This window comes from Amycolatopsis sp. NPDC058986, assembly GCF_042741125.1.
In the GTDB taxonomy this organism is placed as follows: domain Bacteria; phylum Actinomycetota; class Actinomycetes; order Mycobacteriales; family Pseudonocardiaceae; genus Amycolatopsis.
Window position 1 is genome coordinate 73,028 of sequence record NZ_JBHYJW010000011.1, and the last position, 56,868, is coordinate 129,895.

Genomic DNA, 56,868 nt, shown 5'->3' on the forward strand with positions numbered 1-56,868 from the left:
TTTCGGGGCAGCGGCCACGAACTGTGAGACAGCCGCGTTTCGAATCGTCTGCCCCGCAAAGAACTCCTCTCGCTTCTGTTTGCGGCCGAGGTTGCCGAGCACATGTCCGAACCCGAGTTCGCCGAGTTTGTCGCGGACGTTGTCGACGGCGGCGTTGCCGAACGAGACGATGCCGACGGTCTTGCGCTGCACCGCGACGATGGTGGCGATCAGGTTGAGGATCGTCTCGGTTTTCCCGGTGCCCGGTGGTCCTTCGATCACCGAGACCGATCGGCTCAGGGCGTTCTCGACGGCCTGGCGCTGACTCAGGTTGCAGCGGAACGGAAAGATCGGGGCGACGTCCACCGGCCGCGACACGATCGGCGCTCCGGCAAGGTAGGACCCGAGCGCGCTTTCCGGGTGGACGAAGGTGAGCCGGCCATAGGGCGGTCGCAATGAATCGTCGGCGTCGAGCCGGGAGACGATCGTGCGCCAATAGCGCATCACGTCGTCGACACGCGGGACAGCGGTCCCCGAGGCGATGACGCGGACCTGTCCAGCGGGGTAGGTCTGGTACTTCTCGCCTGCGCGGGTTCGATAGAAGACCCGGCACCACGCGCTGTGGGCGCCGGTGAAGGTGACAGTCTCGGTCGCGCTGTCCCAGATGCTGCCGCCGACTTCGACCCGGTCTTCGCCCGCCATGACACGTTGCACCGGATTGCGCAGGATCTGCACGCGGTCCGGCCCGTAGGTAAAAAGCCTGCTCCGGTTGGCGAAGACGATCCCGATTCGCTGCCCCACGGGCTGAAACTCGTATCGCGCGATCTTTCGGGTCTCGTCCTCGAAGACGCCGGTTTCACGGTTGCGGATCAGCACCATTTCGCTGCGCGGATCGATCACCTCCCCATGCTCCCACAGCAGGCCGACTCGGAAGGCCAGAACGGACGGACGAGCGGGTTCGCAGGAGGATCATTGGCTGGTAGCCGGCAGTCGCTTCAATACCTTCGTGGCTTGAAGTTCGGCGATGTGCTCTGCGGCTCGGCGAGGGGTATGGCCTCCGCGAACAAGGAGCCCGGCTTCGATGTTCTTGGCCACGCCGGACTGGGTGAGATTGGCGCTGGAGACCAGCAGAACGCGGCGGTCGGCGACGGCGAGCTTGGCGTGCATCTTGGACCCTGTTTCGGTGCGCTGCGGGACGGGCCAGTGCCAGAGCTGGACGCCGGGAATCGCGGCGAACGCCGCAGCCGGTTCTGCCCCGACCAGCGCGCTGCCTGCACTTTGCAGGGTCTCGACGACGGTGGTGATCTCGACGCCGCGTGCGCGGGCGTCGGCGAGGGCCGTGCGAATGTCGGGGTGGGGCTTGGCCGAGTAGGTCATGAGCAGGAGTTCATGCCGCGCTTGCGTGATGAGTTCGGTCAGCGCTTGTGCCGTGGCCCGGACGGGTACGGAGTGGCTGCTGGGTCCGGTCCACACGGTTTCCACGCTCACGGCTGCGGTCAGTTGTTCGTAGGCTGCCGCGAGTCCGCGCAGGTAGGCGGCAGCTTCCGCGTTGCCGACGGACTTGTCGCGCGTCGCGAGAACGGGTGCTGCGGTCTCACTCAGGGCGTAGCCGATCCAGTCGAGGACTGCCGCGTCCGGCCAGCCGGATCCGATGCGGTCAGCCAGGCCGCGCAGTGCGGCGACTTCCAGGTGGGGCGCCGCTGCGGCGGCGGCCTGCTCGAACGGGTTCATGGCAGCTCGGGGAACAGGGCGAGCTTGGGGTCGTCGATCGGTACTACGAAGCGGCGGTCGAGGAAGCGATTGCCGCGCTCGCAGGTGGTTTCCGAGACGAACAGGCAGACGTGGCAGGCCGCGCCGTGCAGAAAGTCGGCAGGCGGCTGCGGCAGCCTTTCCTTGCACAGCGGGTCGGACGAGCACCGCTTCGCGTCGTGCAGGGCGCGTCGGGTCAGGCGCACAAGCCGTTCGGGCTCAGCCTGGGAAACCAGCCCACCGAGGCTGCCTTCGGCGTCCGGCACTGCGGTGTAGACCGGGATGCCACTGCGGGGGGCGTCCTCGTTTCCGGCGTAGATCCGCTCGGACAGGCTCGCCGCGTTGTAACCGCAGTCGAGCGCGATGGTTCGGATGAGCAAGTGGGCCAAGGTGTGCAGTGCGATATAGCGTGCGCCTGGCCAGTGCAGCATGGGGTCGAACTGCGCGGGGATACGGTCGGAGTAGCGGTTCTTGCGGAACTCGGCGTAGGCGTCCTTGTGGCAGCATCTACATCCGTGAGGACGTCCTTGGTGACAGACTTCGCTGCTGCCTGGAATGCCCGCCGCGCACCGACCACGCCGAACTCGCGAGAATCCTCCACACGGGAGGCCAGTCGATTATTTACGATCGCAGCGGCCTCCGGCTCGAACCGGCCCGCGCCGTGGGGTAATTGAGTGTCCGAGGGGGGACTTGAACCCCCACGCCCGTTAAGGGCACTAGCACCTCAAGCTAGCGCGTCTGCCATTCCGCCACTCGGACCTGCTGGTGAAAGAGTATACGTCCGCCTGGAGTGGACCTTCAGTGGGGTGGTTGTCAGCGGGAGCGGGGAGCCGGAATGATCGCGCGGTTCTGTGCTGTGAGGGTGTCGTGAGCTGTGGTGATGTGACGTGGGCGCCCTCGGTCAGGCGGACTGGACCGAGGGCGGGCCCGTGGTGGTTACACGGTGGAGTCGGTCGACACCGGGGTGTGGGGAAGTGCGCCGAGTAGGCTGACCGCCTCCGAGAGGCGTGTCGGCCAGCGGTCGACGAGGGTGGTCCAGGCAGTGCGCAGGCCGACGTCTTGGGCGAGGACCAGTAGCGGAGGGGTGCCCCAGCGGGTCGCCAGGACGACGCCGGGCCGGTCGTGGTCGGTGGGGAGGTCCGGCAGGAAGGTGATCGCCCAGGTGAAGTCGGTGCCGGTGACATCGTCGATCAGGCCCCGGTGGGCGGCGGTGTAACAGCGCAGGCGGTGCCGTCGTGACATCTCCAGTGGCAGGGCGGCATCCGGGTGGGCCGCGTTGTAGGCCTCGGCGGAGGCATACAGGCGGCCACGGGTGTTCATGCGCGGCTCGCGTGTGCTGTCGTTCGGTCCTGTCGCCATCCGCGTCTCCTTAGCGTTCCCCTCCGCGCCCCCGCGGAGGGTCATGTGTGGGGATGACGCTGAGCAGTCGGAGACACGGCTGCGTCCCGATGTTCACCCGAATAGTTTAACCTTCATATAACTCGCCGTGACGGATGTCACGAAGTGGTGCACGGTTCGTGCGGGGAAGTCATCGGATGTAAGGCGTTTGGGTTAGTGGACGTGGTGTGCGTTCATGCAGGCCGAAGTGCTGGAAGATGTTGCTTTTATCGAGGTTGCGCGCAACTATGAGCATCCAGACATCGGATGAGCGGTGGTGGGGCATGCGGCGACGTCGAGGTGCGCTCTGGGTGGGTTTGGTGGCTGTGGTCGGCGGCCTGATCGTCGGGGCCGGGGACGCGGCAGGTGCCGAGACGGGGCCGGAGGTGCTGCATGCCGGTCCGGGCGGCTCGGGCATCGTGTGCTCGGCCGGGCGGCCGTGTTCGGTGGCCGCCGCGCGGCAGGTCGTGCGGGAGAGGATGGCCCATCCGCGCCGCGACGTGGTGGTGGAACTCGCCGGCGGGGACTACCGGATGGCCGCGCCGATGGAGCTGGACGCGGGTGATTCCGGCGCCGGCGGCCATACTGTCACCTGGCGCGCCGAGCGGGGAGCGCGGCCGCGGTTCACCGGGGCGATTCGGGTGACCGGCTGGACGACGCACGACGCCGGTACCTGGGTGGCCGACGTACCCGCCGGGACCCGGTCGCGGGACATGTCCGTCAACGGTGTGAGGGCCGAGAGGGCCAAGGGGCTCGGTTGTGGCAAGGACGTCTGCAAGCCGGACGCCACCGGGATCGGCGGCGTCGATCCGCGGATCGCCTCGTTCGCGCATCCCGAGGATCTGTGGCTCGTGACGAACTCGCGGTGGCGGGACTTCCACTGCGGCGTCACTTCGGTGAAGGGTGCCAAGGTGACCGTGGCGCAGCCGTGCTGGGACAACGCGAACGCGAAAACCCAGACAGGCTGGGAAAGTGCGAGTCCGTTGAAGGGCTGGCGTGGTGTCGACTGGTTCGAGAACGCGTACGAACTGCTGGGGCAGCCTGGCCAGTTCTTCCTCGACCAGCGCGAAAACAAGCTCTACTACGTCCCGCGGCCCGGTGAGAACCTGAAAACCGCCGACGTCGAGCTGGGCGTGTCCGAACAGCTGCTCGTCCTGAAAAACGTGCACGACGTGGCGTTCGAGGGACTGACGTTCACCGGCACGACGTGGCGTAACCCGGACACTCCCGAGGGATATGCCGGGGCACAGGCGGGTTACTACGTCAACGGCGTTCGCACCGGAACGATCGGCGGAGCGGGGGAGGACTACGCGCGCACGCCGGCGGCGGTCACGGTCACCGGCGGGCTCAGAGTCCGGTTCACCGGTGACACGTTCACCGGGCTCGGCGGCGCGGGGCTGGCGTTGGACGGTGGTACGCGGGACAGCGTCATCGAAAACAGCGTCTTCACCGACATCGCCGGTGGCGGCGTGTTCGTCGGCGACACGCAGCACGCATCGAGGGCGAAGACGGCCGGCAATGTGGTGCGGGGCAACACGATCACCTACATAGGCCGGGAATTTCGTGACGCCGTCGGCATCGTCGGGCTCTACAACGACGGGCTCACCGTCGATCGCAACACCGTCGAGCACGTGCCCTACACCGGGATCTCGGTCGGCTGGGGCTGGAACTTCGTCGGCGACACGCCGACGCAGCGCGACATTCTGGTGACCCACAACAGGATCGCGTACCACATGGGCAAGTTGTACGACGGCGGCGCGATCTACACGCAGGCCGTGTCGCCCGGCTCGCGCGTCGAAGGCAACGACATCGATTTCGCCGGCACCGATCACGGAAACGGCATCTACCACGACGAGAAGAGTTCGTACTACACGACGACGGCCAACGTGATCCGCAACGCGAAGAACGTGCCCGCCGAGTTCAACTGGATCTCGTCATGGGCCTCGTGGAGCACCAACCTGATCATCCGCGGCAACTGGACCGACGCGCCGCCCGCGCCGCCGCACAACCCGGGCCCCACCAAGCAATGGGGGCCGAACCAGATGGGCCTGACGAGCTTCCCCGAGGACGCCCGCCGGGTGATCGGGCAGGCTGGCGCCGCCGCGCCGCCGCAGGACCGGGCGGTGCGCTTCACTCAGCCCACCGGGACGGATCTCGCCGGACTGACCGACATCGAGGTCGCGGCGCCGTTCGACACCCGATCGGTTCGATTCTCCTGGGACGGCACGGCTTTCGCCGAGGTGACGCGCACCTATGCCGACGGCACCGGGCTCGCGCCGGTGTGGAAGACCACGACCGACGCGTCGTGGTTCACGCCTGGCAGCCACCGGCTCGTCGCCGAAGCGGTGACCGGTCAGGGCACGGTGACCGCCACCAAGACGGTGACGACCCGGCGTCCGCCCGGCGAACCGGGCGTGACGAACCTCGACGGGGACTGGAAATTCGCGCCCGCCGCGGAACTACCCGCGGGCGCGCTGGATGGCGATAGGCCGGCCGGCGTCGCTCCGGGGTTCGACGAGGGGGCGATGTCGCGGATCATGGTGCCGAGCAGCTACGGCGCGGTGCGGGCCCGCTGGAATGACGACGCGGGTCAGCTCGCCTTGTATCGCAAGGAGTTCAGCGCGAGGCCCGGCAAACAGGCGAGGCTGGTCTTCGAGTCCTGCTACTTCGCCTGCTCGTTCTTCGTCAACGGCACCAAGGTCGGCAGCGCGACCGGCGGATACCTCCCGGTCGAACTCGACGTCACCACCGCGCTGCGGCCGGGCCGCAACGTGCTCGCCGTCGTGCTGGACAACCGGGTTTCGACGATTCGCCCGTACGGGATCAACACCGATCTCTACTGGAACTGGGGTGGCCTGACCCAGGGCGTCCGCCTCGAGTACAGCGACCCGGGCACCTTGACCGGGGTCACCGCGCAGGCGGAAGCCGACGGGATGCTCACGGTGCGTGCCGATGCCGCGAACCCCGGCGCCGACCCGAAAGCGGTTCCGGCCGACGTGACCGTGCGCGACCCGGACGGCCGGATCGCGCTGCGGACGCACCAGACGTTCACCGTGCCCGCCGGCTCGGACGCGGCGGATCCGGTGACGCTGAAGGTCGACAAGCCGAGGTTGTGGTCAATGGCCGATCCCGCGCGCTACGAAGTCTCCGTAACTCCGGCGGCAGGGCGGCCCGTGACGACCCACGCCGGGTTCCGCACGATCGCCGTGCGCGGCTCCGACGTTGTCCTCAATGGACAGATCGTGCGGGATCTGCGTGGCTTCAATCGGCACGCCGACTACCCGGGGCTGGGTCGGACGCAACCCGACGGCCTCGCCGTGCGGGAGCTGGAAGTCATGCGCGCCAGGGGATTCACCCTCTTCCGGCCCGCGCACTACCCGACGACGCCCGCCGAGCTGGACGCCGCCGACCGGCTGGGCATGTTGGTGCTGGAGGAAATCCCTGTCACCCAGGCGAACGCCGCGCAGCTGGCGAGCGAGAAGACACGAACGTACGCCAAGGACCGGCTGTCGCGGATGATCCGGCGCGACCGCGGCCATCCGTCGATCTTCGCCTGGTCGGTCGGGAACGAGAACGCCACGAACACCGCCGAGGGCGCGTCCTATGTGGACGAGCTGATCCGCTACGGTCGTACGCGAGACGCGCAGAGGCTGTTCACGCATGTCAGCGCCTGGTTCGACAAGGACAAGGCGCTCGCCTCCGACGATTTCGTCGCGCTCAATCGCTACGATGGCTGGTACTACGGCAAGGCGACCGACATCGGCAAGGATGTCGACACCCTCCAACGGCTGTCCGGGGACAAACCCCTGGTGCTCAGCGAATACGGCGCCGAGGCGGTGAAGGACCGGCCGGGCACCGGCAAGGGAACCGAGCGCTACCAGGCGGAGTTCGTCGACATCCACAACCGGCAGCTGGAGGACCGCCCGCACTTCCTCGGCCAGATGTACTGGACGTCCACCGAGTTCGCGCTGACCCCGGCAGGGGGTGGTGGCAACCCGATCCCGGTGCCCGGCTTCCACAACAAGGGGCTGCTCACCTACGACCGCGCGGCGAACGGGGAGAAACTGGCCTGGCGCGTGCTCACCAGCCCGGTCCGGATCACCGCGGTGACCGCCCGCCGGGACGGCGGCGAGGCCGTGCTGACGGTGCGTCTCACCAGCGTCAGCGGACGTGCCTCCGAAGGGAACGTCCTCGTTGGGAGCGGCGTCCGGCCATTCCGGGTCCCGGCCGGGCAGGAGAGTTCCGTCGAACTCAGGGTGCCCACGATGTCGGGGGAGGTCAGGGCGGTCGTCGACGAGCACACCGAGGCGCTACCGCGGGAGTTCACCACGCAGTGATCCGATGTCCTGTACCTGAATCCCGAGACAATCCGGAGCGGACCCGCCATTGGAGGGTGTTTCATCGGATGTTTATCGGCTAACGTCGGATCGTCTCGAGGAACCTCATCGCGGAGGGCGTCATGATCGGTCGGACCATGCGACGCGGGCTGGTGGCGGTACTGGCCGCCGTGGCCGCGCTGAGTACCCCAGTCGCCGCCACGGCGGCCCCGGCGGAACAGCCGGGGCCGGGCACGAACTACGCGATCGACGACCCGTTCACCTCGCCGCGCACGCAGTGGTGGCGCGACGACCGGTTCGGGATGTTCATCCACTTCGGCGCGTACTCCCAGCTGCAGGGCACCTACACCCGGCCGGACGGCACGGTCTGCCGCGACGCGGAGTGGATCAAGCGGCAGTGCGGCATCCCGATGGACCAGTACGAGACGATCGCGTCGCAGTTCAACCCCAAGGACTTCGACGCCGCCAAGATCGTCGCCGCGGCCAAGTCCGCTGGGCAGAAGTACATCGTGCAGACCGCGAAACACCATGAGGGCTACGCGATGTGGCCCACCAAGGTCAACACCTGGAACCTGCGCGACCATTCGTCGTTCGACCGCAAGCGCGACATCCTCGCCGAGATGAAGACCGCCGCGGACAAGGCGGGCATCGCCTACGGCCTGTACTACTCCATCTGGGACTGGCACGACCCGGACTTCGCGAACCCGGCGACGTTCCCGAAGTACAAGGCGCGGATGTACGCCCAGCTCAAGGAGCTCGTCGACAACTACCACCCGAAGATCCTGTGGTTCGACGGCGAATGGAACACCGACAACCCGGTCAACAACTGGTCCGCCCGCGACGGCGAGGAACTCCAGGGCTACGTTCGCAGCCTCGATCCGGCCATTGTGATCAACAACCGGGTCGGCAAGCGGCGGGTGACCGACGGCGACACCGGCACGCCCGAGCAGGAGATCCCGGCCGCGCCGGTGGACGGGCAACTGTGGGAATCCTGTATGACCCTCAACGACCACTGGGGCTTCGCCGAGTACGACCACAACTGGAAGTCGCCCGCCGATCTGACGCGGAAGCTGTTGTCCATCGCCAGCCGCAGTGGCAATTACCTGCTCAACATCGGCCCGGACCGCTACGGCGCGGTGCCCGCCGAGTCGATCGACCGGCTGAAGGCGATCGGGGACTGGCAGCGCACCGCCGGGCAGGGCAAGGCGATCGCGGGTGCGAGCAGCCCCGGAGTGGTGGCCGAACCATCGTGGGGCGTGGTCAGCCGCAAGGGCGACAAGCTGTACGCGTCGGTGTTCCAGTGGCCCGGCGAGGGAAGGCCGCTCACGCTCGACGCGCTCGCCCCGTTCGACGTCACCGGCGTCCGCGTGCTGGGCAGCGCCCAGAAGGTGACCGCGGCGCGGGACCGGAACAAGGTCGTGGTCACGCCGTCGGGCAGTGCCACCAACCCGACCGCCACCGAGATCGAACTGACCATCCGGACGCCGCGTCCCGCCGCCGTCGCCGGGACCGGCTTGACCGCCCAGTTCTGGTCGAACGCCACGTTCTCCGGTGAGCCCGTGGTGTCCAGAGTGGACCCGGCGGTCAACTACAGCTGGAAATACAGCGGTTCACCGGCCCCGTCGGTGCCGAACGGGACGTTCTCCTCGCGGTGGACCGGCGCGATCACCCCGGACTTCTCGGAGGACTACACGATCACCGCGATCTCCGACGACACGGTGAAGGTGTGGATCGACGGCAAGCTGGTGATCGACAACTCCGCGCCGCACGACGCCACGATCGACAAGGCGAGCGTCCGCCTGCTCGCCGGGCAGTGGTACTCGATCAAGGTCGAGCAGACCCAGCAGGGCGGGGAATCCACGATGAAGCTGCTGTGGTCCAGTCCGGACACCCCCCAGCGGATCATCCCCGCCGCCAACCTCTACCCGGCGTCCTGAGGAGATCGTCGATGCGCCGTTTCCGCCGCCTGCTGACCGGAGCCGTCGCGCTCGCCGCCGTGCTTCCGCTGGTGCCCGGTGCGCCGGCGGGCGCCGCTCCGGCCCCGAATTCCCGGTGCGGCCAGCAGATCACGCCGTCGTCGATCATCCCCGTGCTGCCGTGCGACGACTTCGCCCGGATTCTCGCGAAGGCCGCCAACACGGTGCCGGACGAGGGGCAACTCGCCTGGCAGCAGCGTCCGGTCACCGCGTTCACCCACTACGGGATGAACACCTTCACCAACCGCGAATGGGGCTCGGGCGCGGAGAAGGAATCGACCTTCTCGCCGTCCACTGTGGACACCGAACAGTGGATGCGCTCGCTCAAGAGCGCCGGTGTCTCCCAGGTGATGCTCACCGTCAAGCACCACGACGGGTTCGTGCTCTATCCCAGTCGCTACACCAACCACTCCGTCGTCGCGAGCCCGTGGTGGCTATCCACAAAGGACTGCGTCAAGCTTCCGGAAGTCCGGGCAGCGCGGGAAAAGGCCCAGGGTGAGCGCGCGAACAACCCGTCGGCGTACTGGCAGGTCCGCGACGCGGGATGCGCCAACGCACGCGGCGACATCCTGGCCGACTACGTGGCGTCGGCGCGCAAGGCGGGGCTCAAGATCGGTGTCTATCTCTCACCGGCGGACGGCTCGGAGCTGACGTCGTCCTTCTTCGCGGAGGAGGTCAAAGCGGTCGAGGCGAAGGTCGCCAAGGGGGAGAGCCTGTCGATCGAGGAACGAGCCGTCTACGAGGATCGGGCGAACAAACCGGCGGGACAGGGCCGATACGGCTCCGGCAGCGCGGTCACCCGGCGGACCATCCCGACCCTCGTCCCGGGCGACGATCGGGCGGCGGCGCTGGCCGCCGGGAAGCTCCCGAAGTTCTCGGTCGACGAAGACGACTACAACGCCTACTACCTCAACCAGCTGTACGAACTGTTCACCCAGTACGGCCCGATCGACGAGATGTGGCTTGACGGCGCCAACCCGTGGCGCGGCGCAGGCGTCACCGATAACTACGACTTCACGACGTGGTTCAAGCTGATCCACCAGCTCTCCCCGAACACGGTCACGTTCGCCGGGCCCGCCGGCGTCCGGTGGGTCGGCAACGAGAACGGCCGCGCCCGCACCACCGAATGGAGCCCGCTGCCGACCACCGGCGATCCGCGGACCGCGCACAACGAGGAACTGTTCCTCGGCGGCGCGGAGGCTGCCGACCTGGGCTCGAGGGCGGTGCTGGCCGACCCCTCGGTCCGCTACCTCCAATGGGCTCCGGCCGAGGCGGACGTCTCGATCCGGCCTGGCTGGTTCTGGCATCCCTCGGAACAGCCGAAGACTCCCCGGCAGCTCGTGGATCTCTACCGGGAATCCGTGGGCCGCAACGCCTCCCTGCTGCTCAACGTCCCACCCGGCACCGACGGTTCGATCGGCCCGGCGGACTCGGCCGCGCTGGCCGCGTTCGGTACGGCGATCCGCCGGACCGAGTCGGTCAACCTCGCCGCGCCGCCGCCGGGGCAGCCGACCTCGCCCGCGGTACGTGCGGTGACCGACGACGCGCTCGCCACGTCGTGGTCGCCGGAGCGGGGTGCGCTAGAAGGAACGTTGGAAATCCCGCTGTCCGGGGCCAGAACGTTCGACCAGCTCCGGCTGGGCGAGGACATCCGTCACGGTCAGCACGCGGAGGGTGCCGTCGTGCAGGCGTTGAAGAACGGCCAGTGGACCACGGTCGCGACGGTGACGACGATCGGCTACTCACGGATCGTGACGCTGCCCGCGCCGGTCACGACCGACCGGGTCCGGGTGCAGGTCACTCAGTCGAGAGCGCGGCCGTACCTGAGCACCTTCGCGCTGTACCGCACCGTCGAACCCGCTTAGACGTCCACTGAGGACTGATAGACGAGGGTCCGGTAGGGCGGGCGGCCGTAGGTGGTGCGGTAGTAGGTGGCGAAGCGACCGGGGTGGAAGAAACCCCACCGCGCGGCGATCTCCCGATGTCCGCGGCGCGGGTGCCGCCGGTGGCGATGGTGAACGCGCTGGAGATCAGCCGGGTTAAGCGGAACGGGAAATCCGCCAAGTTTGGATCGCCCGGGCGGTACGGCCACGCGAATGGAGCAGAGCGCGAGTCAGCGGCGGCGGAGGCGGGCGTACGCGCGGCGGGGGATGGCGGCCCAGCGCCAGGTCTTCGTGGCCGTGATGGCGTCGAGCCGGGTCCGGAGGTCGTCCCGTTCGGCGGTCACCCGGGCCAGCTCCGCGCGGAGGGGAGCGGTGGCCGCGGCCAGATCGTGTTCGAGCTCGCCGAACAGCGAGTCGCGGTAGCGGGCGCGGCTCACCGGAACGTGGAAGTCCTTGTCCCGCTGGTCGAACGAGACGGCGATGAGCCCGTCACCGCTGACGGATTCCCCGACGCTGTGCTCGGCGACGACGTGCGCGCCGGCGTCGGTCAGCATCCGCAGGACGCGCTGGTGCGTGAGCGGATCACCGGAGATCGAGTGGTGGTGGGTCGAGACGATCAGGAACCGCACGCGGCCGGAGCGAAGGTCGTGGGCGGCCCTTTCGATCAGGAGGGTTTCGGCGCCCTGGACGTCCGCGAGGACGAGGTCGGCGTGGTCGAGCCTGGTGGCGTCCATCAGGGACGCGAGGTCGTGCTGGACGACGTCGTGGTTCCGCCCGTCGCTTTCGGCGGGGAAGGGGAGGACGTGGCCGGGTCGGTCGCCGATCGCCGCGTGGACGAACGTGACGCGGCCGGTGTAACCGTTGAGCGCGGCGTTCCGGCGGCCGACCTCGAGGTAGTTCGGGTCGGGTTCCATCGCGACGACGTGGGCGCCGGGGAGCGCGTGGCAGAACCAGAGGCCGTAGTAGGTCCAGAAGCTGCCGAACTCGATCATCGCCGGCGAACCGCCGTCCGCGGCGAGCCGCTGGACGAGGCGGTGGAAGACCCGCTCTTCCTGCGGTTCGTGGTGCCCGCGCAGGGTACGGATGATCTCGGCCATCCACGCGCCGTAGTAGCCGCCCTCCTCGACGAGCAGGCCGTTGTGCATGACCTGGACCCGGCCGCCGTCGTGGTCGCGGCATTCCCCGGCCTGGCCGACCTTCGGGATGGCGTCCGCGTCCCCGCAGGACACGGTCATGGCCATCCGGCGCGCCAGCTCCGGGTCGAATCCGTCCAGACGCGGAGCGAGACGCGACATGCGTACCTACCTTTCAGCGATAGCGAGGGCGGTGCGGGACGCACCAGGCGTGGTGGCTGACGGTGAGACTACCGGTGGGGGCCGTGGAGTCGCGGACCGCGGTGAACGGGGGAATCTGGGCGACCTCGACGCAACCGCTGGTTTCCTTCCCGGATCGAGCAGTGCGGAAGAATGGCGGCAAGGACGAGATACTGGACCTGGTCGCTGGGTGGTTGGAAGAGGCTGATGATGCGCAGGCTCTCGTGCATCGGGGTCGGACACGCGCCGAGGTAGAGCCCGGCCTCCCAGGTTTCGACGGTGCGCAAACCCCGTTCCCCCAGGGAAAGCATGCCCGGGTTGTGATCGATCCTGGTGGTGACTTCCCGCAGACTCTGCGCCTCGCGTCGCGCCTTGAGTTTGGCAGCGGTCCGCATCGCGGCCACTCTCGTCCTCAGGCCCGCGAACGGTACGTACTCCGCGTCCCATCGTCATGACAGGAACGCGCGGATTCACCACAAGGGAGGTGGTGTTACATCGCTGATCCGCCGTCAGGTCCTATGGATGGTGTTGCGTCGGGGTGTGCGGGTGGCGTCCAGCCACGCGGGCGGGATGAACTCCGGGAGCCCGTCGGTGGCGATGCGGACTTCCCATTCGGAGTGGTGGATTACCTTGTGGTGGACGGAACATAGGAGCACGAGATTGTCCACTTTGGTCTCACCGTGGTGTGCCCAGTAGACAATGTGGTGCGGCGTACAACGGTAAGCAGGCGCATCGCAACCCGGGAAAGCGCAGCCGCCGTCGCGGCGGATCAAGGCGCGGCGGATGGCGGGGGTGGCAAGGCGTTGGGCGCGGCCGACATCGAGGGGTTCGCCGTGTGAGCCCAGCACCATGGGGATGATTTTGGCGTTACACGCCAGTCGCCGTGCCTCGGACGCGGTGATCTCACCGAGAAGATCAAGAGTTGCCTGGCTGATCCCGGACCGCAGTTCCTTGAGCCCGACAGTGACGACAATGTGGGTGGCTTCTCCAGCCTGCGTGGGCAGGTCGGGATGTTCAGCCCACATCCGCACCAGCTCCGAGAACGCGCAACCTTGCCGTTCCCACTGGGTTCGGGCGTCGCGGCCTTCTTCTTCGGTGGCGGGGCGGGGTTTCGCGAGCGGATCGAGCATCGCTTGCAGGCGCGCGGAGGTTTCGTCATCGACGCGGGCTTTGATCTGCTGCCCGCCGTCGCGGTGCGGTGCGATGGAGAACTCGGGTTGGAAGGATTTCGGGTCGCGGATTTTGGGTTCGCGTCCGTCGGGGTCGAGCTGGGCGAGCAGGCGTCGTCCGGCGGTGCGGATTTCGCGGGGTCCGGCGACTCGGGCTAACTCGGCGAGGATCTTCTCGGCCTGTTCCCGTTGCTGCACCGGGACGGCGGCGGGGAGTTTGTCGAGCACGCGCAGGATTTCGTCGATCTGGGCGGCGCCGATCGCGCCCTCGGCGGCGGCCTGCGCGGTCGCGGGCGCCATGGGTGGCTGCTCCCCGGAAGTCAGGTCGCGGGTGCCGTTCAACGCCAGCGCCCGCGCAGCCCGTGCTTTCGCTTCGGCGTACGGGATGTTCAGCGTCTCCTGCAACAGCCGCACAAGACTTCCGTAGCCGGTGGTGTCCCGCACTCCGCGGCGTTCGAGTTCGGCCATGACCTCGCCCTGCACGGCAGCCTCGCGCCGCTGCACGGACTCGGACTCCAGGAGCCGTGAGAGCAGGCAGTCGACATCGACGCGCCACCACTCGGTGGGCGTTGCGGAGGTGCTGCTGTCGACTGACATGCCACCACGATACCCCGCCCGATCGAACATGTGTGCTATCGATCGGGTGAACCTTGAGGGCGCAGTTTCCCTTGCCGTATAAGGGATTTCGGCAAAATGCAGCTGTGGAGCTTGGGGAAGACTTGGCGCGCTTCGCCCGCACGCACGCGTCGTGGTCGGCAGCCGGAGTGGGGTGTGGAGGACCTGCTGGTCAGCCTCGCTGACGAGAGCTATCCGGTCGCGACGTGAAGCCTGCGGGCCTGTTCGCGGTGTTGCGCGGCTTCGTCGGCCAGTCCCAGGGCATCGGCGAGATCGGCGAGGTAATGCGCGACAGGCCCGAGGGTGACGAGGCCGCTACCGGCAGCGAGTTCATCGGCGGCGGGTAAGAGGGCGTCATAAGCCTTGCGCGCCAAGGCTTTGTCGCCGACGCCCAAAGCGGCGACGGCGGTGAGGCATAGCCTGGCCTCGTAGAGCAGGTCGCGGGGCGAGTCGGGGAGTTCCCGTACGGCAGCCGCTGCTTCGTTGCGACGGCCGGAAGCGAGCAGGAGTGCCGGGCGGGCCCACGGTTCGTACGGGCCGTAGTTCAGAGTGTCCATAGCGGACTGTCCACTTTGGATGCGGAGGCACAGCAGAGCCAGCGGGAGGAGGCCGTCCTCCACTCCGCGCATTCCGGTGCTGGGCAGCCGGACGGCCGCCGTGCGATACGCGGCTTCCGCCTCGGCCGAATGGCCCGCTGCCGCCAGCCGCAGTGCGGCGTACCAGTCGGTGAAGACGCTCACGAGCGGGAGTTCGTGTCGTTCGCCGAGTGCGTCCGCCGCCTGCGCGTGGCGGTCCGCGGCGGCGAAATCCGCGAGCGCCGCCGAAGCTTGCAGCAGGATCAGGTGTCCGAGGACCTCGAAGGGTATCAATTCGTGGCGTGCGGCGAGATCGACCAGTTCCCGGCCGATCTCCGCGCGTTCCGGGGCGAGCCCGGCGTGGGCGAAGGAATGCATGAAACGGGCGTTCAGTGCGAACGCCAGGAGACCGGGGTCCGCGAGCTGCCGGGCGAGTGTTTCGGCCTCGGCTGCCGCGCGCGGTCCGCACTCGTCCGGCATGCCCCGGAGTTCCAGCGCGATGGTGCTCAGCAGACGGCAGCGCTGTTCGGTTTCTTCTGGAGGGAGGGCGGAAAGGGTGCGTTCGGCGGCGTCGACGACCTGGCGGGAGAGGCCCGGGTCGTCGTTGCGGGTCCAGATCGCCGGGACGTCGAACGCGGTGATCACGCGGGCGGTGAGCGCGGGATCGCCGAGCCGTTCCGCGGCGGTGATCGCCGCCGCGCGGTGCGTGCGCGCGGACTCCAGCCTGCCGGTGACCGCCAGCGCCCGCACCATGCCCATGACCGAGTCGAGCCGGGTCCGCGGGTCGTCGGCGCCGGAACGGTCATGCGCTTCGACGGCGTCGCGCCAGAGCCGCGCCGCTTCGTGGGGTGCGAAACGTCGTTCGGCCTGTTCGGCGGCCGTGCGGGCGTAGCGGGCCGCGCGGGCGGCGGCGGACCGGCCATCGGCACGGAGGAAATGCCGGGCGAGAGCGTCGAAGTCGTTGGGGCGCAAGCGTTCCAGCGTTTCCCCGACGGCGGCGTGCCAGCGCGCGCGGCGCGGCCGGGAGATGTCCTCGTACAGCGTGTCCCGGACCAGGGCGTGCGAGAACCGGATGCCGTCGTCGTCGACGAGGAAGCCAGCCAGCAACGCCGACTCGACGGCGTCGAGCACACCGTCTTCGTTGCCCGACAATGGGATCAGCAGGTCGAGGTCGAGACCGATGACGGCGGCTTGACGCAGCGTCGTGAGGGCTGATTCCGACAACGTGCCGAGCCGATGCCGGAGGACGTCTCGTACACCGACCGGCACCGAAGTCAGCGCCTCGGGCCCTTCGGCATCCAGCAGCCGGGCGAGTTCGGTGACGAAGAACGGGTTGCCCCCGGCGCGATGGTGGACCGTCCGGGCGAGTTCCCGGCCGACGTCCTGGTGAGCGGTCGAATTCAGCAGCTCCGCGACGTCCGCTTCGGACAGCCCGCCGAGGTGGATCCGGACGGGTCCGGCGCGGGCGACGCGGCCGAGCGCGGCGGTCAGCTCGGCGGAGATCTCGGTGGTGCGATAGGTCCCGACGAGCAGGATCGGTCCCGGCACCGGGGCGGCGGCCAGCGCGGTCAGTGTCGCGAGGGTTTCCTCGTCCGCCCAATGCAGATCGTCGAGTACGAGCAGCAGCGGCGACTTCGTGGCGGCAGTGCTCAACGCGGCGGCGATGGCTTGGCGCCTGCGGAAAGCGGGGGAGCCGTCGGGCGCTTCGACGGCCGGTACCGCAAGCGCGGCGAGCAACTCGGTCCACGGCCACGCGGTCGGTGCGCCCGCGTGTTCGGGATTGCGCCCCCACACCGTGGTCCAGCCTTCGGCCGCGAGCCGCTCGCCGAACGCCTCGGCGAGTGTGGTCTTGCCGGACCCCGCCTCGCCGGACACCAGCGCCAGGCTCAGTTTTCCGTGTGCCTTGGCTGTCGCGGCGGCGGCCCGCAGGTCGGCGATCTCCCCGTCACGCCCGACGAAAGGCCGTTCATCGGGTCCTGGTCGGACGATTTCCCCGACGTCCGCGGCCTGCCGGGGCAGGAGGTGCGGGGCGTGGGCGAGGACGTCGGCCTCGAGCTGCCGCAGTTCCGGCCCGGGATCGACGCCCAGCTCGACGTCGAGAATCTTCTTCGCCCGGCGGAGCGCGTCGAGGGCGTCACCCTGGCGTCCCGCGCGGTAGAGCGCCAGTACCAGCAGGCGCCAGGCGGCCTCCCGCCACGGCCGCTCGGCGAGGTGGGCTTCCAGATCGGGCACGACCGCGTCCGCCCGGCCCAGCGCGAGCGCGGCCTCCGCTCGCCGTTCGACGGCCAGCAACCGAAGCTCGTCGAGACGGTCGATCTCGGCCCGGGCCCAAGACTCGTCGGCGAACTCGGCGTAGGCGGGGCCACGCCACAACGCCAGCGCATCGTCCAAACTGGACAGTGTGGCGTCCCGGGCGGTGACCGCGGCCTCGAACCGCCAGGCGTCCACCGCTCCGGCCTCGGCACGCAGCGCGTACCCGGGCGCGGAGGTGACCAGCAGCCGGGCAGGCGACCGGGGCGGCCGATCGGGTTCGAGCGCGCGGCGCAGCGCGAAGACGAACGTCCGGATCGTGCCGACGGCGTTCTCCGGCGGCTCCTCCCACAGGTCGTCGATCAGCCGCGACAGCGGGACGACGCGGCCCTTGGCGAGGATCAGCCGCGCCACCACCGCGCGCTGCCGGGGTCCGCCGAGGTCGACGCCGGACCCGCCCCGCGCGGCGACGAGCGGGCCGAGCACGCCGAATTCCACCGTCACGGGGACCACCCTAATCCGGCACTGATCCGGTGCTGATCTCCGCCGCGCAGGGTGGTGACCAGGCGCCGGACCGGCGCCGGGGACGAGAGGAAACATCGTGAAGACGAAGATCGCCGGATTCGGCTACCGGGAGGTCACCACCCCGGACGGCGTGCGGCTCAACGTGGCCGTCGGCGGCTCGGGGAGTCCCGTGGTGCTGCTGCACGGCTTCCCGCAGACCCACCTGATGTGGCGGCACGTGGCGGCCGATCTGGCCGCGGACCACACCGTGATCTGCCCCGACCTGCGTGGCTACGGCGACAGCGGCAAGCCGGCGGACATCGACGGCGAGACGTACGCGAAGCGCACGATGGCCGCCGACGCCGTCGCGGTGGCGCGGGAGTTCGGCTTCGACCGCTTCGCGCTGGCCGGACACGACCGGGGCGCGCTGGTCGCCTTCCGCGCGGGCCTCGACCACCCTGGCGCGATCAGCCACCTCGCCCTGCTCGACGTGCTGCCCACGCTGGACACGTGGGCGGCGATGAAGGGCAGGGAGGCCGCGATCGGGTTCCACCTCTACCTGATGGCCCAGCCGCCCGGACTGGCCGAGCAGCTGATCGCCGGCGCCCCGGACGTGTTCTTCGGCTACTTCCTCGACCTCTGGGGCCGGGACCCCGGGGCGATTCCGGCCGACGTCCGTGCCGAGTACCTCGCCGCGTCGCGCGACGCGGTCGACTCGATCGTGGCCGACTACCGGGCCACGGCGAACATCGACATCGAGCACGACCTCGCCGACCGGGAGGCGGGACGGCGGCTGGAGATGCCGGTGACCGTGCTGCAGGAGGACTGGGGCGCGGCGATGGGCTTCGACGGCGCCGCGCTCTGGCGTGCGTGGGCACCCGACCTCGAGCACGTCACGATGTCCTCGGGGCACTTCATGGCCGAGGAAGCGCCCACCCAGGTCGTCAAGGCGCTGCGCGCGTTGCTCGCCAGGTAGCCGGGCGTCACGGCACGAGCAGGCTCTTCCCGACGAAGCGGCGCGCCTCGATGTCGGCGTGTGCCGCGGCGGCCTCGGCGAGGGGGTAGGTACGGCCGACGACCGGCCGTAACCTGCCCGCCGCGGCCTCCGCGAGGACGTGCTTCACACGGCGCGGGGTCTCCGGCCAGAACTCCGGGAGCTGGGTCATGTCCACCACGGTCAGGCGTCGCCGGTCGGCCTCGGCGATGGTGGTCTCGGCGCCGCTCGCCATGCCGTAGCCGGAAAAACGGCCGCCGTCGGCGAGCAGTGCCACCGCCGCCGCGCCGACGTCGCCGCCGAGGCCGTCGAACACGACGTCCACCCCCTGGTCGCCGGTGAGGTCCCGGACCTGCCTGACCCAGTCCGGCGCGGAGTAGTCGATCGCGGCGGCGCCCAGATCCTGTGCTATGGCAAGCTTTTCCGGGCCGCGGACCGCGGCGATGACACGGGCGTTCTCGGTGAGGGCGAGCTGGACCAGCAGATTGCCGAGGCCGCCGACCCCGGGCGCCACCAGGACGCGTTCCCCGGCACGCACCGGCGTCTTCTCCAGCAGCGCGACCGCGGTGCTGCCGTCGTCGAGCAACGCCAGCGCGCTGTGCAGGCCGAGTTCGTCCGGCACCGGGAAGAGGGTGCCCGTGGCCGCGATCGCCGTGTCGGCGTAGCCGCCGCCGTATCCCGTACCGGCCTGCGCGAGCACGCGGCTGCCCAGCCAGTGGTCGTCGACCCCGGCGCCGAGGGCGTCGATGGTCCCCGCCACCGCGCCGCCGGGGATGTACGGCGGCTCCACCGCGAAGACGTCGGGGCCGTCGCCGGAGCGGATCCGGGCGTCGAGCCATCCCATCCCGGCCGCGGCCACGGCGATCCGGACCTCACCGGGGCCGGGTTCGGGGGTGGGCAGTTCGACAAGGTCCAGGACGTCGGGGGCGCCGAATCGGGTCGCCATGATCGCTCGCATTCCCCGAGTCTGGAACCTCTAGCCAACTGGAGGTCAAGCCCTGCCGTGAAGGACTCCTTACCGGCATTGGGAGCCGGGAAGGAGTCCTTCACGGACCGACTGCCAGTCTCAGCCGGGCAGCAGGGCGGGGGCGTCGAGCCGGGAGGCGTTGGCGGCGACGTCGTCGGGCTGGTCCTGTGCGGACAGTTCGGCCTTCACCCGCGCGAGGTAGTTGTCCACCTCGCGCTGCTGCCGCGCGGCGTCCCAGCCGAGCAGCGGCGCGATGAGCGCGGCCACCTCGGGGGCGGCGGTGACCCCGCGGTCGGTGACCTCGATGGAGATCCGGGTGCGGCGGGTGAGGACGTCTTCGAGGTGCAGCGCGCCCTCGTGCGACGCCGCGTACACGGCTTCGGCCTTGAGGTACTCCTCGGCGCCCGGGATCGGCTCACCGAGTTCGGGCCGCTTGTCGATCATCGCGAGGAGGTCGGTGATCCTGGTCCCGTAGCGCCCGAGGAGGTGCTCGGCGCGCTCCACCGGCAGCCCGAGCGTCGCCCGGTCCCGCCACAGCTCGTGGTAGCCCTCGGCGCCGACGATCGGCAGCCGGTCGGTCCAGGACGGCGGGGCGGGCTTGGCGACGTCCTCCATCGCGACGTCCACCGCGTCCGCGGCCATCACCCGGTACGTCGTGTACTTCCCGCCCGCGATGATCACCAGGCCCGGCACCGGATGCGCGACCGCGTGCTCACGCGACAGCTTCGTCGTGGCAGCGGCTTTCGCGGCCAGCAGCGGACGAAGCCCGGCGTACACGCCTTCGATGTCGTCATGCGTGATCGGCGTGCGCAGCACCGCGTTGAGGTGGTCGAGCACGTAGTCGACGTCGGCGCGGCTGGCGGCCGGATGATCGCGGTCCAGCTCCCATTCGGTGTCGGTGGTGCCGACGATCCAGTGCCTGCCCCACGGGATCACGAACAGGACGCTCTTCTCGGTCCGCAGGATCAGGCCGGTGTCGAGGTCGATCTTCTCGCGCGGCACCACGAGGTGGACGCCCTTCGACGCCCGCACGGTGAACGGCGCGGGAATGCCCGCGGCCTTCGACATGTCGTCGCTCCACACGCCGGTGGCGGCGATGACCGTCTTCGCCCGCACCTCGATCTCGGCGCCGCTCTCCAGATCGACCACCTTCGCGCCGACGACCCGGCCGCCCTCGCGCAGCAGCTCGGTCATCCGGGTCCGGGTGAGCACCGAGGCACCCTGCTCGGCAGCGGTCCGCGCGATCATCATCGTGTGCCGCGCGTCGTCGACCTGCGCGTCGTAGTACTGGATGGCGCCGATCAACGCGTCGTCGGCCAGGCCGGGCGCGACCTCGAACGCGCGACGCCGCGAAAGGTGCCGGTGGCGGGGGAGCGCCCGCGCTCCGCCTAGCGTGTCGTACAGCGTCACCCCGGCGCCGATGTACCCGCGTTCCCAGACGCGGTGCTGCAGCGGCACCAGGAACTTGACCGGGCGGACCAGATGCGGGGCCAGCTTCTGGAGCAGCAGCCCGCGTTCCTTGAGTGCCTCGCGCACCAGCTTGAAGTCGAGTTGTTCGAGATAGCGCAGTCCGCCGTGGATCAGCTTGCTGGACCGGCTGGACGTCCCGGCCGCGAAGTCGCGGGCCTCGACGAGCGCGACCGAAAGCCCGCGCGACGCGGCGTCGAGCGCGATGCCCGCACCGGTCACACCCCCGCCGACGACCAGCACGTCCAGTTCGTGCTTGCCGATCTTCCGCAGGGATTCCGCGCGGTACAACGGGGACAGGGGAAGTGATGACACGGTGGTTCTCCTCGGATCGTGGTTCATTGGACGTCGACCCAGTCGAGCGTGCGGCCGACGGCCTTCTGCCAGCCGGCGTAGCCCTGGGAACGCTGCTCGGCCGTCCACGACGGCTGCCAGCGCTTGTCCTCGTTCCAGTTCTGTTCGAGCTCGTCGGTCGACCGCCAGAACCCGACGGCCAGCCCGGCCGCGTAGGCGGCGCCGAGCGCGGTGGTCTCGGCGACGACCGGCTTCGAGACCGGCACGCCGAGGATGTCGGCCTGCAGCTGCATGCACAGCTCGTTCGCGGTGACACCACCGTCCACACGCAACACGTCGAGCTTGACGCCGGAGTCGTTCTCCATCGCCTCGACGACGTCGCGGCTCTGGTAGCAAATGGACTCCAGCGTCGCGCGCGCCAGATGCGCGTTGGTGGTCGCGCGGGTCAGCCCGACGATGGCGCCGCGCGCGTCGGAACGCCAGTACGGCGCGAAAAGCCCGGAGAAGGCCGGGACGAAGTAGATCCCGCCGTTGTCGGCGACCTCGCGGGCCAGCGCCTCGCTTTGCGACGCGCCGCTGATGATGCCGAGCTGGTCCCGCAGCCACTGCACGGCCGACCCGGTGACCGCGATCGAACCCTCCAGCGCGTACACCGGCTTGTCGTTGCCGAACTGGTAGCACAACGTCGTGAGCAGCCCGTGCTTCGAGCGGACCAGCTCGTGTCCGGTGTTGAGCAGCAGGAAGTTGCCGGTGCCGTAGGTGTTCTTGGCCTCGCCGGGCCGGAAACAGACCTGGCCGACGGTGGCCGCCTGCTGGTCGCCGAGGTCACCGGCGATCGGGACCTCACCGCCGAGCGGGCCGTCGGCACGCGTGGTACCGAAGAAACCGGGGTTCGACGACGGCTTGATCTCCGGCAGCATCCGGCGCGGAATGTCGAAAAAGGACAGCAGCTCGTCGTCCCAGTCCAGCGTTTCCAGATCCATCAGCATGGTGCGGCTGGCGTTGGTCGGATCGGTGACGTGCACGCCGCCGTCGGTCCCGCCGGTGAGGTTCCACAGCAGCCAGCTGTCGGTGGTGCCGAACAACGCGTCGCCGCGCTCGGCGTCCGCGCGCACGCCTTCGACGTTCTCCAGGATCCACTGGAGCTTGCCGCCGGAGAAGTACGTCGCCGGAGGCAGCCCGGCCTTGCGGCGGATGACGTCGCCCTTGCCCTCGCGCTCCAGAGCGGACGCGATCCGGTCGGTGCGGGTGTCCTGCCAGACGATCGCGTTGCAGTACGGACGGCCGGTCCGGCGGTTCCACACCACCGTCGTTTCGCGCTGGTTGATGATGCCGAGCGCGGCGAGATCGCTCGCGGCGAGGTTCGCCTTCGTCAGCGCGGACGCGATGACCGCGCGGGTGCGCTCCCAGATCTCGGTGGGGTTGTGCTCGACCCAGCCCGGCCGGGGCAGGATCTGCTCGTGTTCGAGCTGGTGGCGGGCGATTTCGTTGCCGCCGTGGTCGAAGATCATGAAGCGCGTGCTCGTGGTGCCCTGGTCCACGGCTCCGACGAAATCAGGCATGGGTGAACTCCTTTGTGGACTCAGGACTCAGGCGACGGGTTCGGCGTCTTTGGCGGGCGAGGGCACGGTGTCCAGCTCGTCACCGGGCAGGAAGCGCTCGACGACGTACTTGTAGATCGCCGCGCCGATCAGCGCGCCGATGATCGGCGCCACGATCGGGATCCACCAGTAGGGGTAGCCGTACTGGTCGGTGAAAGCGGTGTCGTAGCCGGTGAGCCAGGAGGCGAGCCGCGGGCCGAAGTCACGGGCCGGGTTGATCGCGTAGCCGGCGTTGGTGCCCCAGGCCATGCCGATCCCGACGACGGCGAAGCCGACGATCAGCGGCGCCATGTTCGCGGCGGGCGCGGTATTGCGCAGGTCCGTGATGGCGAAGATGAGCAGCGCGAGGATCGCGGTGCCGATGATCTGGTCGCGGAAGGCACCCCAGTCACTTACCGGGAGCGTGCCGTTACCCGGCAGCGTCGAGAACACTCCCTGGGTCTTGATCGTCAGCCCGGGGTCCTTCGCGTTCAGGACCTCGGTGTAGTTCCAGCGCACGAGCAGCGCCGCGACGAACGCGCCCGCCGTCTGCGCCAGCGCGTAGGGCGCGACCTTGCGCCAGGAGAATCCCTTGAACACCGCGAGCGCGATCGTCACGGCGGGATTGAGGTGAGCGCCGCTGATCCGGGACGCGACGTACACGCCCAGCGTCACGCCGAGGCCCCACGCCCAGGCGATGCTGTCGTGATCTACGATACCCCCGGCGACGACCTGCGCCACCACCCCGCAGCCGAACAGGATGAGGATCATCGTCCCGACGAACTCCGCGGCGAGCTCGCCGGTCAGCCCCCGGGCCTTGAGGTTTCGCACCATTGCTTCCTCCACTTAGGACACCGGCTCCCTTGCCGGTGCCGCGACGTTAAATTCGTGAAAACACGGGGTCAACGAGGTCGGGTCGGCATTGTCGAACGACACGCCCGGGGGTTCGACATTGTCGAATCGGCGCTGGTCGGGTTAGGGTCGCGCCGTGCCAGGTCCCATCCAGTCCATCGAGCGCGCCGCCGCGATCCTCCGGTTGCTGGCGCGCGGTTCCGGCCGTCTCGGCGTCGGCGAGATCGCCGATTCACTGGAGCTGGCCAAGGGAACCGCGCACGGCATCCTGCGCACGCTGCAGGGCGTCGGCTTCGTCGAACAGGACCGCGACAGCGGCAAGTACCAGCTCGGCGCCGCGCTGCTGCACCTGGGCACGAGCTACCTCGACGTCAACGAACTGCGCTCGCGGGCCATCAACTGGGCGGACGCGCTCGCCGCGCGCAGCGGGGAAACCGTGCGCATCGGCGCGCCGCTGGAGGGCAGGGTTTTGGTGGTACACCATGTCTTCCGGCCCGACGATTCGTTGCAGAGCCTCGACGTCGGGACATTGCTGCCGCTGCACGCCACGGCGCTCGGCAAGGTCCTGCTGGCCTACGACGTGACTCTCGTGGCATCGTTGCGCGGCGGCGAGCAGGAGGCCTACACCCGGCGGACGCTGACCTCGCCGACCGCGATCAAGCGCGCGTGCGCCAAAGTCCGCGAAACGGGCTGGGCGAGCGAGCGCGGCGAGCTGACGCCTGACGAGGCGGGGATCGCCGCGCCGATCCGCGGGCACGGCGGCATCGTGGTCGGCACGATCGGGGTTTCCGGCACGGTGGAACGGATCTGCGAGCCCGACGGCAGCCCGAACGCGCGGTTGCTCGGTCACGTGCGTGACGCCGCGCGCGCTGTGTCCCGTGATCTCGAAACCTCGCGGCACTGAACGGCACTGAGCGGCACGGTACTGACGGAGCGGAGATCATGGTCCAGCGGTTCGTGATGTCGATCGACCAGGGCACGACGTCGACGCGGTGCATCCTGTTCGACGCGCGCGGACGGCTGGTCTCGGTCGTGCAGCGCGAGCACCAGCAGCACTTCCCGCGTCCGGGCTGGGTCGAGCACGACGCCGTCGAGATCTGGAAGAACCTCGGGCGGATCGTCCCCCAGGCCCTGGCACAGGCGGGGGCGAGCGCGGAGCAGGTGGTCGGGCTCGGCATCGCCAACCAGCGCGAGACGACGGTGGTGTGGGACCGGCACACCGGGGCGCCCGTGGGCAGGGCGATCGTCTGGCAGGACACCCGCACCGACCGGATGCTCGAACATCTCGCACGCGAACCGGCCGCCCGGCGCGTCCGGCAGCTGTGCGGGCTGCCGCTGGCGACCTACTTCTCGGCGCCGCGTGTCCGCTGGCTGCTGGAAGAGATCCCCGGCCTGCGCGAGCGCGCCGAACGCGGCGACGTCCTGTTCGGCACGATGGAGAGCTGGCTGATCTGGAACCTGACCGGCGGGCCCGAGGGCGGCGTGCACGTCACCGACGTCACCAACGCCAGCCGTACCATGCTGATGAACATCCGCACGCTGGACTGGGACGACGAACTGCTGGACTTCTTCGACGTCCCGAAGGCGATGCTGCCGGAGATCCGGTCGTCCACCGAGGTCTACGGCACCACCACCCGGGTGGTGCCGGGAATCCGTATCGCGGCGGCGCTCGGCGATCAGCAGGCGGCGTTGTTCGGCCAGACCTGTTTCGCGCCGGGCGAGGCGAAATGCACCTACGGGACCGGCAGTTTCCTGCTGCTCAACACCGGGGATACGCCGGTGCTCTCGACCCACGGCATGCTCACCACGGTCGGGTTCAAGATCGGCGACGAGCCCGCGGTGTACGCGCTGGAGGGCTCCATCGCGGTCACCGGTTCGCTGGTGCAGTGGTTCCGTGACGGCCTCGAACTCATCGGCAGCGCCCCGGAGATCGAGACGCTCGCCAGGACCGTCGAGGACAACGGCGGCTGCTACATCGTGCCCGCGTTCTCCGGATTGTTCGCACCGCATTGGCACAGCGAGGCGCGCGGGGTGATCGCCGGGCTGACCTCGTACATCACGAAGGGTCATCTCGCCAGGGCCGTGCTGGAGGCCACCGGCTGGCAGACCCGCGAGGTCGTCGACGCGATGAACGCCGACTCCGGCCTGGCGCTTTCGACGCTCAAAGTGGACGGTGGGATGACCGCGGACAACCTGCTCATGCAGTTCGTCGCGGACGTGCTCGACGTGCCCGTGGTGCGCCCGATGGTGGCGGAGACGGTGTCGCTCGGCGCGGCTTACGCGGCCGGGTTGTCCGTAGGGTACTGGCCGGATCTGGAAGGCCTGCGACGCAACTGGCACCGGGCGGGCCAGTGGCTGCCCTCGATGGACCCCGGCCGGCGGGACACCGAATACGCGCACTGGCGGCAGGCCGTCGAGCTGACCTTCGGCTGGATGCGACCGGCGGAGACGCCGACTACGCCCGGGTCCGACCTGGTCGAGGTCGTCCTCAGCGACCACCGGAGGCTCGAGCAACTGTGCCGCGAGCTGCGCAACCATGAGGCCGACCGGGAGACCTCGCGCGCCGAACTGTCGGCCTTGCTCGTCGCGCACGCGACCGCCACCGAGCGCGTGGTTCACCCGTCCGGACAGGACGGTGCCTTCGGCGAGGAGCTCCTCGCAGTGCTGGAGGCCGACCCGCTCGACGGCGACGAGTTCGACAAGGCGCTGATCGGCCTGGAGTCCGTCGTGGACGCCCATGTCCGGGGCGAGGAGCGCGGGCTGCTCAACGAACTCCGGCGGACACTGTCCCTTTCGGACCGCACCGCGCTGGGCCGGGCCTTCACCGGCGAGCGCCGCAGGCAACTCGACCTCGGCTGTGGCACCCTCGCCCACGTCAGGGAGAACGCCGCGCGGCTGCGCCTCTGACCGGTGTCCGACAGCGACCACCCGTGGCCCCGCCTCACCCACTACTGTCCGCCTGGCCCCGCCACTCCCTCAATCGGAGCAGCGCGGGTGACACGGTGCGATTGTTGTTCACTTACCCGGTTAATTGCCGTTAATTCGTGGCGATACGTACGCTCGTTCCCGAAATGGTTTAGTCCTTCGAGACAGGAGAACTGCCGTGCGAAAACGGATGGCGGCCCTTGTTCTGACAATTGTCGCGCTGACTTTCCTGGTCGGGGCGCCCGCATCGGCCGCCGAGAGCAGCCGTCCGCCGCGCTCCTGCGCCGCGGCGGAATACAGCGTCCTGTTCGGTGAAGGCATAGTCGTGCGCTGTTTCCCGCCTTACCCGGGCTACACCTATCGGGCCGTCGCGCACTGTTTCGCCGGGAATGTGTTCTGGACGACGGTCGGGTACTGGGTGCCGTTCGGCCCGTCCTCGGCCGAGTGTGTCGGCGGATTGCTCACGCCCGCTTCGGTGGTCGGATACGACGTCGACGTGCTCTGACCGGTCTGGGCGTACCCGCCTCGTCACCGACGGTGCCCGCCGCCTGAAGATCTGCTTAAGGAGGACACCGGAAGCTCGCCGGACCGCGGAATCCGCAGGACGATCACCGCATGGCGGGTATTTCCGAACGAGCGGCGGTGCGCCGGCTCCATGACCGCTTCGGGTTCGGGCCGCGGCCCGGTGACCTGGACCGGGGCTTCGCCGAGACGGTGACGCGGCTGCTGACGCCGGGGGACGACCCTGGCGCGAAGGCAACACCGATCCCGCGACCGGGCCCGCCGCCGGACCGGCCGGGCAAGCAGGACAAGACCGGGAAGCAGGCGTACGCGAAGAGCCTTCAGGCGCAGGCCACCGCGGCGGCGATCTGGTGGCTCGACCGGATGGTCGCGGCCGATCTCGCCTCGGTCGAGCGCCTGACCTGGTTCTGGCACGGGCACTTCGCGACGAGCGAGCAGAAGGTCAAGAGCCCGGAGCTGATGCTCACGCAGAACCAGGCGCAGCGCACGCTCGGCATGGGCGGCTTCACCGCGCTGGCGCAGGCGATGATCGTCGACCCCGCGATGCTGCTGTGGCTGGACGGGAACAGCAACAAGGCGGGCAAGCCCAACGAGAACCTGGCCCGCGAGTTCATGGAGCTGTTCGCGCTCGGGGTCGGCCACTACAGCGAAAACGACGTCCGGGAGGCCGCGCGGGCGCTGACCGGCTGGGCGGCCAAGCGCGACACCACGACGGCGCAGTTCGTCGCGAAGCGGCACGACAACGCCGCGAAAACCGTCCTCGGCAGCACGGCGAACCTCGACGCGAGGTCCTTTGTGGACCTTGTACTGGCCAGACCGGAATCGGCGCCGTTCGTGGTGGGACGGCTGTGGTTCCGGCTCGTCTCGCCGACGCCGCCCCCTGCCGACGTGCTGAACCGCCTCGTCGCGGCCTACGGCGGCGCCCGGGACATCCGCGCGCTGCTCACCGCGATCGCCGCGGAACCCCTGTTCCGTGACAGCGCGACGTCGCTGGTGAAACAACCGGTGGAATGGCTTGCCGGGCTCATGCGCGCGCTCGGCGTCCGGCCGTCGAAACTGGACGACAAGGGGAAAACCCAGCTGCTGGCCGGGCTGCGCGGGATGGGCCAGGTCCCGTTCCAGCCACCGAGCGTGGGCGGCTGGGCGGCGGGTGGCGCCTGGCTGACGACGTCGGCCGGGGTGGCCCGGCTGCACCTGGCACAGCTGATCGTCCAGCATGCGGAGCTGGGCGCGGTCGCGAAGGCGTCCAACAAGCCCGCCGCGATCGGCGACCTGCTGGGTGTGGACGCCTGGTCGAACCGGACCCGCGCGGCGCTCGCCGGTGTCGGCGGCGACGTCAAGCAACTGTCCACTGTGGCCGCTTGTGCCCCCGAATACGTGGTGAGCGGGTAGATTCCGATGAACAAACTGACTCGGCGGAGGTTCCTGATCGCCTCCGGTGTCACCGCGGCGGGCGCGCTCGCGGCCGGGGCGACCCAGGTCGACTGGGCGGACCTCATGACCGCGGCACAGCAGACACCGCTCGACCCGAAGGCGGGCGTGCTCGTCGTGGTGACGCTCTACGGCGGCAACGACGGGCTGAACACCGTCGTGCCCGCGGGCGACAGCCGCTACCAGGACGCCCGGCCCGAGCTGGCGTACAAGCCCGAGGAGGTGCTCGACCTCGGCGAGGGACTCGGCCTGAACCCGGGGATGAAGGGCCTCAAAGGGCTTTGGGACAGCGAGGAACTCGCCATCGTGCGTGGGGTCGGCTACCCGAAACCGGACCACAGCCACTTCCGGTCGATGGCGATCTGGCAGACGGCGTCGCCGGAGACGTCGGTGCCGACCGGCTGGCTCGGCCGGTGGCTCGACACGTCGGGAGACGACCCGCTGCGCGCGGTGTCTGTCGAGCCCGTACTGCCCCCGCTGCTGGCCGGGGCGCAGACCGCGGCGGCTTCGCTGCCGGTCGGCGGGCTCGCCCTGCCGAAGGGAACGCTCGGAAAGTCGTTCGAGGGACTCGGCGCGGCACAGCCGGGCGAGGGATTCTGGCAGGCGAAGGCGGCGAAGTCGATCGGCGACCTGCACAACGCCGTCCGGGTGCTCGGTGGCGCGGTGCACCCCGCGGGCGGCGGGCGCCAGGTGGGCGGCGGGCAGCAGGCGAAGGGCAAGGGTGCCTTGGCGGCGCAGCTCGACGTCGTGGCCGGGCTGATCGAGGCGGGCGTGCCGACGCGCGCGTATTCGGTGTCACTGGGCGGTTTCGACACCCACGCCGACGAACGTGGCACCCAGCAGCGGCTGCTGACCGAACTCGACGGCGCGCTGACGCCGTTCGTGCAGCGGCTCGGGAAGACCGACCGCGGCAAGCAGGCGGTCGTGCTGGTGTACTCGGAGTTCGGCCGCCGGGTCGCGGCCAACGCGAGCGAGGGCACCGACCACGGCACCGCGGGCCCGGTCTTCGTGCTGGGCAACGGCGTCCGTGGCGGCTTCCATGGCACCGAGCCGAGTCTGTCCGATTTGGACAATGGCGACCTGAAGCAGAGCACGGATTTCCGCGACGTCTACGCGACGATGCTGGAGAAGGTGCTGGGCACCGACGCCGGGCGCGTCCTGCCAGGACACTCCGGCCGCGTCGACGGCCTCCTCGCCTGACTCCCCGGTGGCCGCCTCCGTATGTCGCGAACGCGTCGTTCAGGACGGTGAACGTCGGCAACGGAGCGTTCACGACAGGCCGGACGGCTCGCGGTCGGCGAAGCAGCATGTCGCGAACGACGCGTACGAGACGCTCATCGTCCCGAACGCGTCGTTCCGGACACCCCGAGGCCCCCTTGCCGAACAGCATAGGGGGAGGGACCGACGAAACCGGTCGAGAGCGGGCGGGCGGGGTCCGTGAAAGCCACCATCACAGCGCTGAGCGCCGGTAAGGGGGCCTTCACGGAGACGGCCAGCGCGCGTCAGGCCGGAGTGAGGCCGGTGAGGACGAAGACGGCACCGCCGCCAGGGGCCGCGTCGCAGCGCAGGTCGCCGCCGTGGGCGCGGGCGAAACCCCGGGCGATCGCCAGGCCGAGGCCGGAACCGCCGGCGCGGCGGTCACGGGCGTCGTCGAGCCGGACGAGCCGGTCGAAGATGCGTTCGCGGTCCGCCTCCGGAACGCCGGGACCGGTGTCGGACACCGCGAACCCGTCCGGCGCCACGGAAATCGTCAGCGTGCCGTGCCCGGCCATCGCCTGCAGGGCGTTGTCCACCAGGTTCGTCAGGATCTGGGTGAGCCGGTCGGCGTCGCCGAGCACCCGGGCGTCCGCGCCGCCGACGGTCACGGTGACGTCCGGGGCGAGCAGGCCCACCCGCTCCGCCTGGGCCTCGGCCAGCGGGAGCAGCGGCACCGGCGCGCGGCCGATCTCCGCGCCGGCGTCCAGCCGGGCCAGTTCCAGCAAGTCGTTGACGAGCTTCCCGGCTCGCCGCGATTCGCGGACGACCAGGAGCTGGAGACGCTCCCGCTGTTCGGGGTCGGCATCCGGGGGCAGCTGGAGGACGGCCTCGGCCGCGGCCTGGACTCCGGTGAGCGGGGTACGCAGCTCGTGGGCGGCGTCGGCGACGAACCGGCGCGTGCGCTCTTCCGAGGCCCTGGCCGTCCGCTCGGCGCCTTCGAGAGCGTCGAGCGCGGCGTCGAAGGCCGCCGCGGTGCGGCCCAGTTCGGTGGTGGTGCGCACCGGCGCCAGCCGCCCGCCCCGGCGGCCGGAGACGATCGACCGCGCCAGCCGCGTCATGGCGTCCAAAGGGGACAGTGCGAATCGGACACCGAGCAGCAGGGCGAGCGCAGTGACCAGCACCGCGACCAGTCCGGTGATCAGCAGGAGCCGCTGAAGCGTTCGCTCCGTCCCGGCCACGATCGAATCGTCGGCGGTCAGTGTCAGCTTGGCGCCGTTGATCTTCGCCGCACCGGACAACGTCGCCTTCACCTGGCGCAGCCGGGTCGTCGACGGCGGTTGCAGCGCCCCGTAAACGGCGCCGTCCGGCATGGCGAGCTGCCCGCGTACCCCGCGTGTCTCGACCCGCCGGAGCAGGTTCGGCGGGCTCAGGTTCTGCTTCGCCAGCTGCTGGGCCAGCTGGACGCGCGCGGCCAGCAACCCGTTGACGTCCTTTTCCGCCTGCGCGCGGAACACCGCGTTGACCACGAAGAAGACGATCACCAGCACCACCACGAGCACGGTGAGCGCGGTGACGGTGACCCTGCGGTACAACGACGCCGTGCGGAGCCCGCTCATCAGGAGTCCCCGCGCAGGATGTACCCCTGGCCGCGCACCGTGTGCAGCAGCCGTGGCCCGTGTGCCTCGAGTTTCTTGCGCAGCGTGCTGACGTTGACCTCGACGAGGTTCGCGGCGTAGTCCTCGTATCCCCATACGGCGGTGAGGATCTGTGTCTTCCCGACCACCCGGTCGCGGTGCGCGGCGAGATAGCCCAGCAGTTTCCACTCGGTCGCGGTGAGGTCGACCGGTTTTCCGCCGTAGTGCACCGTCCCGGCTTCGACGTCCACGACGAGATCGCCGATTTCGATGGCGGGCCGGGTCCGTCCGGTCCGCCGCAGCACCGCGCCCGCCCTGGCGACGAGTTCGGCCAGCACGAACGGCTTCACCACGTAGTCGTCCGCGCCTTCGTCGAAGCCGCGCAGCCGGTCCTCGACGCCGTCACGGGCGGTCAGCATCACCACTCCGGCCGCGGAACGGCGCCGGACGACGCCGAGCAGTGCGAACCCGTCGCGGCCGGGGAGCATCACGTCGAGAATCACCAGATCGGGGCGAAAACGGGCGAGTTCGGGTTCGAGTGCGGCCCCGTCGGCGAGCGCGCGCACGGAGAAGCCGGCCGCCGCCAACGCCGTCTCCACCGAGACCCGGATGGCTTCGGCGTCCTCGACCACAAGGATCCGTGGCTCACCTGACACCGGGGCAGCTTAACCCCGGGCCAGTGTTCACCCGTTGGTGGTTGAGCGGCCGCGTCGCAGTGACTTAGCGTCGAGCCCGAGCGGAAATGCGGAGGTACGCATGTCTACTGGGGACATCAGCAGGCGTTCGGTGTTGTGGGGCGGCGGCGCGGCGGCAGCGGGCGCGGCCATGGCGATGCTGCCGGGTGTGGCGTTCGCGGCGCAGGAAGCGGGCGGCGTCCCGGTGACGAAGACCGTCACAGGCACCTTCACCCCGGACATCCCGGACTGGTACTACCTTCCGGTCGACGTGCCGCGCGGGGTCGCCCGGATCGACGTCGTCTACTCCTACGACCGGCCGCAGGTACCCGGCGGCGTCCGCGGAAATGCCTGTGACATCGGCGTTTTCGGGCCGGAAGGGCACCAGCTGGGCAACGAGCGCGGCTTCCGCGGCTGGTCGGGCGGGTTCCGGGACCGGTTCTCGATCAGCGCGTCGGAGGCGACGCCGGGATACCTGCCGGGTCCGATCACCCCCGGTCGATGGCACGTCATCCTCGGCCCCTACACCGTCGCGCCGCAGGGTCTGAACTACCGGGTGGACATCACCCTGACCTTCGGCCCGCAAGGCACGCCGGTCAAGCCGCACCCCGCGCCGGAAACCGCGCCGGCCCGCCAGCGTGGCGCGTCCTGGTACCGCGGCGACAGCCACCTGCACACCGTGCACTCCGACGGCAGGCGCACGCCCGCCGAACTCGTGGCCGCCGCCCGCGCGGCGAAACTCGACTTCATCGTCTCCACCGAGCACAACACGCCGAGCGCGTCCCTGCAGTGGGGCGACCACGCGACGGACGACCTGCTGATCCTCAACGGCGAAGAGGTGACCACCCGCTCCGGGCACTGGCCCGCGATCGGCATCCCGGCCGGGAAATGGATCGACTGGCGGTATCGCGCGTCGGATCCGGTCGAGTTCCGCCGGTTCGTCGACCAGGTGCACCGCCACGGCGGGCTGGTGACCGCGGCGCATCCGTTCGCCAACTGCTTCGGCTGCACCTACGAGTACGCCTACGAACTGGCCGACCTCGTCGAGGTGTGGAACGGCCCGTGGACCGAGGACGACCAGGCCAGCGTCATCCACTGGGACGGCCTGCTGCGCGGCGGCCGCTGGATCCCGGCGATCGGCGACTCCGACGCGCACACCCCGGACCACACCGTCGGCCTGCCGCACACCGTGGTCCGCGCGGACAGCCTCGCCAGGAAGGACCTCCTGTCGGGGTTGAAGGCCGGACGCTCCTGGCTGGCGGAATCGGCCGACGTGTCCCTCGACTTCACGGCCGCCGCCGGATCACGCACCGCGGGCATCGGCGAGCGGCTGCCGGTCGGCATCGGCACGCCGGTCACCGTGAAGGCCGTCGTCGGCGGGGTGCCGGGCACGACGGTGACCTTTCTCGACCAGCTGGGCCCGGAACACACCGAAACCGTTCCCGCTTCCGGCACCGCCACGGTCACGTGGACCACTTACCCGCGTTACAGCCGCTGGGTGCGGGTCGAGGTGCGGCGCCCGTCCGGCGGCCCGAAGACGACGGTGCCGAACGCCATGGTCGCGATGTCGAACCCGATCTTCCTTGGCCAAGACCGCTTCCCCCGCACGGAGAGCTGAAGGGGACGTTCGTCTCGTCGGATGAGCTGAAGGGGACTTTCCTCGCATGCCATGCGAGGAAAGTCCCCTTCAGCTCACAGCGGCCAGGGCGTCGAGGAGGAGGGCGAGCGCGGGGCGCGGGTTGTCCCAGAAGACCATGTGCCCGGCGTCGGGGACCTCGAACAGCCGCGCCGACGGATTCGACGCGGCCAGCTCGCGGACGCCTTCGGGCGGGACGACGGGGCTGTCCGCGCCGTGCAGCAGCGCGACCGGCGCGGGAACCGAGGGCCAGACGGTGAAGAAGTCGTCGGTCTCGAAACCCCGGTGTGTTGCCGCGATCGCCTCGGCGTCGCAGCTGGCGAGCCACCGCGCACGCAGTTCCTGTTCCCGGTGCGGCCAGCGTGGCCAGGACAGTGCGACCTCGTCCGCGGTGGTGCCCCGCCGGGCCTGCGCGAGTTGCTCGTCGAACACGGCCAGCGACGTCGGATAGGGGCCACGATCCGGGCCCGACAGCGGCGGGTCGACGAGGACACTTCCGCGCAGGGGCAAGGATTTCCGCGCGGCGGTCACCGCGGCGATCCGCGCGCCCATGGAGTGGCCGAGCAACACCGGGCGATCGAGGCCGAGCGTGGTGACGACGGCTTCGGTGTCGTCGGCGTAGTTGTCCACTGTGTACGCCGGGGCGGAGTCGGAGAGCCCGCGGCCCCGGACATCGACGACGATCGGGCGAGCCACGGACGTCAGCTCCCGCGCGACGAAATCCATCGTGATCGCCGGGCTGGTGATGCCGGGCAGCACCACGAGCGGGACGCCGTCGCCACCGTAGTCCAGCACGTGCAGCCGCAGCCCGCCGGAGCGGACCCAGCGGCTGAGCGCCGGGACGTCGGCGAGATCGGCGAGGGCGGGCTGGCTGAGCGTACGCATGCGAGGCTCCTGGTCAGGGGAGAGTGGTGAGATAGGCGAGCGCGTCGGACTGGTCGATGACGTCGCCGTATTTGGCCTGGATGTCGAACAACGCGGCGTCGTGCGGGCCCGAGGCGCGGTCGCCGACGCACGCGCGGGGGACGAGCACGCCGAAACCGGACTGCACGGCGTCGACGGCGGTCGCGCGCACGCACCCGCTGGTCGTCGCGCCGCACACCAGGACGGTGTCGCGGCCGAGACCGGTCAGCAACGCGGCGAGCCCGGTGCCGAAGAACGCCGACGCGCCTTTCTTGAGGATCAGGTGATCCTCGGGAACGCGAGGGAGCCGAGGGTCGAGCGCGACCGCCTCGCTGCCTTCGCGCAGCGAGCGCATCCCGGGCGCCTTGTGCAGCCATGTCACCGCGTCACCGTCGGCCTCGGCCGGGGTGTAGCTGATCGCGGTGAAGACTACCGGGACGTCCCGCGAACGCGCGGCCTCGATCAGCGCGCCGGTCGACGCGACGACGTCGGTGAGGTCCGCCCCGGTCGGGAACTCCGGTTCGGTGAATCCCCGGGTCAGATCCACGACGACGAGCGCGGGACGGCTGCCCCGCCGCACCTCGGTGCCGAAACCCGCGCGTTCGTAGGTGTCCAGTGTGGACTGTCCATAGTCACCCACGGCGCTTCAGCTCCTTCGACTGCGCGCGCAGCTTTCCGAGCAGCCAGCCCTGGAAGAGGCCGACGGCGAAAGCGCCGATCACCGGCGCGTACTTGGCGGCAGGTCCGAGCACCAGGGCCAGACCGTCCAATTCGGACTGGACGGCCGCCGCCGACGGCGAGGCGGTGGCGGACGGGGGAGCGGCGGGGCGCGCGGGATCGAGCAGGCCCGCCAGGTTGCCCGCGAACTGGCCGAGCAGCTTCCCCGCCACCGCGCCGATCGCGCCCTTGCCGAACTGCGCGATCTTGCCGCGGATCAGCAGATCCGTGGTCAGCCGCAGCACCGCGCCGTCCGGCGACTCGGCCACCGTGACCTCGACCTGTGCTTCGGCGTCCCCGCTGCCGTGGACGTCGTTGCCCGCGGCCTGCAGCCGCAGGTACCGGCGCCGCTCGTCGACCTCGAGAAACCGCACGGTGCCCTGGTAGGCGGCGGAAATCGGGCCGACCTTGACCTGCACACGGCCGCGGTGCGTGTCGCCGTCGCTGCCCTCGATCGCCGCGCCCGGCAGGCACGGGACGATGCGCCCGACGTCGGTGAGCGCGGCGAACACCGCCTCCGGCGGGGCCGCGACGGCGACTTCGTGGTCCAGGATCATCGGGTGCTCCCTTCCGGCGCGAGCCGGGCCCGGCGGCGGGCCGCGCAGTCGTCGATCGCTTCCACGATCGTCTGGTATCCGGTGCAGCGGCAGAGGTTCGACGCCACGGTCTCGCGGATCTCCGCCTTGCCTGCCTCCGGCTTTTCGGCGAGCAGTCCCTCGGCGAGCATGAGGAAACCGGGCGTGCAGAATCCGCACTGCAGGCCGTGGTGCTCGGCGAACGACCGCTGCAGATCGTTCAGTTCCCCGTCCACCGCGAGGGATTCGACCGTCCGCACGGCGCGACCCTCGGCCTGCACCGCGAAGACGAGACAGGCCCGCACCGGCGCTCCGTCGAGCAGCACCGTGCAGGCACCGCACACGCCGTGCTCGCAGCCGACGTGCGTGCCGGTCAGCTCTAGGTCGTGCCGCAGGACGTCGACGAGCGTGCGCCGCGCGTCCACGAGCAGCTCGTGTTCGGCGTCGTTCACCGTCAACGTGATCAGGTAGCGCTCACTCATCGGTTTCCTCGCAAAGCCCGGTGCACGGTTTCCGGGGTGATCGGGGTGTTGTCGAGTTCGACGCCCGTGCCGCGCAGGGCGTCGTTGACGGCGTTGAGCACGGCCGCCGGCGCGCCGATCGTGCCGCCCTCGCCCGCGCCCTTGGCACCGTTGCGGGTGAACGCGCACGGCGTTTCCAGATGATGCACGCTGATGTCCGGCATCTCCGCGGCCGTGGGCACCTGGTAGTCGATGAAGCTCGCGCACGACGGCTCGCCGTTGGCGTCGTAGGTGACCTCCTCGAACAACGCCCCGGCGATGCCCTGCGCGATCCCGCCGCGTGCCTGGCCGTCCACGATCTGCGGATTGATCGCGACGCCACAGTCCTCGACACACACGTACCGCAGGATCTCGACCCGCCCGGTACCCGGACGCAGCTCGACGACCACGCCGTGCGTCGCGTTGGAGAACGTCCCGTCCCCGGCGACGTCGAACGAGGCCGTCGCGGACAGCCCGGGGTCGGCCTCCTTCGGTAGCAGATGTGCCTTGAGGTACGCGACGTCGGCGATGTCCGCAAAGGACAGTCGCCGCGACGGATCCGACCGCAGCCGCACGAAACCGTGGTCCAGCCCGACGTCTTCGGGCTGTGCCTGGAGCAGATGCGCGCCGAGCAGCAGCAGTTTGTCGCCGAGCTTCGTGGCCGCGAGCGCGACCGCGCTGCCGCCGATGGTGATCGACCGGCTGGCGAAGGTGCCCCAGCCGTAGGTGATCCGGTCGGTGTCGCCCTGTACGATCTGCACGCGGTCGAATTCGAGGCCGAGTTCGTCGGCGACGATCTGCGCCATCGTCGTCTCGTGGCTCTGCCCGTGGCTCATCGTCCCGCTGGTCACCACGACCGAACCGGTGGTGTCCATCCGGATCTCGGCGATGTCGTAGCCGGGCACCACGGTCATCTTGCGTTTGGCGAACGCGTCGGAGCCGTAGCCGGTGCGCTCGCTGAAACACGCGTAGCCGATGCCGAGCACACGATCCGAGGACGAGCGGTGGTCGTACCAGCCCTCGTCGCGCAGGATCTTCTCGCAGAGGTTCAAAGATTCCACATAGGACCCGGGGTCATAGGTGATCAGATTGACGCCGGTGTACGGGAATCGCGTGATCACGTTGCGGCGCCGGATCTCCACCGGGTCGAGGCCGAGTTCCCGGGCGGCGCGTTCGAAGAGCCGCTCCATCACCATCACGTACTGCGGCCTGCTGACGCCGCGATACGGTGCTGTCGGCGCCTTGTTCGTCGTCACCGCCCTCGCGCGGACCCGATAGGCCGGGACCTGGTAGACGCCGGGCATCTCGGCCGAAGCCATCAACGGTTCGATGCCCGCGGTGAACGGATAGCACGAGTACGCGCCCATGTCGCACACGATCTCGACGTCGAGGCCGAGGATGCGGCCTTCGGCGTCGAACGCCGCCCGCGCGTCGTAGCGCTGCTCACGGGCCAGGAACGACGCGGTGAGCGCGTCCTTGCGATCCTCGATCCACTTCACCGTGCGGCCGAGCCGCAACGCGGCCGCCGCGGCGGCGATCTCCTCGCGGCCCACCACGCATTTCTGGCCGAACCCGCCACCCATGTCGGGCACCATCACCCGCACGGTCCGTTCGTCGCGCCCGAGGCAGGACGCCAGCACCGTGCGGACCTGGTGCGGGACCTGCGTACAGGTGTGCACCACGAGCTGCCCGGCCCGGTCGTCCCACGCCGCGACTGCGCCGCGGGTTTCCAGCGGAAGCGCGTTCTGGCGTCCGGTTTTGGCCTGCACCCGGACGACCTGGTGTGCCGTGGCGAAGACGTCGTCGATGCCTTCGGTGGCGAACATCGAGACGTCCACGAGCGTGTTCGCGGTGGCTTCGTCGTGCACAAGGGGAGCACCGGGAGAAAGCGCTTGCTCGTCCGACACCACCGGCGTGCCGGGATCGTAGACGACCTTGGCCGCCTCCAGCCCGTCCTCGACGGCGTAAGGATCTTCGGCCACGATGACGGCGATCGGCTCGCCGACGTACCGCACCCGGTCACGCGCGAGCACCGGCATCGCGGTCGGCACGAACTCCTCGCGCGGCCGGTCCAGCACCGCGGTGATGTCGCCGAGGCCGAGGTCGGCGGCGGTGAACGCGGCCACGACGCCGGGGACGTCGCGCACGGCGTCGAGATCCACCGACACGATCGAGCCGGACGCGATCGTGCTGCGGACGAACTGCGCGTGCAGCATCCGCGGCAGGTGCAGATCGTCGACGAACCGGCCCCGGCCGGACAGCAGCCGCGGATCCTCCTTGCGGCGCACCGAGGCGCCGACCCATTTCCCGGCCGCGGTGAACGTCGGCTCCGCGGTCATCGGGACGCCGCCTTCGCACAGGCGGCGGTCACCAGTTCACGGGTGAGTGCACGGCGGTAGTCCGCGCTGCCATTGGCGTCCGAAGGCGGATCGATCGCCTCCGCCGCGGCCTCGGCACACCGTTCGAACAGCTCCGGCCCGGCGGGACCGCCCTCGGCCAGCGCTGCCTCAGCTGCCGCGCTGCGGCGGGGCACCTCGGCGACGCCGCCCAGCACGATACGTCCACTGTGGACTTCACCGTCGGACATCTCCAGCGACACCGCGGCCGCGACCGTCGCGAAATCCCCGTGGCGCCGGGCGAATTCGGTGATTGCCGCGTGTGGGGCGCGATGCGGGAAGATCACCTCGACGATGAGTTCGTCGTGGTCCAGCGTGGTGGTGAAGAACCCGAGGAACAGTTCGCCCGCTGGGATCACCCGCCGCCGTCCGGCGCTGTTCTCCGCGACGACGCGGGCATCGAGCAGTACCGTCAGCAGGCCCCACTCCGCGGTCGCGTCACCGTGCGCGAGACTCCCGCCGATCGTGCCGCGGGTGCGGATCGGCAGATGACCTAGCCAGCGCATCCCCTCCCGCAGCACCGCGAACCCCGGGCCGGTCACCGATTCCGGCGCGGTCTCGACGTCGTGGTGCGTGGTCAGCGCGCCGATGTGCAGCCCGTCGTCGGCGGTGCGCAGGTACCGCAGCTCGCGCAGGCCGCCGACGTCGACCAGATGCCGGGGCCGGGCGAGGCGGAAGTTCATCATCGGCACCAGGCTCTGGCCGCCGGCGATGACCTTGGCCTCGTCCCCGAGTTCGGCGAGGGATCGCGTCGCGCCCGGAACGTCCCGGGCGCGGTGGTAACTGAACGAAGCGGGCTTCATGCTCCTCCTATTCGACGACGGCGGCTGGCGCGGAACTCGGGGCGTCCGAGGACAGGTGGTCGAGCTGCCTGCCCTTGGTCTCCGGCGCCGCCGCGGCCATCCACAGCACGGCCGCCAGGACGACGACGCCGAGCACGGTGAACGTCAGCGGCAGCCCGAGCGTCGGCCACAGCACGCTGCCGAACAACAGCGGCGCGAACCCGGTGACCACCCGGCTCGACGCGGACGCCCAGCCGAACCCGCTCGCCCGCAGCGTCGTCGGGTACAACTCGGCGACATAGGCGTAGAGCACCGGGATCGCCACCTGCACGAGGAAACCGAACACGCCCAGCCACACCAGTGTGCCGCCGCCGACCTTGAGCACCAGCGCGAACCCGACGAGCGCCGCCGAGGCCAGCGGGGCCGAGATCCCGATGACCCATTTGCGGCCGACGACGTCCACCAGCGCGGCCGAGACGATGACGCCGACGATGCCCAGCCCGCTCATCACCGTGGTCCCGGCGAACGCGGCGGCGTCACCATGCCCCTGGGTGCGCAGGATCGTGGGCATCCAGCTCAGCGCGGCGTAGTAGAGCAGCATGATCGTGATGAAGGTCGCCCACGCCACCGACGTGATACGCCAGTCGAACGACCACACGGTGCGCAACTGCGTGACGGCGCTGCGCAACGCCCCGGCCCGGGGCTGCTCGGGCGGCGCGGGGATCTCGTACGGTCGCACGGGCGCGCCGGTGTCGGCGACGAGCTTGTCGATGACCTCGCGCGCTTCCCGCTCCCGTCCCATGCGGACCAGGTAGAGCGGTGATTCGGGGACACCACGGCGGACCCAGAACAACAGCAGCGCGGGCAGGATCATCACCAGCAGCATCCAGCGCCAGTTGCCGGACAAGGGCACCAGCAGCGTCGCGCTCAGGCCGCACAGCGTCGCGCCGATCGGCCACCAGAGATCCATCGCGGCCAATACCCGGCCGCGCTGTTTCCGTGGCGAGAACTCGCTGACGAGCGCGTAGTCGACCGGAATGCAGCCGCCGAGGCCGAACCCCGCCGCGAAGCGCAGCACGAGGAAGATCCAGAAACTCGGGGCCGCCGCGCCGAGCACGGAGAAGACCGAGAAGATCAGCAGCGTGATCGCGAAGGCCCGTTTCCGGCCCATCCGGTCGGCGATCGTGCCCCAGGCGACCGAACCGACGGCCATCCCGATCAGGTTCGCGCTCGCGACCAGGCCGCGCGCGCCGGGCGACAGCCCGAACTCGGTGCCCAGCAGCGGGGTGAGGAACCCGTTGAGCGCGACGTCCCAGGCGTCGAACAGGTACCCGAGCCCGCCGATGAGGAAGATCCTGCCCTGCACCCGCCAGCGCCAGGGGAGTTCCTGGACTATCTCGTCACCGGTGGTCATGTCGCCTCCGTGTTGTGCTGCTGCTGTGGTGGTGCCCCCGTGCTTTGCTGCCGTTTGCTTCCGCCCCTTACCCGGCGTGTCACCGGATGAACTGGTAGTCGAACGCCTCCAGATCCTTGTCCGCCAAGGGCGTCCCGCGCCAGAGCCAGTCGTACGAAACATCGGACTCGCCGCTGAAATCGCGCAGTTTGCGGTCGCGGTCGGCCTGCTCCGGGCCGTCCGGGAGGTGATAGAAATCCTTGTTGCGCAAGGAAGCCTCCTGCACCATCCCGGCGTGCTTGGCCCGCCGCGCGACATAGCGCGTCAGCGCGCCGCGCACGCCGTCGACCGGCACCGCACCGAGTTCCTCGGCGAGCACGGCCGCGTCCTCCATCGCCTGCGAAGCGCCCTGCGCCTGGTAGGGCAGCATCGCGTGGCACGCGTCGCCGAGCAGGGCGACGTGCCCGTCCGTCCACACGGGATCGCGGCGGCGCTGGAACATCGCCCACACGCTGGCGTCCCCTTCGGACTTGGACAGCATCGCCGCGACGCGATCGTCCCAGCCGGGGAAGGCGTTCACGAGTTCGTCGGCCGAGGCCGGGCCCGACCAGGTCCGCTCGATCTCGGGGGAACACGGCACGATCGCGACGACGTTGAGGTACTGCCCGCCGCGGATGAGGTAATGCACGAGGTGCCGGTCCGGGCCGTACCAGATGGTGCTCTGGAACCGGTCGACGAGCCAGCGGGTCGCGGGATCGGCGGCGATCTTGTCGCCGGGGATCAGCGCCCGGTAGGCCATTTCGCCGGAGAACTCCAGCGTGTCGGGGAAACCGAGCGCGTCGCGCACCGAGGAGCGGATGCCGTCCGCGCCGATGAGCACGTCGGCGGCGTAGCGGTCACCCGATGCGGTGACGGCGGTCGGCCGGGTCTCGTCGGCCTGGTCGACGTCGACGACCTTGGCGTCGGTGTGGATGCGCACCACCGGCCCCGGCCCCGCCGGATCGAGGCACGCGTCGAGCAGCGCCTGATGCAGATCCGCGCGGTGGTAGTGCCAGTACGGTGCGTTGTACTCGCGTTTGCAGCGCTCGCCCAGCGGTGTCATGGCGATGACGCTGCCGTCCTGCCAGCGGCGGCGCACCTGGTCCTGCGGTTCGGTGCGGATGGCGCGCAGCCGGGGGAGCAGGCCGAGTCCGATGAGGATCCGGCTCGCGTTCGGTGCGGTCTGGATACCGGCGCCGACCTCGCCCAGCTGCGGCGCCTGCTCCAACACGGTGACCTGAAGTCCCTTGTGGCGCAAGGAAAGTGCGGCGGTCAGGCCACCGAGGCCGCCGCCGGCGATCACGACACGGTAGGACTGGCTCGCGGTCACGGCTCCTCCTGTTTCCGATGTGTCCGGCGTCTCGGACGAGATAATCCGAACACGGACGATCTGGAAAAGCAAGAGGGGAAACAAACTTCGGGGCTCAACGCCGTGAAGGCCCCCTTACCGGCGCTCGGCGCCGTGAAGGACTCCTTGCCTGCCTTGAGCGCTGTGAAGGAGGCCTTCACGGAGCATGGAGCGGGGTTAGTCGGCGGCGAGGTGTTCCCAGTGTTCGGCCAGCGCGGTGAGTTCGTCGAGCAGGACCCGGCGCCGCAGCGGGGAGTAGCCGTCGAGCAGTTGCTCGTCGAGACGGCGGGCGCGCGCGTTGACCTCGGCGAGTTTCTCCTTGCCCGCTTCGGAGAGCCGCAGCAGTTTGCGGCGCCCGTCGGCGGCGTCGGGCTCGCGCAGCAGAAGGCCGCGTTCCTCGAGGCGCTTGGCCACGTCGGCCATGGTGGACCGGTCCAGCGCGACCGACGAGGCGAGGGAACCCTGGTCCACGCCGGGAAAACAGTCGACGGCGGTGAGCACGGCGAACTGCGGGCCGGTCAGCGTCGAGTCCACTGTGTGCACCCAGGCGGCGAGATAGGCCTGGTAGAGCCGCCGCGCCGCGTAACCGGGCGCGGCGAGGAGCGCGGCCGGGGTGCTGGGTGCTTCGAGGGGTTCTGCCATGTCTTCAGCTAAGCACGGATCGTGAACCCCTTGACCTTCGCACCGCCGGGAGAGATAGTCAGTGCCCGGACTAATTCGTGCGGAGGATCGATGGACCACAACCAGTTGAACGACATCTTCGTGCGCCAGCTGACCCTGAGCGGCGTACGTGAGGGCGAGACCGTGTCGGTGCTGTCGCGGGGCGGGGAACGGGCCGGCTACGCGGACGCGGCGCTCTTCGCGGCGCAGGAACTCGGCGCGAACACCTTCCACCTCCGGGTCCCGCCGGCGCGTGCCGCGGCGGGCGGTGCCTGGGCGGTCGGCGACTCGGGGCTGGGCACCAACCCGGTCGCGGTCGAGGCGCTCAAGCAGACCGACATGCTGATCGACCTGACCTTCCTGTTGTTCAGCAAGGAACAGTTCGCCATCCAGGACGCCGGGACGCGCATCCTCACCGTCGTCGAACCGCCGGAGCTGCTGGCCCGCCTGCTGCCCACCAAGGAACTGCGTGAGCGCGTCGAGGTCGGCGCCGAACTGCTGGCCAAGGCGTCCTCGATGCGGATCACCAGCCCCCACGGCACGGACGTCACCTATCAGCTCGGCCGCTACCCGACGCTGAGCGAGTACGGTTACACCGACACGCCCGGCCGCTGGGACCACTGGCCCGCCGCGTTCGTGTTCACCGGCGGCACCGACGACGGCGTCGACGGCACGATCGTGCTTTCCCCCGGCGACGTCTTGCTGCCGTTCAACACCTACGTTCAGAGCCCGGTCACGCTCACCATCGAAAAGGGCTTCGTCACCGACATCCGCGGCGGGCTGGACGCCGAGTTGCTCTCGTCCTACATCAAGTCCTTCGACGACCCGCGCGGCTACGGCATGTCCCATGTCGGCTGGGGGCTCGACGATCGCGCGCACTGGCACGGGCTCACGCAGTTCCCCGGCGGGATGGGCATGGAGCTGCGGTCCTTCTACGGCAACGTGATGTTCTCGATCGGCCCGAACAACGAGCTCGGCGGTCCGAACGACACGCCGTGTCACTTCGACATCCCGATGCGTGGCTGCAGCCTGTTCCTCGACGACGAGGCGATCGTGCTCGACGGCGACCTGACCGTCCGCGAGATGCGCCCGGCGGCGCGCCGATGACCGAGCACCACATCGGCATGATCGTGCCCAGCTCGAACCTCACCATGGAGACCGAGCTGCCCCGGATGCTGCGCGCCCGCGAGGAACTCCTCCCGGAGGACCGGTTCGTGTTCCACAGCAGCCGGATGCGGATGAAACACGTGACGCCGGAACAGCTCGCGGCGATGAACGCGCAGACGCCGCGCGCCGCCGCCGAACTCGCCGACGCGCGGCCGGACGTCGTCACGTCGGCCTGTCTCGTGGCGATCATGGCACAGGGGCCCGGCTACCACTGCACCGCCGAGACCGAGATCCGCGACGCGTTGCGGGACAACGGTTCCGAGGCACCGGTGATCTCCAGCGCGGGCGCGCTGCTGACCGGGTTGTCCGCGCTCGGCGCCCGCCGCGTCGCGATCGTCACGCCGTACCTGAAACCCCTGACGAAGCTGGTCGCGGAGTACATAGTGGACGGTGGGTTCGAGGTCGTCGACACGCTGAGCCTCGAGGTCCCGGACAACCTCGCGGTCGCCCGGCTCGATCCGGCCGATCTGCGGGAGCACTGGCGCAAGCTCGACCTGTCCCATGCGGACGCGATCGTGCTCTCGGCGTGCGTGCAGATGCCGTCGCTGTCGGCGATTCAGGCGGTCGAGGACGCTTCGGGTCTGCCGGTGCTCTCCGCTGCCACCGCGACGACGTTCGCCCTCCTCGGCGAACTGGGGCTCGACCAGCGCGTTCCCGGTGCCGGGAGGTTGCTCGGCGGCGACCGGTGAAGCGCTTTCTCGTTATCCACGCCAGCTTTCGCGGCGCCGGCGCACCAGGGAGACGGGCTGGACCAGGTGCGCCGGCAGGTAGTGGGTGAACGTCGTCTGCCACTTCTCGTCGGCCGTGTGCAGCTGGTAGCGCACGAGGGCGAGCCAGGCGCCGTCGGCGTTGCGAGCCCAGCCGACCAGCTCACCCGTGACCTCGTGCCCGGTCTGCAGCCCCGTCGGGGTGTTCGTCCGCCGGTGGCGGTCCGGGAGCGGGAACAGGCGCGGCAGGTCCACGGTCACCCATCGGGGTGGCTCCACGCGCCGCGCCCCGGCGGGTCGCACACCGTCGTCGGTCGAACTCATGTTCGACATCATGACTCCTGTAACGCGGCCGTGCAAACCCGTCGGAGGTGCGTTGTCGCAGGTCACAGGGGCGGAGCGTAGTGTGACATATCCGCTCGGTATGTCTCCGCAGGTGGGAGTTCGTTTAGTGCCCGGCCCGGCGGGAATCCGGGCGGCATGCCGAGAAGCGCGGTCGACGAAGTCACCCTGATCCGCGAGGACGCCCACGTGGTGCGCAGCCCCCGGGATCTCGATCCCTTGCTCGACCGGATCGGCGCGGCCCGGTACGTCCTGATCGGCGAGGCTACGCACGGTACGGCCGAGTTCTACCGCTGGCGCGCGGAACTGACGCAGCGGCTGATCGCCGAACGCGGGTTCTCGTTCGTCGCGGTCGAGGGGGACTGGCCGGACTGCCACCGGTTGCACTGCTGCGTGGCGGGTGCGCCCGGCGTGCCGAAAGATCCCTGGCAGGTGTTGTGGGGATTCCGCCGGTGGCCCGCGTGGCTGTGGGCGAACGAGGAGGTCGCCGAGTTCGCTCGCTGGCTGCGGGAGTTCAACCGCGACGGGGGACATCGGCCGGTTGGCTTCCATGGGCTCGACGTGTACAGCCTGTGGGACTCGCTGCGCGCCGTTTTCGCTTACCTCACGGAGCACGCTCCAGACCGGATCGGCCCCGCGCGGGAGGCGTTCCGCTGCTTCGAGCCGTATGGCGAAGACTCGCGGGCTTACGCGTGGGCGACGGAGCTGGTGCCGGAGAACTGCCGCCGTGAGGTCGTCCGCCTGCTGGCCGAGCTGCGGGCGGACGCCTGCCGGGGTGGCGCGCCGGGACTGGACCGCGCCTTCGTGGCGCGGCAGAACGCCGAGATCGTCGTCGGCGCCGAGCGGTACTACCGCGAGCTGACCCAGGGCGGACCGCGTTCGTGGAACGTGCGGGACCACCACATGACCGACACCCTCACCCGGCTCGCCGAGGCGTACGGGCCCGGGGCGAAAGCCGTGGTGTGGGCGCACAACACGCACGTCGGGGACGCCAGGGCCACCGACATGGCGGCGGCGGGCATGGTGAACCTCGGGCAGCTCGTGCGGGAACGGCACCACGCCGACGGGGTGGTCACGGTCGGGTTCGGGACGTATCGCGGCAGCGTCATCGCGTCGGACCACTGGGGCGGCCCGGTGCGGCGGCTGCCGGTCCCCGAGGCGCGTCAGGACAGCACCGAAGGCCTGGTACACGACGCGATTCCTGGCCACGACAGCCTTTTCGTGTTCGACGACGACTCCCGATGGGCCGAAGACGTCCGCGGGCATCGTGCGATCGGCGTCGTCTACCGGGCCGACGGCTACGTGCCGACGGCGCTTTCGGCTCGGTACGACGCTTTCATGCACTGCGACGTCACCACGGCCATCACACCCCTGCACCCGGGGGAGCCGGGCGGCGCCGAGGAACAGACCTACCCGAGCGGACTCTGAACGGAGGGGGAAGGCATGACCGTACCCTTCGCGATCGACACCGGGGCCACGTCGGTGCAGGGCGATCTCACCGTGCCGGCGGACGCGACCGGCGTCGTCGTCTTCGCACACGGGTCGGGCAGTTCCCGGCACAGCCCGCGTAACCAGGCGGTGGCGAAAACCTTGCAGGACAACAAGTTCGCGACCCTGTTGTTCGACCTGCTGAGCCGTGACGAGGAAGCCGCGGACGCGGCGGGCGGGCAGCTCCGCTTCGATGTCGGCCTCCTGGCCGACCGGCTGGTGCGCGCGATCGACGAACTCGCGCGGCACGACCCGGTCCATGGCCTGCCGCTGGGGTTGTTCGGCGCGAGCACGGGAGCCGCCGCGGCATTGCGGGCCGCGGCCGAACGGCCGGAGGTGGTGCGCGCGGTCGTTTCGCGCGGTGGCCGTCCGGATCTCGCCGGTCCCGCGCTGGCCGAGGTCACCAGCCCGGTGCTGCTGATCGTCGGCGCTCGCGACCGGACGGTGCTGCGCCTCAACGAGGAAGCCGCGAAACACCTGGCGGGGCCCATGGAACTCCTGGTCGTCCCGGGTGCGACGCACCTGTTCGAGGAGCCCGGCACGCTCGAGCGCGTCGCCGAAGCGGCCGCGTCCTGGTTCACCGGCCACCTCGGCTGACCGCGAATGACGGGCGGTGCGGCCGGGTAACCGAAAAGGAGACGGTTTCCGCTCACGGTCCGGGGAAGGACGGATCCGATGCGTTTCCTCCACGACAGGGCCACCCGGATGTTCGCCGATCGCCGGGACGGGGGACGGCGGCTCGCCGAGCTACTGCGGGAACGGCCGTGGTCCGATCCGGTGGTGCTGGGCCTGGCACGGGGCGGGGTCCCGGTCGCCGACGAGGTGGCGGCCCTGCTCGGCGCCCCGCTGGACGTGGCCGTGGCGCGCAAGATCGGCGCACCGGGGCGTCCCGAGTTCGGGCTCGGCGCGGTCACCGCGGACGGACCACCGACCTACGACGAGCGGATCCTCGCCGCGCTGGGCCTGACCGCCGAAGACCTCGCGGAGACCTGCGCGGCCGAGCGCGCGGAGGCACGGCGCCGGATCGCGCGTTACCAGGGCGAACGAGAGCCGCGACGCGGCAGGGACGTGATCGTCGTGGACGACGGCCTCGCCACCGGCGCCACCGCGCGAGCCGCCTTGCGGGCCGTCCGTGCCGACCGGCCGCGCAGGCTGGTGTTCGCCGCGCCGGTGTGTGCCCCCGACGCGGTCGCGGCACTGCAGCGGGTGGCGGACGATGTCGTCTGCGTGGCCGCGCCGGAGGCGTTCCGCGCCGTCGGCCAGTGGTATGACGATTTCGGTCAGACCACCGACGAGGAAGATTTCGGTCAGACCACCGACGAGGAAGTGGTGGCGGTGCTCGACGCGGCCCGTGACCGGCGGTGAGCGCGCGGCGGGTCCGGTTGCGGCGGGAGCGGTCCCGGCTCGGGGATCGGCGGGCGCGGCGGCCCTGGAGCGGGCGGTGTCGGCGGTGGCTCCGGCGGCGGCCGCATCGGATCGGGCCGGGGCGGCACGGGATGGACCATGACTTCCTCCTCGTCCGGCTTGGTGGGCACGCTTCGGATACCGCGCCGGGGGAGCGGCCAAACCCGGCGCGAGGTGTCGGAGCCGCAGTGTCCGGGTAACCGGCACTGACCCCGCGCTACGACGGAGAGGAGGCCGACGATGGCCGCGGCGCATCAGGTGGACGAACAGCTGTGGGCCGAGTTCCACGAAGTGGTGAACATGACCTCGCACGAGCTGAGCGAATGGCTGCGCACCCGGTCGGCGGGCGAGGGGACCGAGGAGCTGCCGGACCGGGCCGGGACACCGACCGGACGGCACGTGCTGGAGGTGCTCCGCAAACGCAAGGGGGACGTGACCGCCGACGACGAGCGGGTGATGCGCGCGGTCGTCGGCCGGGTGCGTGCCGAACGCCGCGCCGACCTGGAGCCCACCGCGGGGGAGACGCACTGGCGGCACCGGCTCATGTCACTCGGGCACGACCCGCTGCGCCCGGTGTCCTGAATCCACTGTCCACGCGGGACAGGCGGAGACCGCCCGCCGGTTCAGGCGGGCTTGCGGGCGCGACGGCGCGGGTCGGCGCGGCGCGCGCCCGCGGGCTTCGGCTGCCGTCCGTCCGCGGCGAGCCCGGGCAGCTTGCTGTCCGAGATGGACGCTCGTACTTCTGTTTCGCGTTCCTCGCCGGTCTCTTCGATGTGTTTGACCATATGCCGAAGAGTGCGCGTCAGGTCCTGGATCCGCCGGTCACTCAGGCCGGTGAGGGCGAACTTCTCCTCGGCGTTGAAGCGGGGGAACAACTCGGTCATCAGCTCGCGGCCGCGCGCGGTGAGCGAGAGCACCGAAAGCCTGCGGTCGTCCGGCGGGACGGTGCGCACGAGCAGGCCCCGTGATTCGAGTGTCTTGGCGACCCCGGTGAGCGTGCCCTTGGAAATCCCGCACTCCTCGGCGACGTGCTTGGTCTCCATCTCCTCCCAGATCCACACGACCCACAGGACGACGAAGCCGGTCCAGGTCAGATCGACGTCACGCAGCACGGACTGCTCGAAGTGGTTGCGCACCGCGGAGGCGGCGCGGTGCAGGTTCGACACGGCCGCCATCGCGCCGAAGTCGAGTTCCAGACCACCCAGCCGCGCCGTCACGGCCTTCTCGGTCTCGCGGAGCGTGTAGTACCCGGTCATGCGTCACCTGTGTCCCGATCGGTCCAGTTGGGCGACAGCGTACCTGCTCGTCAGGCCGGGTCCGGGCAGGCGCGGCGACGTTTCGGGATCGTGCCTTGTGCAATAACGTTTGGGCCCATACGATCCTGCGGACTGTATGGGGCCGAACGAACGGCCGTCCCGTTCCCGGAGGTCGCCCGTGCCCGACGCCCGCTCCCCGGAAACCCCCGCCCCGCGCCCCCGGTCGCTCGGAGTGCCGGACATCGTCTTCTTCATCGTCGCCGCCTCGGCGCCGCTCACCGTGGCGGCGGGCGGGATCAGTACCAGTTACGCGGTCACCGGGATCGAAGGCATCCCGTTGTCGTACCTCGTACTGGCCGCTTTGCTGATCGTCTTCACCGTCGGCTACGCGGCGATGAGCAGGCACATCGCCAACAGCGGCGCGTTCTACGCCTACATCGCGCACGGACTCGGCAGGCAGGCCGGCGTCGGGGCGTCGTTCGTCGCACTGGTGGCCTACAACGCCATGCAGATCGGCGTCTACGGCATGTTCGGCGCGGCGAGCGCCCAGCTCTGCCGGACGTACTTCGGGTTCGACGTCCCGTGGTGGGCCGGGGTGCTGGCCGCGGTGATCGTGGTCGGGGTGCTCGGCGTGCTCCGTGTCGACCTGAACGCGCGGGTGCTCGCCGTACTTCTGATCCTGGAGACGGTGGCGGTCGCGGTGTTCGACGTCGCGGGTCTCGCGGACCCGGGGCCGGGTGGGGTGCCGTGGGCGGGGTTCGCGCCATCGCACCTGTTCGTCGCCGGGGTGGGCGCGGTGCTGTGCTTCGGGGTCGCGGGCTTCGTGGGCTTCGAATCCGCTGCGATCTACGGAGAGGAATGCCGGGATCCGAAGCGGACAGTGGCGCGGGCGACGTATGTCGCGGTCGGCATCATCGGCGTGTTCTACGCGGTGAGCGCGTGGGCGATCGCCGCGGCGGCGGGTGGCGGCGAGGTCGTGGCCCAGGCCCGGCAGCAGGGCCCGAACCTGGTGTTCGCGCTCGGCGAGGCCCGGCTGGGCCGGATCTTCACCGACGTCGCGACTGTGTTGTTCGTGACGAGCCTTTTCGCGTCACTGCTGAGTTTCCACAACGCGGTGGCGCGCTACCTGTTCGCGCTCGGACGGGAAGGGGTGTTGCCGCGCGGGCTGTCCGCGACATCCCGGGCCGGCGCTCCGCGCGCGGGTTCGCTGACCCAGACGGTGGTCGCGGTCGTGGTCCTCACGGTCTTCGCCGTGACCGGCCGCGATCCGGTGCTGGACCTGTTCACCTGGCTCACCAACGCCGGTGCCGCCGGGGTCATCCTGCTGATGGCGCTCACCTCGTTCGCCGTCGTCGGTTACTTCCGGCGGGACGCGCGCGGGCACTCGCCACTCCAGCGGCTGCTCGCGCCGGGGCTCGCCGGGCTCGCGCTCGGCGGCCTGTTCGTGCTCGTGCTGGTGAACTTCGACGTCATGCTCGGCACCAGCCCGGGATCGCCGCTGCGGTGGATCCTGCCGGGACTGATCCTCGTGGCCGGTCTCGCCGGTGTCGCCTGGGGCGCGCGGCTACGGGCGGCGCGGCCGGACGTCTACGCCGTCATCGGCCGCGGCGCGGCGGCGGGGGAGTAGCTGCCGGGCTGCCGGAACCCAGGGATGCCTCCGTCCTTTGTGGATTGATGGGCCTTCACGGCAGTGCGTACGCCCCCTGAGTATGTATAACGACCTATACATCTCGCGAAGGGTGAGTTGTCACCGTGGACTCACCGTTCCACAAGCAGAATCAAGGACGGCGGGGAGCCCGGACGCCGCGGAATTCCCAGTCCCCGCCGAGCGCGGTGGAGCGGACCTCTTCGGACTCGGTCGGCTGAGCGCCGACGTCGGACCGGATCGGGACCGGGCCGGACACGATGTGATTGCGCAGGGTGCCGAGGCCCTCGACCTCGACCTCGACGACGTCGCCCGGCCGCACCGGGCGGGAGTTCGCCGGGGTCCCGGAGAGCAGGACGTCGCCCGGGTACAGGGTGATCGTGCGGGCGATGTCGGCGACGAGGTAGTGCATGTCCCATTCCATGTCGCCGGTGGTGCCGTCCTGCGCGACGACGCCGTTGACGAGGGTGCGGATCCGCTTGCCGCGGAAGTCCCAGCCGGTGACCAGGCCGGGCCCGAGCGGGCAGAGCGTGTCGGATCCCTTGACACGCAACATGGATCCGGCGTCGGTGTCGCGGAAGTCGTGCAGTCCGTAGTCGTTGGCGACGGTGTAGCCGCGGATGTACTCGCCCGCCTCGGCGGGGGAGACGTTGCGGCACGTGCGGCCGATGACGATCGCGATCTCGCCCTCGTAGTTCAGCCACGCACAGCGTTCCGGGCGGACGACGGCGCCGCCGTGCGCGTTGAGTGCCGAGGTCGGCTTGTGGAAGTACGTCGGCGCCGCCGGTAGCTTGCCCTGGAACTCGGTCACCCTGCTGTGGTAGTTGAGGTGGACGGCGATGATCTTGGACGGCACCACCGGCGGCAGGTGCACGGCCTCGTCGACGCCGGCCTCGCGGCCGTCCGGGGCGACGAGCCGGTCGCCGTCGCGGACGACCTCGACCGCGGCGCCGTCGAGCAGGATCCTGCGGTACTCGGTCATCGTGGGGTCTCCTGGGTCCATCCGGCGGCGGGCCTGTCGAACCAGAGATGCACCTGACCGGTGCCGACGGAGTTCTCGTACTCCGAGTACAACCGCCCCGGCGCGACGCACGCCTGTTCGCCGAGCGCGCCCGCCATCATCAGATAGTGCCCGAACCCGGCTTCCGGCTTGAACCGCGCGAAGTCGTCCATCGTGTCGAGCACCTTCGCGTGTTCCCCGGCGGTGAACCATTCGATGCGCTGGAGGTCCGCTTCGGCGGCTTCGCGAGTGTAGATGTGTTCGACGCCGGACGCCTCGTGCGCACGCAGTTCTCGTAGCGGCCAGAACGTGTGCGACAGCGCGCCGGAGGCGATCAGCAGGACCTTCCGATCGGTGTCGGCGATGCCCGCGGCGAGTGCCCGGCCGAGCCGCAGGTTGTCCTCGGCGTCGGCGGTCTGGCAGACGCCGATGGAGATCCACGGCTTCTCCGGCACGCCGAGATAGGACCACAGGTTCACGGTGGCGTAGTAGATCGGCAGGTACGGATCGTCGATCGGGGTGATCCAGGTGCCCTGCTCCGCGGCGTGGGCGGCGACCGCGCGCGCGAGTTCCGGGTCTCCGGGGAAATCGTAGGGAATACGGCACATTCCGCGCGGCAGTTCCTCGGAGGTGAACAGCCCGGCGCGGCGGTGCTGCGCGGTGACGACGTACTCCACCGTGGTGGCCCAATGCGAATCGAGGACGACGACGGTGTCGTAGTCGAGCGTGTCGAACACCTCGCGGCGGAGCCGGCGCAGACCGGGGACGAGGCTGGTTTCCTCGCCATTGTTGAGTTCCCGGCGGGTCTTCTCCGGCAGCATGATGGTCGGGACGTGCGAGAGCAGGCCGGCGCCGACGATCTCTCCCATGGTCAGTTCCCCTCTCGCGGCGCGAAGACGCTGTTCTTCACGTCGCAGTAGAAATCGAAGCTCCACGCGCCGCCTTCGCGGCCGATCCCGGATTCGCGGGAGCCGCCGAACGGGGCACGAAGATCACGCACGAAGAAGCAGTTCACCCACACCGTCCCGGCGACGAGTCGCGACGAAACCCGTTTCGCTCGGGCCTCGTCGCCGGTCACGAGCGTCGCGGCGAGACCGAAGCGGGTGGAGTTGGCGAGCCGGACGGCGTCGTCCTCGTCCCGGAACGTCTGGAGCGTGAGGACCGGGCCGAAGACCTCCTCGGTCAGGATTTCGCTGCCCTCAGCGGCGCCGATGAGCAGGGTCGGCCGGTAGTAGAGACCGCCGAGATCGGTGTTGGGGCCGCCGCCGAGCAGCGGCTCGGCCCCGGCCTCGACCGCGCGGCGGACGAACCCGTCGATCTTCTCGAGCTGGCGGCGGTGTACCTGCGGGCCGAGATCGGTGGTCTCGTCCCGGGGGTCGCCCTGCCGGAGTTTCCCGGCGCGTTCGAGAAAACGGGTGCGGAATTCATCCACAATGGACTCATTGACGAGTAGCCGGACGGCGGCGAGGCACACCTGCCCCGCGTTGTCGTACTGCTCGACGGCGAGATCCACGGCGAGGTCGAGATCGGCGTCGGCGAAGACCAGCAGCGGCGATTTCCCACCGAGTTCGAACGAGGTCGGGACCAGGTTGGCCGCTGCGGCCGTCGCGATCGTGCGCGCGGTCGGCACCGAGCCGGTGAAGCTGATCCGCCGGACGCCAGGATGCGCGACGAGCGCCGCTCCCGCTTCGGCGCCGTGGCCCTGGACGACGTTGAACACGCCGTCGGGCAGACCGGCTTCGGCGGCGATGTCGGCGAAGAGCGACGCGGTGAGCGGGGTCCACTCGGCGGGTTTGAGCACGACGGTGTTCCCGGCGGCCAGCGCGGGCGCGATCTTCCAGGTGGCCAGCATGAGCGGCGCGTTCCAGGGTGTGACGAGCGCGCACACCCCGGCCGGGTCCCACGAGACGTGGTTGCGATGCCCGCGTGTCTCGAAGTCCGGATGGTCAAGCTCGTCGACGAGCCAGTTCGCGAAGAACCGGAAGTTGTGCGCGACCCGCGGCATCACGCCGCGCCGGTGCGAGCGCAACAAGGCGCCGTTGTCGGTGGTCTCGACGATCGCCAGGTCCTCAAGGCGCTTTTCGACGCCGTCGGCGAGCGCGTGCAGCAGGCTCGCGCGTTCCTCGCGGCTGGTGCGGGACCACCCCGCGAACGCGGTCTGTGCCGCCGTCACTGCGGCGTCGACGTCGGCGGCGGTGCCGCGCGCGATCTCGGTGAGCGGCGCCTCGTCGATGGGGGAGACGTCGGTGAACCGGTCGGTGGAGGCGACCCGGCGGCCCCCGATCCAGTGGTCGGCGGACACGGGTACCCCTGCCACCGTCGGCTGGCGCGTCATCCTGGCTCCTCCCGGCTCGGAAGTCCTCGAAAATCGTGGACCGATCGCCGTGCCCGCGATATCGTTCGGGCCCAAACGTAAGTGACCGCATCACCGCGGTCAAGCCCGGTGTGTTCACTCTCGGAGGTGCCATGTCCCTCGGTCACGACGACTGGCTGCGGCTGGCGGCGCGGATGTCCTCGCCGCGCGGGCTGTTCGTCGGCGGCACGTTCATCGACCCGGCCGACGGCACGCCGATGCCGGTCACGTCGCCCCGCGACGGCAGGGTGCTCGCCGAGGTCGCCGCGGCGGGGGAGAAGGACGTCGATCGCGCGGTGGCCGCCGCCCGGCGTGCCTTCGACGAAGGGCCATGGCCGCGTCTCAAACCGCGTGAACGCGCGAAACACCTGCTGCGGCTGGCGGAACTGGTGGACCGCGACGCGGACGTGCTCGCGTTGAGCGTCTCGCTGGAGATGGGCAAGCCGATCTCCGACGCGCGGAACGTCGAACTCGCCGCGCTGGTGAACACCCTGCGCTGGTACGCCGAAGCGGCGGACAAGAACGCGGGCGAGATCCCCGACGCCGGGCCGGACGCCCTCGCGCTGGTGACCCGCGAACCGGCTGGTGTCGTCGCGGCCGTCGTGCCGTGGAACTTCCCGTTGACCATGGCGGGCTGGAAGCTCGGCCCGGCGCTGGCCGCCGGATGCACCGTCGTGCTCAAACCCGCCGAACAGTCCCCGTTGTCCGCGCTGCACCTGGCGCGGCTCGCCGCCGAGGCGGGGTTGCCCGAGGGTGTGCTGAACGTCGTCAACGGCCCCGGCGAGGTCACCGGCAGGGCGCTCGGCCTGCATCCGGGCGTCGACGTCGTGACGTTCACCGGCTCGACCGAGGTCGGCAGGCATTTCCTGCGCTACGCCGCGGATTCCAACCTCAAACGGGTCTGGCTGGAACTCGGCGGGAAGTCGCCCAACATCATCCTCGACGACGCGCCGGAACTCGGCGCGGCGGCCGACACCTCGGCGTGGGGCATCTTCTTCAACTCCGGCGAGATGTGTACGGCACCCTCGCGGCTGGTGGTGCACAAGAGCGTCGCGGACGAGGTGCTGGAGCGCGTCGTCGCGCGTGCCGCCGACTTCGCGCCCGGTGACCCGCTGGACCCGGTGACGAAGATGGGCCCGGTCGTCAGCGAAGAACACTTGGGCTCGGTCCTGTCGCACGTCGACGTCGCGCTCGAAGAAGGCGCGCGGGTACGTGTCGGCGGGGATCGGGTGCGGGTGGACAGCGGGGGCAGCTACCTGACGCCGACCGTGCTCGACCGGGTCACCCCGGGCATGCGGGTCGCGCGGGAGGAGATCTTCGGCCCGGTCCTGTCCGTGCTGACGTTCGACACCGTCGAGGAGGCGGTGGCGCTGGCGGCCGACACCGAGTACGGGCTGGCGGCGGCCGTGTGGACCCGTGATCTCGGCCGCGCGCACCGGATCTCGCGGGCGCTGCGGGCGGGCACGGTGTGGGTCAACTGCTACGAGGAGGGCGATCTGAGCGTCCCCTTCGGCGGGACGAAACTTTCCGGGCACGGGCGGGACAAGTCCTTGCACGCACTGGAGAAGTTCACCGATCTCAAGACGACGTGGATCGCGTTGCCGTGAGGCCGCTCATCGTGATTCCCGCGCGCTTCGCGACTTCGACGTCGGCGTTGCGCTACTCGGCCGTCGTCACCGCGCGGGCATTGTCGGCTGCCGTGCTGGCCGCCGGGGGCGAGCCGCTCACCGTACACCCGGAGGGTGACGTCACACGTCTGTCCTTTGCGGACGGAGTCCTGCTGCCCGGCGGCGGGGATCTCGACCCGGCGCGTTACGGGCAGCCGACCCGCTCGGGCGAGGTGTACGACGTGGACACCGCGCAGGACGAGTTCGACCTCGCGCTCGCCCGGTGGACGCTGGACACCGGGCGGCCGCTGCTGGCGATCTGCCGCGGCCTGCAGGTCGTCAACGTCGCGCTCGGCGGAACGCTGGACCAGCACATGTCCGGGGCGCATCGGCACCTCGTGCACGGTGTCCGCGTCGAACCAGGCTCGCGCACGGCCGGGCTGGTGGGGGAGAAGGTCGAGGCTTCGTGCTTCCACCATCAGCGTCTCGACCGGCTCGGCGCGGGGTTGCGGCCGGTGGCCTGGGCCGAGGACGGCACGGTCGAGGCCGCCGAACTGTCCGATGTGGACTTCCTTGGTGTGCAATGGCATCCGGAGGATTCGGCTGCCGAAGACCCGGCGCACCAGGCACTGTTCGACGCACTGGTCACCGCCGCGAGGCCGGGTTCCGCCTGCCGGAAGTGCTGA

48 protein-coding genes and 1 tRNA gene (1 of these 49 running past the window's edge) are annotated in these 56,868 nt (G+C 70.0%); 19 read left to right on the forward strand and 30 right to left on the reverse strand.

Translation table 11 applies throughout. From position 1 onward, the window contains the following. The 5 genes from ACFW0G_RS12980 to ACFW0G_RS13000 form a co-directional block, all read right to left on the reverse strand. Positions 1–879, reverse strand: the 5' portion of a protein-coding gene (locus tag ACFW0G_RS12980; protein ID WP_378325268.1) for an AAA domain-containing protein. Its footprint begins 1,905 nt before the window's first position; 879 of the gene's 2,784 nt are visible here — the first part of the coding sequence; it begins with the start codon at positions 877–879; its stop codon lies beyond the left edge, outside the window. Positions 880–948: 69 nt separating this feature from the next. Further along, positions 949–1,710, reverse strand: a complete 762-nt coding sequence (gene drmC, locus ACFW0G_RS12985; protein WP_378325269.1) for a DISARM system phospholipase D-like protein DrmC — start codon at positions 1,708–1,710, stop codon at positions 949–951. Further along, positions 1,707–2,285, reverse strand: a complete 579-nt coding sequence (drmB, locus tag ACFW0G_RS12990; protein ID WP_378325401.1) for a DrmB family protein — start codon at positions 2,283–2,285, stop codon at positions 1,707–1,709. Before drmB ends, drmC begins: the two co-directional genes overlap by 4 nt. Before the next feature lie 118 nt (positions 2,286–2,403). After that, positions 2,404–2,487, reverse strand: a tRNA-Leu gene (locus ACFW0G_RS12995). A gap of 177 nt (positions 2,488–2,664) precedes the next feature. Further along, the gene (locus tag ACFW0G_RS13000; protein WP_378325270.1) at positions 2,665–3,087 is read right to left on the reverse strand and encodes a hypothetical protein; all 423 of its coding nucleotides are present in this window, start codon (positions 3,085–3,087) and stop codon (positions 2,665–2,667) included. A 329-nt stretch (positions 3,088–3,416) separates the two neighbouring features. On the opposite strand from ACFW0G_RS13000, the gene ACFW0G_RS13005 reads away from it, so the two are divergent. The 3 genes from ACFW0G_RS13005 to ACFW0G_RS13015 all read left to right on the forward strand — a co-directional run bounded on the left by ACFW0G_RS13005 (position 3,417) and on the right by ACFW0G_RS13015 (position 11,283). After that, entirely contained in the window at positions 3,417–7,442 is a 4,026-nt protein-coding gene (locus ACFW0G_RS13005; RefSeq protein WP_378325271.1) for a glycoside hydrolase family 2 TIM barrel-domain containing protein, read from the forward strand. 122 nt (positions 7,443–7,564) lie between these two features. Continuing rightward, positions 7,565–9,379 (forward strand): alpha-L-fucosidase, encoded by a 1,815-nt coding sequence (locus tag ACFW0G_RS13010; protein ID WP_378325272.1) that lies wholly within the window; start codon positions 7,565–7,567, stop codon positions 9,377–9,379. Positions 9,380–9,390: 11 nt separating this feature from the next. Further along, complete coding sequence (locus ACFW0G_RS13015) at positions 9,391–11,283, forward strand: alpha-L-fucosidase (protein WP_378325274.1); 1,893 nt, start codon at positions 9,391–9,393, stop codon at positions 11,281–11,283. 248 nt (positions 11,284–11,531) lie between these two features. On the opposite strand, the gene ACFW0G_RS13020 is transcribed toward ACFW0G_RS13015, so the two are convergent. The 5 genes from ACFW0G_RS13020 to ACFW0G_RS13040 form a co-directional block, all read right to left on the reverse strand. After that, entirely contained in the window at positions 11,532–12,596 is a 1,065-nt protein-coding gene (locus tag ACFW0G_RS13020) for an FkbM family methyltransferase (RefSeq protein ID WP_378325275.1), read from the reverse strand. Between the two features lie 13 nt (positions 12,597–12,609). Then, positions 12,610–12,711: a hypothetical protein gene (locus ACFW0G_RS13025; protein ID WP_378325403.1), complete on the reverse strand. Its 102-nt coding sequence runs from the start codon at positions 12,709–12,711 to the stop codon at positions 12,610–12,612. After that, positions 12,665–13,009 carry a hypothetical protein gene (locus ACFW0G_RS13030; protein ID WP_378325405.1) on the reverse strand — a complete coding sequence of 115 codons (345 nt, stop codon included), beginning with the start codon at positions 13,007–13,009 and terminating at the stop codon, positions 12,665–12,667. Before ACFW0G_RS13030 ends, ACFW0G_RS13025 begins: the two co-directional genes overlap by 47 nt. Before the next feature lie 114 nt (positions 13,010–13,123). Then, entirely contained in the window at positions 13,124–14,380 is a 1,257-nt protein-coding gene (locus ACFW0G_RS13035; protein WP_378325276.1) for a DUF222 domain-containing protein, read from the reverse strand. Positions 14,381–14,589: 209 nt separating this feature from the next. Further along, positions 14,590–17,727: a BTAD domain-containing putative transcriptional regulator gene (locus ACFW0G_RS13040; RefSeq protein ID WP_378325277.1), complete on the reverse strand. Its 3,138-nt coding sequence runs from the start codon at positions 17,725–17,727 to the stop codon at positions 14,590–14,592. A 97-nt stretch (positions 17,728–17,824) separates the two neighbouring features. Here ACFW0G_RS13040 and ACFW0G_RS13045 point away from each other — a divergent pair, with 97 nt between their 5' ends. Next, a complete protein-coding gene (locus tag ACFW0G_RS13045) occupies positions 17,825–18,703 on the forward strand; it encodes an alpha/beta fold hydrolase (RefSeq protein ID WP_378325278.1) in 879 nt (292 codons plus the stop codon). Positions 18,704–18,710: 7 nt separating this feature from the next. Here ACFW0G_RS13045 and ACFW0G_RS13050 read toward each other — a convergent pair whose 3' ends face one another. The 4 genes from ACFW0G_RS13050 to ACFW0G_RS13065 form a co-directional block, all read right to left on the reverse strand. Next, positions 18,711–19,679 (reverse strand): zinc-binding dehydrogenase, encoded by a 969-nt coding sequence (locus ACFW0G_RS13050; RefSeq protein WP_378325280.1) that lies wholly within the window; start codon positions 19,677–19,679, stop codon positions 18,711–18,713. A 108-nt stretch (positions 19,680–19,787) separates the two neighbouring features. Then, a complete protein-coding gene (gene glpD / locus ACFW0G_RS13055) occupies positions 19,788–21,497 on the reverse strand; it encodes a glycerol-3-phosphate dehydrogenase (protein ID WP_378325282.1) in 1,710 nt (569 codons plus the stop codon). Next, positions 21,494–23,011: a glycerol kinase GlpK gene (gene glpK / locus ACFW0G_RS13060; protein ID WP_378325284.1), complete on the reverse strand. Its 1,518-nt coding sequence runs from the start codon at positions 23,009–23,011 to the stop codon at positions 21,494–21,496. The genes glpD and glpK (ACFW0G_RS13060) overlap by 4 nt, the downstream gene beginning before the upstream one ends. Before the next feature lie 27 nt (positions 23,012–23,038). Then, a complete protein-coding gene (locus tag ACFW0G_RS13065) occupies positions 23,039–23,863 on the reverse strand; it encodes an MIP/aquaporin family protein (protein WP_378325286.1) in 825 nt (274 codons plus the stop codon). Positions 23,864–24,017: 154 nt separating this feature from the next. On the opposite strand from ACFW0G_RS13065, the gene ACFW0G_RS13070 reads away from it, so the two are divergent. From ACFW0G_RS13070 to ACFW0G_RS13090, 5 genes are all read left to right on the forward strand, one after another. After that, positions 24,018–24,785, forward strand: coding sequence for an IclR family transcriptional regulator (locus ACFW0G_RS13070; RefSeq protein ID WP_378325288.1), 768 nt, complete (start codon positions 24,018–24,020; stop codon positions 24,783–24,785). Positions 24,786–24,823: 38 nt separating this feature from the next. Further along, the gene (gene glpK / locus ACFW0G_RS13075) at positions 24,824–26,788 is read left to right on the forward strand and encodes a glycerol kinase GlpK (protein ID WP_378325289.1); all 1,965 of its coding nucleotides are present in this window, start codon (positions 24,824–24,826) and stop codon (positions 26,786–26,788) included. Between the two features lie 196 nt (positions 26,789–26,984). Further along, positions 26,985–27,311 carry a hypothetical protein gene (locus tag ACFW0G_RS13080; protein ID WP_378325291.1) on the forward strand — a complete coding sequence of 109 codons (327 nt, stop codon included), beginning with the start codon at positions 26,985–26,987 and terminating at the stop codon, positions 27,309–27,311. A 110-nt stretch (positions 27,312–27,421) separates the two neighbouring features. Further along, positions 27,422–28,720: a DUF1800 family protein gene (locus ACFW0G_RS13085; protein WP_378325293.1), complete on the forward strand. Its 1,299-nt coding sequence runs from the start codon at positions 27,422–27,424 to the stop codon at positions 28,718–28,720. 6 nt (positions 28,721–28,726) lie between these two features. Continuing rightward, entirely contained in the window at positions 28,727–29,959 is a 1,233-nt protein-coding gene (locus ACFW0G_RS13090; RefSeq protein WP_378325295.1) for a DUF1501 domain-containing protein, read from the forward strand. A 302-nt stretch (positions 29,960–30,261) separates the two neighbouring features. Here ACFW0G_RS13090 and ACFW0G_RS13095 read toward each other — a convergent pair whose 3' ends face one another. Continuing rightward, a complete protein-coding gene (locus ACFW0G_RS13095; protein ID WP_378325296.1) occupies positions 30,262–31,572 on the reverse strand; it encodes a sensor histidine kinase in 1,311 nt (436 codons plus the stop codon). Continuing rightward, positions 31,572–32,246, reverse strand: a complete 675-nt coding sequence (locus ACFW0G_RS13100; RefSeq protein ID WP_378325297.1) for a response regulator transcription factor — start codon at positions 32,244–32,246, stop codon at positions 31,572–31,574. The genes ACFW0G_RS13095 and ACFW0G_RS13100 overlap by 1 nt, the downstream gene beginning before the upstream one ends. Before the next feature lie 100 nt (positions 32,247–32,346). On the opposite strand from ACFW0G_RS13100, the gene ACFW0G_RS13105 reads away from it, so the two are divergent. Then, the gene (locus ACFW0G_RS13105) at positions 32,347–33,882 is read left to right on the forward strand and encodes a CehA/McbA family metallohydrolase (RefSeq protein WP_378325299.1); all 1,536 of its coding nucleotides are present in this window, start codon (positions 32,347–32,349) and stop codon (positions 33,880–33,882) included. A 69-nt stretch (positions 33,883–33,951) separates the two neighbouring features. Here ACFW0G_RS13105 and ACFW0G_RS13110 read toward each other — a convergent pair whose 3' ends face one another. From ACFW0G_RS13110 to ACFW0G_RS13150, 9 genes are all read right to left on the reverse strand, one after another. Continuing rightward, a complete protein-coding gene (locus ACFW0G_RS13110) occupies positions 33,952–34,785 on the reverse strand; it encodes an alpha/beta fold hydrolase (RefSeq protein WP_378325300.1) in 834 nt (277 codons plus the stop codon). Positions 34,786–34,798: 13 nt separating this feature from the next. After that, a complete protein-coding gene (locus tag ACFW0G_RS13115) occupies positions 34,799–35,443 on the reverse strand; it encodes an isochorismatase family protein (protein ID WP_378325301.1) in 645 nt (214 codons plus the stop codon). Beyond that, positions 35,436–36,077: an SRPBCC family protein gene (locus ACFW0G_RS13120; RefSeq protein ID WP_378325302.1), complete on the reverse strand. Its 642-nt coding sequence runs from the start codon at positions 36,075–36,077 to the stop codon at positions 35,436–35,438. The genes ACFW0G_RS13115 and ACFW0G_RS13120 overlap by 8 nt, the downstream gene beginning before the upstream one ends. Continuing rightward, the gene (locus ACFW0G_RS13125; RefSeq protein WP_378325303.1) at positions 36,074–36,577 is read right to left on the reverse strand and encodes a (2Fe-2S)-binding protein; all 504 of its coding nucleotides are present in this window, start codon (positions 36,575–36,577) and stop codon (positions 36,074–36,076) included. The genes ACFW0G_RS13120 and ACFW0G_RS13125 overlap by 4 nt, the downstream gene beginning before the upstream one ends. Then, the gene (locus ACFW0G_RS13130) at positions 36,574–38,934 is read right to left on the reverse strand and encodes a xanthine dehydrogenase family protein molybdopterin-binding subunit (protein WP_378325304.1); all 2,361 of its coding nucleotides are present in this window, start codon (positions 38,932–38,934) and stop codon (positions 36,574–36,576) included. Before ACFW0G_RS13130 ends, ACFW0G_RS13125 begins: the two co-directional genes overlap by 4 nt. Further along, positions 38,931–39,794, reverse strand: coding sequence for an FAD binding domain-containing protein (locus ACFW0G_RS13135; protein ID WP_378325305.1), 864 nt, complete (start codon positions 39,792–39,794; stop codon positions 38,931–38,933). Before ACFW0G_RS13135 ends, ACFW0G_RS13130 begins: the two co-directional genes overlap by 4 nt. Positions 39,795–39,801: 7 nt before the next feature. Beyond that, positions 39,802–41,187, reverse strand: coding sequence for an MFS transporter (locus tag ACFW0G_RS13140; RefSeq protein ID WP_378325306.1), 1,386 nt, complete (start codon positions 41,185–41,187; stop codon positions 39,802–39,804). Between the two features lie 79 nt (positions 41,188–41,266). Next, on the reverse strand, positions 41,267–42,535 hold the full coding sequence (locus ACFW0G_RS13145) for an FAD-dependent monooxygenase (protein ID WP_378325308.1): 1,269 nt from the start codon (positions 42,533–42,535) through the stop codon (positions 41,267–41,269). Between the two features lie 195 nt (positions 42,536–42,730). Beyond that, positions 42,731–43,195 carry a MarR family winged helix-turn-helix transcriptional regulator gene (locus tag ACFW0G_RS13150; protein ID WP_378325309.1) on the reverse strand — a complete coding sequence of 155 codons (465 nt, stop codon included), beginning with the start codon at positions 43,193–43,195 and terminating at the stop codon, positions 42,731–42,733. A gap of 90 nt (positions 43,196–43,285) precedes the next feature. Here ACFW0G_RS13150 and ACFW0G_RS13155 point away from each other — a divergent pair, with 90 nt between their 5' ends. Then, entirely contained in the window at positions 43,286–44,320 is a 1,035-nt protein-coding gene (locus ACFW0G_RS13155) for a leucyl aminopeptidase (protein ID WP_378325310.1), read from the forward strand. Then, entirely contained in the window at positions 44,317–45,069 is a 753-nt protein-coding gene (locus ACFW0G_RS13160) for an Asp/Glu racemase (RefSeq protein WP_378325311.1), read from the forward strand. The genes ACFW0G_RS13155 and ACFW0G_RS13160 overlap by 4 nt, the downstream gene beginning before the upstream one ends. A gap of 12 nt (positions 45,070–45,081) precedes the next feature. On the opposite strand, the gene ACFW0G_RS13165 is transcribed toward ACFW0G_RS13160, so the two are convergent. Then, positions 45,082–45,411 (reverse strand): hypothetical protein, encoded by a 330-nt coding sequence (locus ACFW0G_RS13165; RefSeq protein ID WP_378325312.1) that lies wholly within the window; start codon positions 45,409–45,411, stop codon positions 45,082–45,084. 156 nt (positions 45,412–45,567) lie between these two features. Between ACFW0G_RS13165 and ACFW0G_RS13170 the strand changes: the two genes are divergently transcribed. The 4 genes from ACFW0G_RS13170 (at position 45,568) to ACFW0G_RS13185 (ending at position 48,903) form a co-directional block, all read left to right on the forward strand. Beyond that, complete coding sequence (locus tag ACFW0G_RS13170; protein ID WP_378325313.1) at positions 45,568–46,857, forward strand: erythromycin esterase family protein; 1,290 nt, start codon at positions 45,568–45,570, stop codon at positions 46,855–46,857. A 15-nt stretch (positions 46,858–46,872) separates the two neighbouring features. Further along, positions 46,873–47,514: a dienelactone hydrolase family protein gene (locus tag ACFW0G_RS13175; RefSeq protein ID WP_378325314.1), complete on the forward strand. Its 642-nt coding sequence runs from the start codon at positions 46,873–46,875 to the stop codon at positions 47,512–47,514. Between the two features lie 78 nt (positions 47,515–47,592). After that, entirely contained in the window at positions 47,593–48,282 is a 690-nt protein-coding gene (locus ACFW0G_RS13180; RefSeq protein ID WP_378325316.1) for a phosphoribosyltransferase, read from the forward strand. A gap of 279 nt (positions 48,283–48,561) precedes the next feature. After that, positions 48,562–48,903 (forward strand): DUF3140 domain-containing protein, encoded by a 342-nt coding sequence (locus ACFW0G_RS13185; protein WP_378325317.1) that lies wholly within the window; start codon positions 48,562–48,564, stop codon positions 48,901–48,903. A gap of 41 nt (positions 48,904–48,944) precedes the next feature. On the opposite strand, the gene ACFW0G_RS13190 is transcribed toward ACFW0G_RS13185, so the two are convergent. Beyond that, the gene (locus ACFW0G_RS13190) at positions 48,945–49,577 is read right to left on the reverse strand and encodes a MarR family winged helix-turn-helix transcriptional regulator (RefSeq protein WP_378325318.1); all 633 of its coding nucleotides are present in this window, start codon (positions 49,575–49,577) and stop codon (positions 48,945–48,947) included. Between the two features lie 178 nt (positions 49,578–49,755). On the opposite strand from ACFW0G_RS13190, the gene ACFW0G_RS13195 reads away from it, so the two are divergent. Then, positions 49,756–51,204 (forward strand): APC family permease, encoded by a 1,449-nt coding sequence (locus ACFW0G_RS13195; RefSeq protein ID WP_378325319.1) that lies wholly within the window; start codon positions 49,756–49,758, stop codon positions 51,202–51,204. Positions 51,205–51,355: 151 nt separating this feature from the next. Here the strand turns inward: ACFW0G_RS13195 and ACFW0G_RS13200 are convergent, their stop codons facing one another. From ACFW0G_RS13200 to ACFW0G_RS13210, 3 genes are read right to left on the reverse strand one after another with little or no spacing between them, the layout of a single operon-like run. Next, the gene (locus tag ACFW0G_RS13200) at positions 51,356–52,204 is read right to left on the reverse strand and encodes a fumarylacetoacetate hydrolase family protein (RefSeq protein WP_378325320.1); all 849 of its coding nucleotides are present in this window, start codon (positions 52,202–52,204) and stop codon (positions 51,356–51,358) included. Beyond that, positions 52,201–53,091: a catechol 1,2-dioxygenase gene (locus tag ACFW0G_RS13205; protein WP_378325321.1), complete on the reverse strand. Its 891-nt coding sequence runs from the start codon at positions 53,089–53,091 to the stop codon at positions 52,201–52,203. The genes ACFW0G_RS13200 and ACFW0G_RS13205 overlap by 4 nt, the downstream gene beginning before the upstream one ends. A 2-nt stretch (positions 53,092–53,093) precedes the next feature. Further along, positions 53,094–54,557 (reverse strand): aldehyde dehydrogenase, encoded by a 1,464-nt coding sequence (locus ACFW0G_RS13210; protein ID WP_378325322.1) that lies wholly within the window; start codon positions 54,555–54,557, stop codon positions 53,094–53,096. A gap of 131 nt (positions 54,558–54,688) precedes the next feature. Here ACFW0G_RS13210 and ACFW0G_RS13215 point away from each other — a divergent pair, with 131 nt between their 5' ends. Beyond that, a complete protein-coding gene (locus ACFW0G_RS13215; RefSeq protein ID WP_378325324.1) occupies positions 54,689–56,182 on the forward strand; it encodes an aldehyde dehydrogenase in 1,494 nt (497 codons plus the stop codon). Continuing rightward, positions 56,179–56,868 (forward strand): gamma-glutamyl-gamma-aminobutyrate hydrolase family protein, encoded by a 690-nt coding sequence (locus tag ACFW0G_RS13220; RefSeq protein WP_378325325.1) that lies wholly within the window; start codon positions 56,179–56,181, stop codon positions 56,866–56,868. The genes ACFW0G_RS13215 and ACFW0G_RS13220 overlap by 4 nt, the downstream gene beginning before the upstream one ends.

Excerpts from the sequence above, each read along its gene's own strand:
- drmC (WP_378325269.1), bottom strand. The coding sequence starts at position 1,710 with ATGAACCCGTTCGAGCAGGCCGCCGCCGCAGCGGCGCCCCACCTGGAA.
- ACFW0G_RS13000 (WP_378325270.1), bottom strand. The coding sequence starts at position 3,087 with ATGGCGACAGGACCGAACGACAGCACACGCGAGCCGCGCATGAACACC.
- ACFW0G_RS13010 (WP_378325272.1), top strand. The coding sequence starts at position 7,565 with ATGATCGGTCGGACCATGCGACGCGGGCTGGTGGCGGTACTGGCCGCC.
- ACFW0G_RS13015 (WP_378325274.1), top strand. The coding sequence starts at position 9,391 with ATGCGCCGTTTCCGCCGCCTGCTGACCGGAGCCGTCGCGCTCGCCGCC.
- ACFW0G_RS13020 (WP_378325275.1), bottom strand. The coding sequence starts at position 12,596 with ATGTCGCGTCTCGCTCCGCGTCTGGACGGATTCGACCCGGAGCTGGCG.
- ACFW0G_RS13030 (WP_378325405.1), bottom strand. The coding sequence starts at position 13,009 with ATGCGGACCGCTGCCAAACTCAAGGCGCGACGCGAGGCGCAGAGTCTG.
- ACFW0G_RS13035 (WP_378325276.1), bottom strand. The coding sequence starts at position 14,380 with ATGTCAGTCGACAGCAGCACCTCCGCAACGCCCACCGAGTGGTGGCGC.
- ACFW0G_RS13050 (WP_378325280.1), bottom strand. The coding sequence starts at position 19,679 with ATGCGAGCGATCATGGCGACCCGATTCGGCGCCCCCGACGTCCTGGAC.
- glpD (WP_378325282.1), bottom strand. The coding sequence starts at position 21,497 with ATGAACCACGATCCGAGGAGAACCACCGTGTCATCACTTCCCCTGTCC.
- glpK (WP_378325284.1), bottom strand. The coding sequence starts at position 23,011 with ATGCCTGATTTCGTCGGAGCCGTGGACCAGGGCACCACGAGCACGCGC.
- ACFW0G_RS13065 (WP_378325286.1), bottom strand. The coding sequence starts at position 23,863 with ATGGTGCGAAACCTCAAGGCCCGGGGGCTGACCGGCGAGCTCGCCGCG.
- glpK (WP_378325289.1), top strand. The coding sequence starts at position 24,824 with ATGGTCCAGCGGTTCGTGATGTCGATCGACCAGGGCACGACGTCGACG.
- ACFW0G_RS13085 (WP_378325293.1), top strand. The coding sequence starts at position 27,422 with ATGGCGGGTATTTCCGAACGAGCGGCGGTGCGCCGGCTCCATGACCGC.
- ACFW0G_RS13090 (WP_378325295.1), top strand. The coding sequence starts at position 28,727 with ATGAACAAACTGACTCGGCGGAGGTTCCTGATCGCCTCCGGTGTCACC.
- ACFW0G_RS13095 (WP_378325296.1), bottom strand. The coding sequence starts at position 31,572 with ATGAGCGGGCTCCGCACGGCGTCGTTGTACCGCAGGGTCACCGTCACC.
- ACFW0G_RS13105 (WP_378325299.1), top strand. The coding sequence starts at position 32,347 with ATGTCTACTGGGGACATCAGCAGGCGTTCGGTGTTGTGGGGCGGCGGC.
- ACFW0G_RS13110 (WP_378325300.1), bottom strand. The coding sequence starts at position 34,785 with ATGCGTACGCTCAGCCAGCCCGCCCTCGCCGATCTCGCCGACGTCCCG.
- ACFW0G_RS13120 (WP_378325302.1), bottom strand. The coding sequence starts at position 36,077 with ATGATCCTGGACCACGAAGTCGCCGTCGCGGCCCCGCCGGAGGCGGTG.
- ACFW0G_RS13125 (WP_378325303.1), bottom strand. The coding sequence starts at position 36,577 with ATGAGTGAGCGCTACCTGATCACGTTGACGGTGAACGACGCCGAACAC.
- ACFW0G_RS13130 (WP_378325304.1), bottom strand. The coding sequence starts at position 38,934 with ATGACCGCGGAGCCGACGTTCACCGCGGCCGGGAAATGGGTCGGCGCC.
- ACFW0G_RS13135 (WP_378325305.1), bottom strand. The coding sequence starts at position 39,794 with ATGAAGCCCGCTTCGTTCAGTTACCACCGCGCCCGGGACGTTCCGGGC.
- ACFW0G_RS13140 (WP_378325306.1), bottom strand. The coding sequence starts at position 41,187 with ATGACCACCGGTGACGAGATAGTCCAGGAACTCCCCTGGCGCTGGCGG.
- ACFW0G_RS13150 (WP_378325309.1), bottom strand. The coding sequence starts at position 43,195 with ATGGCAGAACCCCTCGAAGCACCCAGCACCCCGGCCGCGCTCCTCGCC.
- ACFW0G_RS13155 (WP_378325310.1), top strand. The coding sequence starts at position 43,286 with ATGGACCACAACCAGTTGAACGACATCTTCGTGCGCCAGCTGACCCTG.
- ACFW0G_RS13160 (WP_378325311.1), top strand. The coding sequence starts at position 44,317 with ATGACCGAGCACCACATCGGCATGATCGTGCCCAGCTCGAACCTCACC.
- ACFW0G_RS13165 (WP_378325312.1), bottom strand. The coding sequence starts at position 45,411 with ATGAGTTCGACCGACGACGGTGTGCGACCCGCCGGGGCGCGGCGCGTG.
- ACFW0G_RS13170 (WP_378325313.1), top strand. The coding sequence starts at position 45,568 with ATGCCGAGAAGCGCGGTCGACGAAGTCACCCTGATCCGCGAGGACGCC.
- ACFW0G_RS13175 (WP_378325314.1), top strand. The coding sequence starts at position 46,873 with ATGACCGTACCCTTCGCGATCGACACCGGGGCCACGTCGGTGCAGGGC.
- ACFW0G_RS13180 (WP_378325316.1), top strand. The coding sequence starts at position 47,593 with ATGCGTTTCCTCCACGACAGGGCCACCCGGATGTTCGCCGATCGCCGG.
- ACFW0G_RS13185 (WP_378325317.1), top strand. The coding sequence starts at position 48,562 with ATGGCCGCGGCGCATCAGGTGGACGAACAGCTGTGGGCCGAGTTCCAC.
- ACFW0G_RS13190 (WP_378325318.1), bottom strand. The coding sequence starts at position 49,577 with ATGACCGGGTACTACACGCTCCGCGAGACCGAGAAGGCCGTGACGGCG.
- ACFW0G_RS13200 (WP_378325320.1), bottom strand. The coding sequence starts at position 52,204 with ATGACCGAGTACCGCAGGATCCTGCTCGACGGCGCCGCGGTCGAGGTC.
- ACFW0G_RS13205 (WP_378325321.1), bottom strand. The coding sequence starts at position 53,091 with ATGGGAGAGATCGTCGGCGCCGGCCTGCTCTCGCACGTCCCGACCATC.
- ACFW0G_RS13210 (WP_378325322.1), bottom strand. The coding sequence starts at position 54,557 with ATGACGCGCCAGCCGACGGTGGCAGGGGTACCCGTGTCCGCCGACCAC.
- ACFW0G_RS13215 (WP_378325324.1), top strand. The coding sequence starts at position 54,689 with ATGTCCCTCGGTCACGACGACTGGCTGCGGCTGGCGGCGCGGATGTCC.